General features: G+C 39.7%; 52 protein-coding genes (2 of these 52 cut by a window edge). 38 read left to right on the plus strand and 14 right to left on the minus strand.

Annotated features, from left to right (window positions below; all coding sequences use genetic code 11):
- The 6 genes in view from AWM68_RS18965 to AWM68_RS18990 are tightly spaced (at most 30 nt apart) and all read left to right on the plus strand, a layout consistent with a single transcriptional unit that may run on beyond the window.
- Positions 1-1,327: the 3' portion of a lipopolysaccharide biosynthesis protein gene (locus AWM68_RS18965; protein ID WP_066245361.1), read on the plus strand. The gene continues 86 nt to the left of window position 1, outside the view; only the last 1,327 of its 1,413 coding nucleotides appear in the window; its start codon lies beyond the left edge, outside the window; the stop codon is at positions 1,325-1,327.
- Positions 1,328-1,339: 12 nt separating this feature from the next.
- Positions 1,340-2,395 (plus strand): non-hydrolyzing UDP-N-acetylglucosamine 2-epimerase, encoded by a 1,056-nt coding sequence (gene wecB / locus AWM68_RS18970; RefSeq protein WP_066245363.1) that lies wholly within the window; start codon positions 1,340-1,342, stop codon positions 2,393-2,395.
- A 30-nt stretch (positions 2,396-2,425) separates the two neighbouring features.
- Complete coding sequence (locus AWM68_RS18975) at positions 2,426-3,802, plus strand: O-antigen polymerase (RefSeq protein WP_156488462.1); 1,377 nt, start codon at positions 2,426-2,428, stop codon at positions 3,800-3,802.
- Positions 3,799-4,914, plus strand: a complete 1,116-nt coding sequence (locus AWM68_RS18980) for a glycosyltransferase (RefSeq protein WP_066245365.1) — start codon at positions 3,799-3,801, stop codon at positions 4,912-4,914. Before AWM68_RS18975 ends, AWM68_RS18980 begins: the two co-directional genes overlap by 4 nt.
- Positions 4,911-5,987, plus strand: a complete 1,077-nt coding sequence (locus AWM68_RS18985; RefSeq protein WP_066245368.1) for a glycosyltransferase — start codon at positions 4,911-4,913, stop codon at positions 5,985-5,987. The genes AWM68_RS18980 and AWM68_RS18985 overlap by 4 nt, the downstream gene beginning before the upstream one ends.
- 24 nt (positions 5,988-6,011) lie before the next feature.
- Complete coding sequence (locus tag AWM68_RS18990) at positions 6,012-7,232, plus strand: glycosyltransferase family 4 protein (protein WP_066245370.1); 1,221 nt, start codon at positions 6,012-6,014, stop codon at positions 7,230-7,232.
- Between the two features lie 294 nt (positions 7,233-7,526).
- Here the strand turns inward: AWM68_RS18990 and AWM68_RS18995 are convergent, their stop codons facing one another.
- The 5 genes from AWM68_RS18995 to AWM68_RS19015 form a co-directional block, all read right to left on the minus strand.
- Entirely contained in the window at positions 7,527-9,035 is a 1,509-nt protein-coding gene (locus tag AWM68_RS18995) for a SpoIID/LytB domain-containing protein (RefSeq protein ID WP_066245373.1), read from the minus strand.
- 5 nt (positions 9,036-9,040) lie between these two features.
- Positions 9,041-9,715 carry an SH3 domain-containing protein gene (locus AWM68_RS19000; protein WP_066245375.1) on the minus strand — a complete coding sequence of 225 codons (675 nt, stop codon included), beginning with the start codon at positions 9,713-9,715 and terminating at the stop codon, positions 9,041-9,043.
- 19 nt (positions 9,716-9,734) lie between these two features.
- Positions 9,735-12,182: an SH3 domain-containing protein gene (locus AWM68_RS19005; protein ID WP_082820790.1), complete on the minus strand. Its 2,448-nt coding sequence runs from the start codon at positions 12,180-12,182 to the stop codon at positions 9,735-9,737.
- Between the two features lie 183 nt (positions 12,183-12,365).
- Positions 12,366-13,400 carry an LCP family protein gene (locus AWM68_RS19010; RefSeq protein ID WP_066245377.1) on the minus strand — a complete coding sequence of 345 codons (1,035 nt, stop codon included), beginning with the start codon at positions 13,398-13,400 and terminating at the stop codon, positions 12,366-12,368.
- Between the two features lie 147 nt (positions 13,401-13,547).
- Positions 13,548-14,186, minus strand: coding sequence for a YigZ family protein (locus AWM68_RS19015; protein WP_066245379.1), 639 nt, complete (start codon positions 14,184-14,186; stop codon positions 13,548-13,550).
- 579 nt (positions 14,187-14,765) lie between these two features.
- Between AWM68_RS19015 and AWM68_RS19020 the strand changes: the two genes are divergently transcribed.
- Positions 14,766-15,914: a sensor histidine kinase gene (locus AWM68_RS19020; RefSeq protein ID WP_066245381.1), complete on the plus strand. Its 1,149-nt coding sequence runs from the start codon at positions 14,766-14,768 to the stop codon at positions 15,912-15,914.
- A 12-nt stretch (positions 15,915-15,926) separates the two neighbouring features.
- Positions 15,927-16,658: a response regulator gene (locus tag AWM68_RS19025; protein ID WP_066245383.1), complete on the plus strand. Its 732-nt coding sequence runs from the start codon at positions 15,927-15,929 to the stop codon at positions 16,656-16,658.
- 329 nt (positions 16,659-16,987) lie between these two features.
- Here the strand turns inward: AWM68_RS19025 and AWM68_RS19030 are convergent, their stop codons facing one another.
- Positions 16,988-18,781 (minus strand): ATP-binding protein, encoded by a 1,794-nt coding sequence (locus tag AWM68_RS19030; RefSeq protein WP_066245384.1) that lies wholly within the window; start codon positions 18,779-18,781, stop codon positions 16,988-16,990.
- A 196-nt stretch (positions 18,782-18,977) separates the two neighbouring features.
- The gene (locus tag AWM68_RS19035; RefSeq protein WP_066245386.1) at positions 18,978-20,339 is read right to left on the minus strand and encodes a glycosyltransferase family 2 protein; all 1,362 of its coding nucleotides are present in this window, start codon (positions 20,337-20,339) and stop codon (positions 18,978-18,980) included.
- 363 nt (positions 20,340-20,702) lie between these two features.
- On the opposite strand from AWM68_RS19035, the gene AWM68_RS19040 reads away from it, so the two are divergent.
- The 13 genes from AWM68_RS19040 (at position 20,703) to AWM68_RS19100 (ending at position 30,912) form a co-directional block, all read left to right on the plus strand.
- Positions 20,703-21,551: a DegV family protein gene (locus tag AWM68_RS19040; RefSeq protein WP_066245388.1), complete on the plus strand. Its 849-nt coding sequence runs from the start codon at positions 20,703-20,705 to the stop codon at positions 21,549-21,551.
- 48 nt (positions 21,552-21,599) lie between these two features.
- Positions 21,600-23,096 (plus strand): DEAD/DEAH box helicase, encoded by a 1,497-nt coding sequence (locus AWM68_RS19045; RefSeq protein ID WP_066245389.1) that lies wholly within the window; start codon positions 21,600-21,602, stop codon positions 23,094-23,096.
- Positions 23,093-23,803: a ComF family protein gene (locus AWM68_RS19050; RefSeq protein ID WP_066245392.1), complete on the plus strand. Its 711-nt coding sequence runs from the start codon at positions 23,093-23,095 to the stop codon at positions 23,801-23,803. The genes AWM68_RS19045 and AWM68_RS19050 overlap by 4 nt, the downstream gene beginning before the upstream one ends.
- A gap of 80 nt (positions 23,804-23,883) precedes the next feature.
- Positions 23,884-24,279 (plus strand): TIGR03826 family flagellar region protein, encoded by a 396-nt coding sequence (locus AWM68_RS19055; protein WP_066245393.1) that lies wholly within the window; start codon positions 23,884-23,886, stop codon positions 24,277-24,279.
- 88 nt (positions 24,280-24,367) lie between these two features.
- Entirely contained in the window at positions 24,368-24,634 is a 267-nt protein-coding gene (flgM, locus tag AWM68_RS19060) for a flagellar biosynthesis anti-sigma factor FlgM (RefSeq protein ID WP_066245395.1), read from the plus strand.
- 11 nt (positions 24,635-24,645) lie between these two features.
- Positions 24,646-25,104: a flagellar protein FlgN gene (locus AWM68_RS19065; RefSeq protein WP_066245397.1), complete on the plus strand. Its 459-nt coding sequence runs from the start codon at positions 24,646-24,648 to the stop codon at positions 25,102-25,104.
- Between the two features lie 21 nt (positions 25,105-25,125).
- Complete coding sequence (gene flgK, locus AWM68_RS19070) at positions 25,126-26,661, plus strand: flagellar hook-associated protein FlgK (protein WP_066245398.1); 1,536 nt, start codon at positions 25,126-25,128, stop codon at positions 26,659-26,661.
- 10 nt (positions 26,662-26,671) lie between these two features.
- Positions 26,672-27,568, plus strand: coding sequence for a flagellar hook-associated protein FlgL (flgL, locus tag AWM68_RS19075; protein WP_066245400.1), 897 nt, complete (start codon positions 26,672-26,674; stop codon positions 27,566-27,568).
- Between the two features lie 63 nt (positions 27,569-27,631).
- Positions 27,632-28,186: a DUF6470 family protein gene (locus tag AWM68_RS19080; protein ID WP_066245402.1), complete on the plus strand. Its 555-nt coding sequence runs from the start codon at positions 27,632-27,634 to the stop codon at positions 28,184-28,186.
- Between the two features lie 27 nt (positions 28,187-28,213).
- Positions 28,214-28,657 (plus strand): flagellar assembly protein FliW, encoded by a 444-nt coding sequence (gene fliW, locus AWM68_RS19085; RefSeq protein ID WP_066245405.1) that lies wholly within the window; start codon positions 28,214-28,216, stop codon positions 28,655-28,657.
- 3 nt (positions 28,658-28,660) lie between these two features.
- Positions 28,661-28,888 (plus strand): carbon storage regulator CsrA, encoded by a 228-nt coding sequence (gene csrA / locus AWM68_RS19090; RefSeq protein WP_066245406.1) that lies wholly within the window; start codon positions 28,661-28,663, stop codon positions 28,886-28,888.
- Positions 28,889-29,041: 153 nt separating this feature from the next.
- Positions 29,042-30,139, plus strand: a complete 1,098-nt coding sequence (locus AWM68_RS19095) for a flagellin (protein WP_066245407.1) — start codon at positions 29,042-29,044, stop codon at positions 30,137-30,139.
- Positions 30,140-30,603: 464 nt separating this feature from the next.
- Positions 30,604-30,912, plus strand: a complete 309-nt coding sequence (locus AWM68_RS19100) for a DUF5658 family protein (RefSeq protein ID WP_066245409.1) — start codon at positions 30,604-30,606, stop codon at positions 30,910-30,912.
- A gap of 46 nt (positions 30,913-30,958) precedes the next feature.
- On the opposite strand, the gene AWM68_RS19105 is transcribed toward AWM68_RS19100, so the two are convergent.
- Positions 30,959-32,929 (minus strand): acyltransferase family protein, encoded by a 1,971-nt coding sequence (locus AWM68_RS19105; RefSeq protein ID WP_066245411.1) that lies wholly within the window; start codon positions 32,927-32,929, stop codon positions 30,959-30,961.
- Positions 32,930-33,187: 258 nt separating this feature from the next.
- On the opposite strand from AWM68_RS19105, the gene flaG reads away from it, so the two are divergent.
- Genes flaG through AWM68_RS19125 form a run of 4 tightly spaced genes read left to right on the plus strand, consistent with a single transcriptional unit; the run spans position 33,188 to position 35,857 of the window.
- The gene (flaG, locus tag AWM68_RS19110; protein WP_066245413.1) at positions 33,188-33,526 is read left to right on the plus strand and encodes a flagellar protein FlaG; all 339 of its coding nucleotides are present in this window, start codon (positions 33,188-33,190) and stop codon (positions 33,524-33,526) included.
- A 21-nt stretch (positions 33,527-33,547) separates the two neighbouring features.
- The gene (locus tag AWM68_RS19115; protein ID WP_066245749.1) at positions 33,548-35,074 is read left to right on the plus strand and encodes a flagellar hook-associated protein 2; all 1,527 of its coding nucleotides are present in this window, start codon (positions 33,548-33,550) and stop codon (positions 35,072-35,074) included.
- 31 nt (positions 35,075-35,105) lie between these two features.
- Complete coding sequence (gene fliS, locus AWM68_RS19120; RefSeq protein WP_066245415.1) at positions 35,106-35,507, plus strand: flagellar export chaperone FliS; 402 nt, start codon at positions 35,106-35,108, stop codon at positions 35,505-35,507.
- Positions 35,507-35,857 carry a hypothetical protein gene (locus AWM68_RS19125; RefSeq protein ID WP_066245417.1) on the plus strand — a complete coding sequence of 117 codons (351 nt, stop codon included), beginning with the start codon at positions 35,507-35,509 and terminating at the stop codon, positions 35,855-35,857. Before fliS ends, AWM68_RS19125 begins: the two co-directional genes overlap by 1 nt.
- 63 nt (positions 35,858-35,920) lie before the next feature.
- Here the strand turns inward: AWM68_RS19125 and AWM68_RS19130 are convergent, their stop codons facing one another.
- The gene (locus AWM68_RS19130) at positions 35,921-36,706 is read right to left on the minus strand and encodes an AAA family ATPase (protein ID WP_066245419.1); all 786 of its coding nucleotides are present in this window, start codon (positions 36,704-36,706) and stop codon (positions 35,921-35,923) included.
- Positions 36,707-37,029: 323 nt separating this feature from the next.
- Positions 37,030-38,130 (minus strand): citrate synthase/methylcitrate synthase, encoded by a 1,101-nt coding sequence (locus AWM68_RS19135; protein WP_066245421.1) that lies wholly within the window; start codon positions 38,128-38,130, stop codon positions 37,030-37,032.
- Positions 38,131-38,248: 118 nt separating this feature from the next.
- Here AWM68_RS19135 and AWM68_RS19140 point away from each other — a divergent pair, with 118 nt between their 5' ends.
- Positions 38,249-39,127 carry a LysR family transcriptional regulator gene (locus tag AWM68_RS19140; RefSeq protein ID WP_066245423.1) on the plus strand — a complete coding sequence of 293 codons (879 nt, stop codon included), beginning with the start codon at positions 38,249-38,251 and terminating at the stop codon, positions 39,125-39,127.
- A 69-nt stretch (positions 39,128-39,196) separates the two neighbouring features.
- Here the strand turns inward: AWM68_RS19140 and AWM68_RS19145 are convergent, their stop codons facing one another.
- Entirely contained in the window at positions 39,197-39,460 is a 264-nt protein-coding gene (locus AWM68_RS19145; protein WP_066245751.1) for a YqhV family protein, read from the minus strand.
- 320 nt (positions 39,461-39,780) lie between these two features.
- Between AWM68_RS19145 and AWM68_RS19150 the strand changes: the two genes are divergently transcribed.
- The 6 genes from AWM68_RS19150 to AWM68_RS19175 all read left to right on the plus strand — a co-directional run bounded on the left by AWM68_RS19150 (position 39,781) and on the right by AWM68_RS19175 (position 45,951).
- On the plus strand, positions 39,781-39,978 hold the full coding sequence (locus AWM68_RS19150; RefSeq protein WP_066245425.1) for a cold shock domain-containing protein: 198 nt from the start codon (positions 39,781-39,783) through the stop codon (positions 39,976-39,978).
- A gap of 242 nt (positions 39,979-40,220) precedes the next feature.
- Positions 40,221-40,421 carry a cold shock protein CspC gene (gene cspC, locus AWM68_RS19155; RefSeq protein ID WP_034314312.1) on the plus strand — a complete coding sequence of 67 codons (201 nt, stop codon included), beginning with the start codon at positions 40,221-40,223 and terminating at the stop codon, positions 40,419-40,421.
- 318 nt (positions 40,422-40,739) lie between these two features.
- A complete protein-coding gene (gene hpf / locus AWM68_RS19160) occupies positions 40,740-41,294 on the plus strand; it encodes a ribosome hibernation-promoting factor, HPF/YfiA family (protein WP_066245427.1) in 555 nt (184 codons plus the stop codon).
- Positions 41,295-41,470: 176 nt separating this feature from the next.
- Positions 41,471-44,104 (plus strand): YncE family protein, encoded by a 2,634-nt coding sequence (locus AWM68_RS19165; RefSeq protein ID WP_066245429.1) that lies wholly within the window; start codon positions 41,471-41,473, stop codon positions 44,102-44,104.
- Between the two features lie 221 nt (positions 44,105-44,325).
- Positions 44,326-45,360, plus strand: coding sequence for an acyltransferase family protein (locus AWM68_RS19170; RefSeq protein WP_197468203.1), 1,035 nt, complete (start codon positions 44,326-44,328; stop codon positions 45,358-45,360).
- A 108-nt stretch (positions 45,361-45,468) separates the two neighbouring features.
- Positions 45,469-45,951 (plus strand): DinB family protein, encoded by a 483-nt coding sequence (locus tag AWM68_RS19175; protein ID WP_066245433.1) that lies wholly within the window; start codon positions 45,469-45,471, stop codon positions 45,949-45,951.
- 28 nt (positions 45,952-45,979) lie between these two features.
- On the opposite strand, the gene AWM68_RS19180 is transcribed toward AWM68_RS19175, so the two are convergent.
- Positions 45,980-47,839, minus strand: a complete 1,860-nt coding sequence (locus AWM68_RS19180; protein ID WP_066245435.1) for a hypothetical protein — start codon at positions 47,837-47,839, stop codon at positions 45,980-45,982.
- 213 nt (positions 47,840-48,052) lie between these two features.
- Here AWM68_RS19180 and AWM68_RS19185 point away from each other — a divergent pair, with 213 nt between their 5' ends.
- Positions 48,053-49,681 carry a long-chain fatty acid--CoA ligase gene (locus AWM68_RS19185; protein ID WP_197468204.1) on the plus strand — a complete coding sequence of 543 codons (1,629 nt, stop codon included), beginning with the start codon at positions 48,053-48,055 and terminating at the stop codon, positions 49,679-49,681.
- A 360-nt stretch (positions 49,682-50,041) separates the two neighbouring features.
- On the opposite strand, the gene AWM68_RS19190 is transcribed toward AWM68_RS19185, so the two are convergent.
- A complete protein-coding gene (locus AWM68_RS19190; RefSeq protein ID WP_066245437.1) occupies positions 50,042-50,665 on the minus strand; it encodes a hypothetical protein in 624 nt (207 codons plus the stop codon).
- Positions 50,666-50,879: 214 nt separating this feature from the next.
- Between AWM68_RS19190 and secA the strand changes: the two genes are divergently transcribed.
- Together secA and prfB are read left to right on the plus strand one after the other, a co-directional pair.
- On the plus strand, positions 50,880-53,396 hold the full coding sequence (gene secA / locus AWM68_RS19195) for a preprotein translocase subunit SecA (RefSeq protein ID WP_066245759.1): 2,517 nt from the start codon (positions 50,880-50,882) through the stop codon (positions 53,394-53,396).
- 125 nt (positions 53,397-53,521) lie between these two features.
- Positions 53,522-54,620 (plus strand): peptide chain release factor 2 gene (gene prfB / locus AWM68_RS19200; RefSeq protein ID WP_231868454.1). Its coding sequence is split into 2 segments (ribosomal slippage): positions 53,522-53,584 and positions 53,586-54,620, totalling 1,098 coding nucleotides; the frame shifts between segments, so codons are not numbered across the junction.
- A gap of 378 nt (positions 54,621-54,998) precedes the next feature.
- Here prfB and AWM68_RS21590 read toward each other — a convergent pair.
- Positions 54,999-55,151 carry a hypothetical protein gene (locus AWM68_RS21590; RefSeq protein ID WP_156488464.1) on the minus strand — a complete coding sequence of 51 codons (153 nt, stop codon included), beginning with the start codon at positions 55,149-55,151 and terminating at the stop codon, positions 54,999-55,001.
- Positions 55,152-55,514: 363 nt separating this feature from the next.
- On the opposite strand from AWM68_RS21590, the gene AWM68_RS19205 reads away from it, so the two are divergent.
- From AWM68_RS19205 to tatC, 3 genes are all read left to right on the plus strand, one after another.
- On the plus strand, positions 55,515-57,146 hold the full coding sequence (locus AWM68_RS19205; protein WP_231868455.1) for a PhoX family protein: 1,632 nt from the start codon (positions 55,515-55,517) through the stop codon (positions 57,144-57,146).
- A 26-nt stretch (positions 57,147-57,172) separates the two neighbouring features.
- Positions 57,173-57,358, plus strand: a complete 186-nt coding sequence (gene tatA / locus AWM68_RS19210) for a twin-arginine translocase TatA/TatE family subunit (protein WP_066245439.1) — start codon at positions 57,173-57,175, stop codon at positions 57,356-57,358.
- 231 nt (positions 57,359-57,589) lie between these two features.
- Positions 57,590-57,671, plus strand: partial view of a twin-arginine translocase subunit TatC gene (gene tatC / locus AWM68_RS19215; RefSeq protein ID WP_066245441.1) — the 5' end (the start) only. Its footprint extends 680 nt past the window's final position; 82 of the gene's 762 nt are visible here — the first part of the coding sequence; the start codon lies at positions 57,590-57,592; its stop codon lies off the right edge, out of view.

Genomic DNA, 57,671 nt, shown 5'->3' on the forward strand with positions numbered 1-57,671 from the left:
GCTACCAATTTTTACGACGTATCTAGGAAAAGAGCAGATGGGTGTTCTAGAAAACACAGACGCTTTTACATCTATGCTCACGTTCCTTGTTATTTTCGGTACAGATTCAGCGCTGGCGTTCTACTTTTTTGATACAGATAAAAAAGAATTGAAAATCAGTTATGTCCAAACGGTTCTCCAATTTAGACTGGCTATTTCTTTACTTTGTTTGATAGGTGCCATAATAGGCGGAGAATGGGTTTCGGTGCTTGTGACTGGGAAATCTGGATATGCATTCGTGGTCATTGCAGCGATGGTAACACTTGTTTTAGAGTCAATCATTACACTTGTGCTAACCTATTATCGCTACGAGTTCAAGGTAAAAAAAGTTGTGATCTATACGGTTTTGCGTCTTGGTGGAGCAGCTCTATTTGCCTATATCTTCTTAAAGATGTGGATGGAAGAAGTAGATGTAATCTATTATGGCCGTAATATTGCAGCTGGTGTTATAGTTGTACTGCTTTTACCTGAATTGTTCAGACTTGTAAGAATTAAAGTAGATAAACAAAAGCTATGGGCGATCTTGAAATATGCCGCCCCGCTTGTTCCTGCTTCTCTTGCTTTCTGGGTGATTGCTACTTCTAACAGGTTCTTCTTAACTTACTTTGAGGGATTAGGAAGTGCAGGTATTTATGGAGTTGCGGTTAAGTTCGCGACGGTTATCACATTGCTTACATCCAGTGTTCAGATGGCCTGGCGTCCTTACACGATGTCAATTAAGGAACGACCTGATGCTGAAAAGATTTTTTCTAAGTTTTCTATAATTATTCTTGTCGGGGGCATTCTAGGATTACTGGGAATAGCAACTTTTATTCCTTATATTTTCAAATTTATGATTTCTGATCCTGAATTTTATAGTGCTAGTCATTATATTGCACTCTTAAGTGCAGGGACATTTTTGAACTTTTATTACTTAATTATTTCGGTAGGATTATTTATAAAAAAAGAGACTAAGTATATCTCTGTCTATTTCATCGCTGCAGCAGTAATCAGTCTAGTTCTCAACTTAGTCTTGATTCCTTTGATGTCCCTTTGGGGTGCAGCATTAGCAGTTGTCATATCCTATTTATTTGCCTGCATAATGATTTTTAGAAAGAGCCAACAAGTTTATTATATACCGCTTCCGGTAGGTAAGATGGTTTTTCTATTCACTACAGGTATGATTGCTATGGGCACACTCGTCTGGGTGCATATAATAGAATTACCGGTATATTATTTAACCTTCCCTTGGTTGTTCTTCGCAGCAACCTTTGGGGTTTCAAGAGTTTTAAAAGAAATTAAAAGCTAAGAGGTGCTATTCATGAAGGTGTTAACAGTACTAGGAGCGCGTCCGCAGTTTATTAAGGCCGCACCTGTATCAAGAGCTTTGCGCGAGTCACACACAGAAATTATCGTTCATACAGGACAGCATTACGATGCCAATATGTCTGATATTTTCTTTGAAGAGCTTCACATTCCAAAACCGGACTACCATCTTGGGGTCGGTTCTGGTAATCATGGTAAACAAACAGGCCAAATGTTAGCAGATATCGAGACGATCATTCTTGATGAGAAGCCAGACTATCTGCTTGTTTATGGTGACACGAATTCAACGTTAGCAGGATCTCTTGCAGCAGCAAAGCTACATATTCCTGTTATCCATATTGAAGCTGGATTGCGCAGTTTTAATAAAAAGATGCCAGAAGAAATCAACCGCATCATGACGGACCATGTTTCTGAATTCCTTTTTTGTCCAACTGATACAGCAGTGAAAAATCTTCATGATGAAAATATTACAAAAAACGTAATAAACGTCGGTGATGTTATGTATGATGCGGTTGAATATAATCGTAAGCTTGCAGCTGATAAATCAGAGATCCTTCAAAAACACGATTTGAAGAGCAAAGAGTTTTTATTGATAACGGTTCACCGTGCAGAGAATACAGATAACCTTGAAAACATTACTAACATCCTAAAAGCTTTTTCTGAGATTGAAGATCAAAAGGTATGGCCGATTCATCCGCGCACGAAGCACAAGCTTGAGAGCATGGGATTTGATTTGGCTTCTATTCCCAACTTGCTTGTTATCGAACCTGTGGGTTACTTAGACATGCTTACTCTGGAAAATCACGCGAAAAAAATCCTTACAGATTCAGGTGGCGTTCAAAAGGAAGCATATTTCATGCAGGTTCCGTGTGTTACTTTGCGAGAACAAACGGAATGGGTGGAAACGCTTGAGAGTGAAGCGAACATTCTGGTTGGTACAAATGTTGAAGCGATATTAGAAGCAACTCGAAAAGAAGTAAACCCAAAGTATAAAGAAGTATTTGGCGATGCAAAGGCTTCTGAAAAAATTGTCCAAGCCATTCAACAATAAAGATTTACATCAGGGTAACGGGGGAAAATCATGTTTTTGACTTACGCAATGATCTGGCTGATCGTATTAGGAATATCAATATCCTTGTTTAGAAAAGCAGGAGGAAGTCTATCCATTTTAAGACCTAATCTTCTTTCTCTTGTCTTTTATTACTCCTTATTCGTCTCTAGCTTTATTGGCAGTCTATTGATTGTAACGAAAACGGATCAGTTTTATATGATGCATAAGGTTCCGAATGATGAATATCGGCTTATCGGATTCATTCTAGTCTGTCTTGTCATGATTATTCTCCCCTTAACTGTATATCTACTACAAAAATTAATTGGTTTTGATGCGGCTAAGGAATTTAACCACTATTTTGATAAACCGGTCGTTCTTCCATTTACGAAAGAAAAAACAGAATTTTATATTCTTTTTTCCGGTCTATCTACCATCTGTTTATTAGCTGTTGCCTATACGATGCTAAAACTAAACGCAATTCCTTTACTTGAACTTATAAAGGGCTCAAGCAATGCGGGGCAACTTAGAATTGAAGCTTCAAGAGGTTTTCAGGGGAATGTCCTTATCCGTAACATTTTTGCTATTGCCTTAACACCTATTTTATCGATAATTGCCTTTATTTTTGCTCATAAGACAAGAGAGCTAAAGTGGATTGTTCTCGCCGTTTTATTAATCGGGGCATCATTTGTGATCACTACTTATGATCTTTCAAAATCTCCGGTATTCTTTTATATGCTTAGCATGATTTTGACTGCCATCTACATTGGCTTTGTGCGCTTATCATATAAAAGAATCTTACTAATTGGGATAGCTGGATTTGCATTATTGTTCGGTATGTATGCTGCTTTAGGTGCTAATCCTTCTTCCTTCTTATCCTATAATTCTGGACCGATAGGAAGAATGTTTTTGTCGCAGATCGCACCATTTTATATGCATCTTCAATTATTCGGCAACGGTTTTCCGTTCTTAGAAGGAAGCAGTTTTCCTGGTATTATTAATCAGATGTTTGATCAAGTGCATGCAAGATCAGGACGTGTGGCTATGGGCTATTTTTATCCAGAAAAGGTAGAAGCGGGTACCGCAGGGGTACTTAATACGCTTTTTATCGGAGAAGCTTATGCAAATTACTCCTACCCTGGAGTTATCATGTCTATTTTATATATGGGTATGTTTTTGGCTGTTATTTATATGATATTCCTTCGATTACCTAAGAACCCTGTTTTCTTGGGAATGTTTATATACTTCACTATCAATATTCCAAGATCCGTAGTTGGAGGGTTCTTTGATTTTATTTTCAATCCTCTTTGGATTATGATTTCCGTATTCGTCTTTTCTGTATACTTTGTAATTAAAGTCCGCATTGGAGTTATGGATTTCTTGAAAAATGGTAAAGGAGCAGGACAATGAGTAACAAAGCAGTTTTAGTTTATTTTCCATTCAAGTTAGCTGAAAAGGCGGACAGTGGTTCGAAATTACGTCCAATTGAAATGCTTAAAGCATTCAGACAATGGGGAAAAGAAGAAGAGGTAGAGATTATCGAAATCAATGGAACCTCAGAAGAAAGAGCAGCAGCGTTTAATCAGTTAAAGTTAAAAGGTAAGCTTCAAAATCTTTGGTTTTGTTATGCCGAGAATCAAACAATCCCGATTTGGCTCACTGATCCTGGTCATAAACCAAAAAAGCCTTTTATTGATACTCAAGTATTTAAATTCTTAAAGGAACATAATGTACCGATGGGCATTTTTTATCGGGATGTATATTGGAAGTTTGATGATCTTTATCCTTTAAAGGGGTTAAAGAAAAAAGTCATGCAGACAATCTATCGCCGTGAAGAAAGATTTTACGAAAATTATGCTTCAGCCATCTTTTTGCCAAGTGCAGCTATGGGGAAGTACGTTGACATTAATCAGCCTAAAGTACCTTTACCCCCTGGCGGTAAAGAGACAGATCAAATGAATGCTGATAAAACATTTTCTCATCAGGGCATCTATGTGGGCGGAATAGCGAATGATGATTACGGATTACCTCTTTTATTAGAGGCTTTAGAAAACTATCCTTCGAATAAAATGCAGCCTAAGTTAACGATCGTATGTCGTGAGAACGAATATAACAAGCTTCCTGAAGAACAAAAACAGCGATTGCAAATGCTTAATGTTAATCTTCAGCATATTAGCGGCGATGAACTTACAGAGCTATATCGTTCAATGGATTATGCCTATATTCCAAGATTAAAGAGCGAGTATAATAATTTTTCTGTACCTGTTAAACTTGTAGAGTATTTGTCTAACGGCTTGCCAGTTGTAGCAACAGACTGTGAGGCACAGAAGGCTTTTATCGATTCAGGCAATTATGGTGTCGTTTGTGACGACAGAAAAGATGCTTTTATTAAAGCCATTGAAAATGTTGAGACAGAATGCAATAGCTATCGGAATAATATTCATGATACATTTCTTGAAAGAAATTCTTGGCTTGCACGAGTAAAAACTGTAAAAAACACACTTGTGGGGGAGACGAAATGAAACTTTTATTATTAGCCCCTGGCCGCTCGATCCACACTCACAAATGGGCACTGTATTTTAAACAAAAAGGTTGGACAGTAAAAGTTGCAACTTTTGAAGATCATTATTCTGAAGAAAACGCCAAGGAAGTTGATACGGTTATCCTGCCTAAGAAGCTCCCAGGAAAACTAAGCTACTTTGGAGCGGTACCATTTATCAAAAAGCTTTTACGCACGTTTCAACCGGATATTTTTCATGCTCATTTTCTTTCAAGCTATGGATTAATCGGAGCTCTTACAGATTTTCATCCTTATTATGTTTCTGTATGGGGAACAGATATCTTTCAATTTCCACAAAAAAACCCATTAAATCGAAAAATGATCGAATTTACATTAAACAAAGCAGATCGTATTTGTTCTACTAGTCATGTGATGGGAAAAGAGACAAATAAATATACAAACAAAGAAATCAGCATTACCCCATTCGGTGTGGATCTTGATGTGTTTAAGCCTATCCCAAAAGAAGACAAGCCTATTATTCAGATTGGTATTGTAAAAGCCTTATCTGATAAATACGGAATTGGTACTTTGATCAATGCCTTTAAAAAGGTTCACGAAAAACATCTTAATACTGAACTAGTTATTGTTGGGGGAGGCCCTCAATTAGAAGATTATAAAAAACTTTCGGAAGACTTGAGTATTGGTGATCACGTAAAATTTGCAGGAAGAATTCCTAATACTAAAGTACCTGAATTTATTAATCAGATGGACATATTCACTGTACCCTCACGAGATCAGGAATCATTTGGGGTCGCTGCAGTTGAAGCGATGGCCTGCGGTGTACCTGTTGTAGTAACGAATGTTGGTGGACTGCCGGAAGTTGTTATGGAAGGTGAAACAGGATTCATTGTACCGAAAGAAGACCCTGAGAATCTAGCAGCTGCCATCAACCAGCTGATTGAGAATAAAGAGGAACGGTTACGCATGGGACAGAATGGTGTCGTGCATGTCAGAAAAGAGTACGATTGGTATGAAAATGCGTCGCGAATGGAAAAACTGTATCAACAAACGTTAAGACAGTCTCAATCGGTGTAATGAATTGAAGGTGAGAACGATATTATGAAAATCATTTTACTTAGTCAGCATTTCCCGCCTGAAGTGGGAGCACCGCAAATTAGATTTTATGAAGTTGCAAAGGAATTAATCAGCAGAGGCCATCAGGTTGAAGTAGTAACTGCTTTCCCGCACCACCCTATGGGAGTAATCCCGAAAGAGTACCAAGGAATGTTTTATATGAAGGAAGATTATGACGGTATTCCTGTTCATCGTTCATGGATTTATCCAAGTCCAAAGGGTGCCTTCTGGAGACGTTTAATGTCTTATTTTTCTTTTACATTCAGTGCTTTTTATTCTTTAGCAAAAGCAAAAAAAGCAGATGTCATTATTACAAACTCACCACCATTGTTCCTAGGAATAACAGGTTATGTAGGAGGGTTATTTAAAAGAGCGAAATTTGTTCTTTTTGTTGCTGATATTTGGCCTGAATCTGCTGTGAAGCTTGGTATATTGACAAATAAAAAATTTATACGCCTAGCTGAAATTCTTGAAAAGTTCTTATATAAAAAGTCATGGAAGATGGCGGGTGCTACAGAAGGTATAACGAAATATATTGGCGATAAAGTGAATCGTCATGAGGATACGTTCATGCTCCCTAACGGTGTAAACACGGATACTTTTGCACCGCTCGAACCAGATGCGGAACTAATGGACGAACTATCCCTCCACGGCAAGAAAGTATTTGCTTATACTGGAACAATGGGTTATGCACAAGGACTTGATTCTATTTTACTTGTGGCGCAAAGAGTAAAAGAAGAACTTCCGCATGTTCACTTTTTATTCATAGGAGATGGACAAGAAAAAGAGAAGCTCTTAAAAATGAAGGAAGAACTTAACCTGACAAACGTTACGTTTAAGGATTCTGTGCCAGTAGCCATGATGCCCAAAGTTTTCTCCATTTCCGATTACAGCATTGTACCATTAAAAAATTTAGAAATTTTCAAAGGTGCTCGTCCTTCGAAGATATTCCCAGCACTCTCAACAGGAACTCCTGTTTTGTATTGTGGGGAAGGGGAGGCAGCTGATCTAATTGAGGGTAATCGCTGCGGTGCAGTAGCAGAACCAGAAAATGTAGACGCTATTGCTGAACAAGTCAGGTATCTTGCCAATTTACCTGAAGAAAGCTTCCAACAATTAAAGGAAAATGGACGAGAGTTTGTTGTGAGAGAATATTCATGGAAACGAATCGTCGATGATATTTTAAAGAATTTAGATCAAAAGTAGAGACCAACTGACTTTAAAGGTGCTTTGTGCGCTTTTGTGGTCAGTTTTATTGATGAAAAAGCAAGCTTTACGTCTATAAAGCAAAAAACAGAAAAAGCTGACTTGGAAAGTTTATAAAGTAACTTTCAAGTTCAGCTTTTTCTGTATAAATGATGTTTACTTTGGTAAGAAACCCATTAAGTTGTGCTAGTGTACCTGGTGAGCACGAAAAAAGAGCTTTAATGCGCGAATGTTTAATACATATAAGACAAACATCCTCATTCGTATTACTAAGAAGACGCTATTTTTATAAAATTATTTTGATACTGTCGTTCCAGGGAAATAATGCTTAACAATTTCGACGCCCGAAACGCCCTTTTTAGCCATTGCCTGTGCCCCATATTGACTCATCCCGATACGGTGCCCCCAGCCTTTTCCTGTAGCTTTAATTGTTGCAGGATCAGATGATTTGGATATAACACCGTTCGCTGTTTGAATGCTGACATTTGAAGTGGTAACTGGAGCCGTTTTACCACTAAGCTGCACGGATTGTCCGCTAACTCCAAACTGTGAACTTACTCCACTAGCAGTCTGTACGCTGTAAGTTTTTTGTAACGTAAGATCAAACCAGTTAGTACGTAATATATTGGAATCTGTTTGGAAGTATCTACGAATATCTAATTCATTTAAATTCGAAAACGATTTTGTCCCTTCAGAAGTTACAAGTGTTGCACCTCTAACTTCTCCATTCTGTCCCGGCTTATATAATTGAATGTCATATAAGACAGTATCAGATTTGTAACCAAAATTATTTAATATTTTTCTAGCACTCAATGCCTCTGTCCATGAATTGTAAGGTGATGCCTCATCCGGACTGTTAACACTGACTAAATAAGGAAAAGAAGATTGACTAGAGTTCCACACATCTGAAACATTTGCAGTTCTTCCACCACTTGTTGAAAAGAAGAACGTTTGGACAGGAACGCCTTTATATTTTACGACAAGTCCATTTGTTGCTTCAACGGCTGCAGAAGATCGAGATGCTTCTGAACTATATCCACGGTAAACTTGGCTCATCGTTCCACTGCTCAGTGTATTGCCAGCTTTAAGGGCAAAACTTCGAGCCACAATGGCTTGTGCTTCTAAAGCTTTTGGCTCCCAAGAAGCAGGCATTTCATTTGGTACCACACCTTTTAAATAGTTTTCCATATCCAAGGTATTGATCACTTTACCGGAAGCATCAATATCTATACTGCCACGATACTGTCTTCCATTTACAGTTGCTAACGAAAGAGAAGGAGCTGCTACGGGTTCATATGTTGAACTTCTAGAAGCCCATCCAATAATTCCACTTCCTGTTCTTACGTTAAACCATTTGTCGCCATTTGCCGCAGTGTGAACACCAATATGCTCTACAACTTCACCCTTTTTAGCAGTGGTTGCTGGACTAGATGCGGTAGAAGCACTTTTGTAGATAATCGTATCTGATGAGAAACTGTGAATTTGACCCCCACCGACTAACTCTTGAAGACGATAGCCTGTAGTAGAAGAAAATTTAAGATTATTTAATGTTGCTACAAGGCTAGTCCCACTTTTTGTGAAACTTAAATTCGCATTTGGCTGTAAAAAAGCCTTTTCACCGGTCTGTAAGTTATGCAATAAATAAAACCCACTATTATAGAGCGTGAAGCTTGTATTATTGTAAATCTGTACTTTTACCGGAGAAGAATAGTTAACAGAAGTTGCTGCATCCGCTTTTTGTGTAGCAAGAGGAGACAGCATCACAGCGGTCGCTGATATAGTTAATGCTAATTTCTTCAACATAAGCCTTATTTCACCTCACCAAGAGAGGCAGCCATCCAGCCGCGCAAACCAGCAGAAGTTTCAACATTGTACCAAAGATCTCCGTTAGAAGCAGTAAAGCTGTTTACATACTTTAATACCGTACCAGAAGGCACAGTTTTTACGATTGCATATGAAGTAGCAGCGCCTTTGCGAATATTTGTAGATGCTTTTGTCGTAACGCTAGTAGGGCTTGCAACTGACGTTGTTGAAACATTACTTGCTATAACCCAGCCATATAGGTTATTGCCAAGATTGATACGATACCAGATGCCTGTTGAAGCCTTAAATTGAGCGACAACATTCATAGCTGTACCATATGGCTTTTGTGCAACAAGCTTATAGGAAGTAGCTGCACCCGAGTATAATTTAGCAGTTGTTGATTTTACATATACTTTGCTAGGTAAAGCAACAGTGGTTGGAGGAGGCGTAGTTGTTCCTCCTGTTGAGCCAGTTGTTTTTAAACGTTCAACTTCTGTTTGAAGCTCTGCCACTTTCGTTTCCAATGTAGAAATTTTTGTTTTCATTGGATTAATTTGCGCATTTACCCATTCAACGCTTGCGAGTAAAACATTACTCTCCGCACTTGTACCTGTTGCAAATGAACCAAAAATCACCCCAACACCTAATAATCCTGCAGCCCATCTTTTTTTCATAGTCATTTTATAGTTCCCCCTAAAATTAATTAAAAAAGTTTTGTAACCCAATGCGTATACCAGTTGCCGCATCTCTTCTGAAACTATCAGATTTTAGCAGTTTTTCTTCCTTTGGATTGGATAAATAGGCTAGCTCTACTAGAATACTAGGTAATTCATTTTCCCGTGTAACATAAAAATCATTGTTTGTATAGCCACGATTGTATGTACCTAATTCCTTGCTCAGAGCAGCTTGAACATCCCTTGCGAGAAAATGGCTTTGTGAACCGTTAAAATTTTCAGATGTATTATAAAATGTTTCAGTTCCGCGTGAAGTAGAGCTAAATGAATTGGAATGAATGCTGACAAAAGCATCGTAATCAGATTTATTTGAGATATCCGTTCGTTCACTTAATTCTAAGAAAACATCACTTGATCGAGTTAGCAAAACACTAGCACCGCTTCGTTCTAACTCAGCTTTCAAATACTTTGCAACCGCTAAATTAACATCTTTTTCTTTTACGCCGCTAGGTCCAATAGCTCCCGGATCATAATCCCCATGACCAGCATCAACTATTATTTTTTTACCTTTTAGCCCTTTTGGCATAACCTTTAAATTTAAAGCATTTTCATAGTTTCGTAGAGTAAATGTATAATTTGCATGTAAAACAACCAATAGCGATTTTGTACCATTATTGTTTTTAATAATTTTTGTATCTACAATGCCAGTAACATTACCAGGAAGCTGGATAGAAGCAATATCACCACTAATTAACAGCTGGTTTGTTGCGGGAACTGTATATTTTATTGAACTGATTGCACTTGCTTTTTCCCATTGAATATGATGGGTCGTTGAACTTATTTTTGTAATAACTGGATTTAATAATCCTTTTGGAGATGTGGAAGAGACATTCTCTTTTAAAATCCAACCTCTGACCCCAGATGTTGTCTCAACATTGTACCAGTTGTTTAATGACCAAAGCTTAATTAATGGGGTGCCTGCAGCTATTGAACCAGCAGATGAAGAACTTGATGATGCACTTTTATAAAGTTTTGTTGAAGATACGCTATAAAGGTGCGGCATACTTTTTAAAGAGTTATATAGCTCCCAAGAAGGCGTCCATCCAGTTACTCCAGCATTTGTTCTAACTTGCAACCATTTGTGTCCTGTGGATTTATTCGTGAATTCCCCTAGAATGCTCAGCTTTTCTCCATATGAGAGTTTATTCGTAACTTTGTAGCTTAAATCAGCGCCTCGATATATATAGGCATTTTTTGTACCAACATATTTGGAGGTTGTTTTAATTGCTGGAGAACCACCTGATACAACAGTTGAGCTGATCCACCCATATCGTTTTTTGCTGTATTCAATTCTGTACCACGTTTCATTTTTGCTATTAATAAAAGTATCAATAACATTGAAGGATTTCCCTTTTGGCAGGGTAGATACCTTTTTATAAGTGGTGCTCGCACCACTTCTTACGATAGCACTAGTTACTTTAACCGTAATTTTTGTAGCTTTTATTTGCTGTGGAGAAAGATGTTTAGCTGGAACCCAACCAAAAGATTTGGAAGATAATTTTAGACGATACCACTTTCCACTCGAACTATTATGCTCATCGATAATGGTTACTTTTTGGTTTTGTTTTAAAGTAGCAATTGTCGGGTATACGTTAGAAGCTCCTTTTCTAACTGCCAGATTATGCTGAGATACATACAGAGTTTTTGTAGTATTTTGTTTAATCACGCTATTACTTATTTTGCTACTAAGCGAACTTGTGAGTACCCAACCAGACATTCCGTTGACAAGAACTCGAGACCATTCCTCATCCTTTGCATTAATAAAACGATCAATGACTTTGACTTTACTATTAAGATCTAATGTCAAAACAATAGGATAGGTATCAGTAGCACCTTTATGTACGTTAGCTTTTAAAGTTTGTGTGTACATTATTTTTTCAGTTAAGGCAATATCTGATTTTGAATCAACATCTTTTAAATACTTTTCTTGAATCCAGCCTACATTTTTATTACTTTGAATTCTTGACCAATACTCACCAGTTGTTTGATTTTTGAATTGTTCGAGAACCGTAACTTGCTGTCCCTTTTTTAAATTTTCTACGGATAAATATGTAATAGAAGCTCCTCTTCGTAAGTTAGTTTTATCCGAAAGAACGTAAACGCCTTTTTTAAAAGGATGTTTCTCTACATTAGATTTGTCAGCCGTAAGATACTGTGAAATCACCCAACCTTTAACGTTTCCAAGGTCTACTCTATACCAAACTTCTTTTTTGCCATTCGTGAATTCATCAATGACTTTTACCGCTTGCCCTTTTTTTAAACGTGCAATAACTTCATAATCTGTAGTCGCGCCTTTCCTAACATTTACGTAATCTGCATTAGTTATCATGTTAGATGAATTATTTTGAGCATGCACAGTTAATGGAGTCAGTACAGAAGTAATAACTAATGAAGATGCAATAAATCTTTTCATCCTTCTCTCCTTTCTATTTACCACTATTCTACAAAAATTTTGTCACTTTTTGTTCAAAAAAATAGAAAAATATACAAAAATATATAAAAAAGTAGAAAAATAAACATTTTTTCCTAGATAACTAAAAAATAATACCCTCCGAAATTATTATCGGAGGGTATTTCATGAAGTTAATATATTTTTTTAATATTCCTCTTTTTCTTGATTGTTTGAATTTTGATAATTTGAATTAGAGGAATTGATTTCAAGTATTTGTTTGATTCTTTCTCTAACTTCTTCAATAGAATCATCTTTTGGAATTTCATATGATATGCCATCAATCATTTCAGGATAGGTTTCCAATGGTAAGGTTTCTAACTCCTGGTTTTTGATGGTTTTGTAGAAATTTCTCATAGCAAACATTTCTTTAAGCGTGATATTTGTTTTAACGTTGCTGCCAAGTTGATCAATAACATTATCTGCTTTAGTAACGGATTGAACAGAAATAGCTTTATCCATTATGGCCCGTATGGCTTCACTTTCTCGTTCGTTACGGCCAATATCACCACGTGGATCTTGTTTACGCATTCTAACAAATGCAAGAGCTTCTTCACCGTTTAAATCCATTTCACCTTTTTTAAAATAAATCATTCGCTCAAAGGAAGGTTGCTTAAAGTCGAAAGGAACATTTACAGTAATTCCATCTAACTCATTAACAATTTCTTCAAAACCTTCAAAATTAGTGGATACAAAATAATCAATTGGTACATCTAAAAGCTCTTCAGTTGCTTCCATTACCGCTTTTTCGCGTTGGTTCTTTTCCCCGTAAGCGTAAGAGTGATTAATCTTATCTTTTCTGTCGATAGCTGGAATATAGGTTCTTGTATCACGAGGTATATTAACCATTGCAGCTTCTTTCGTTTCAGGATTAATCGTAATAAGTTTTACAACGTCTGCTCGTCCAACATCATTTTCCTGATAGTTTTCAATGCCTACTAGAAGAATAGTAACTGGATCTTTTCCAAGTTGCACTTCATTAAGTCGCAAATCAGACTTATTCTCTTTTAATTCGACAATACTTTTATCAGAATTAGCTTTAATTTTATATACTAGATAGCCTCCGTATCCTGCCGCGGTCAAACCAAATAAGAGGGTAACTAAAAAGACAAAACGCATTAAACGCCGAAAGGGGCTTCGTCTTTTCCGACGACGAATCCTCGAATTTTTAGGTTGATTCATAATATTTTAAACTCCCTTAGTCCAAATTATTGGAAGTAATTAATTAAATTTAACTTCTTCATAATATCGTAATAGACAAAGTTAGACAATTGTCGAAATTACGACATTATAGATTTCGGCAAGATTGGATGCTTGTTGGGTATACACTTATGATTTCACATCTTTTTCCAAATACTCTTGCTCTCCAAAAACAATTTCACTTTGAGCATTCGATAGATCCGTAATCCACTCTCTAAATGAGTCTCTTTCTTTTATCGGTACATACATCTGAATCTCCACTTTTTCCAAGTAGGTCATCTCTTTGATGGGATAGACGGAGTTGCGCAGTTCATTTTCCATTTTTCCGAGAAGAGTATAGTCAACGGTGATATGAACGATCTGTTGAAGTTGACGTTCGACAACGCCAATATGGTTGAGGCCTTCTGAAACGGATTTGCCGTATGCGCGGATTAATCCTCCCGCACCAAGCTTGATCCCGCCGAAGTAACGGGTCACAACAGCAACCGTGTCTTTCAATTCCCGCTTTTTGAGCACTTCTAACATCGGAACACCCGCAGTGCCGCTCGGTTCACCGTCGTCGTTTGCTTTTTGAATATTGTCGGTTTCGCCAATTAAATAGGCAGAGCAGTTGTGTGTAGCGCTGCTGTGTTCTTTTTTGATTTGCTGGATAAAATGAAGTGCTTCTTCTTCTGTTGTTGCTCGTGCAATATGGGCGATAAAGCGCGATTTATCGATGACGATTTCGTGCTGGCCGGTTTTCTTTACAGTTAAATAGTTGGATAACATTTATTTGGTAGCTCCTTTAAAGTTTTGAAAGTATTTAAATTACTTTGAAAGTAGTTGATTTCCGTTCCAAGTACTTCGCTTTCCGCGGGGCAGGCGGTGAGCCACATTGGTACGTTTCACGTATAAGTGTCTCACCTGACCGCTTGTCCTAGCCGAGAGTCTCGCACCTTCTACTCCAATCAACTTTCATTGAGGATAATAAAAAAGAATTAAAATATAAAATAACAAGTAAAAAATCCTTACCTAGGCTCAATCTTTTAAAAATGAGCCAAGAAAAAACAGCAATTGTCTATTTTAAGAAATTCCAATGTCAAAATTGTCGAAAAATCTTCATTCTGTTCGCAGAACATGATATCCTTCATTATAAGGTGATTATAAAAAGCATTCAAATTCTTAAAATTTTTTTAGCAAGAAAAGTCATAAAATTCCACATCTTGGCGAATGTAGTATATTAGAAGGATTTATGTGTTTCTTCGTTTCGTGCAAGATGTGGTTAAGAAGTCCTATATGCAAATTAGGTAAGATGGTTCTAGAACTTCCGTTTACACTTCTTTATCGTTTTAATTGGGGGAAATTTACATGACTGCAGCTAAGTTAACGATAGATCCACATTTGTTGGACGGAATATTAAACCAAACCATCGATACGGTTACAGAAAGTCAGTCTCAGATCTTTGAAATCAGCGAACAATCACGGCAAGAGTTTCAGCAGCTGCGCCGAGAGCTTGAACTGGTGAAGCAGCAGGTGATTGAGGTTATTCATAAGTCGGATCGAACCGAAGAGTATGCCAAGCTTGCGCGAACACGTTTAGCTGAGGTAAGCAAGCATTTTCAAAAGTATAGCGAGTCAGATATTCGCGATGCCTATGAAAATGCCAATAAGTATCAAATTGAGCTTTCGATCATCCGGCAAACGGAAAAACAGCTTCGTGAAAAAAGAGACGAGCTGGAGCGTAGAATTGGCGCACTGAACGATACGGTTCAAAAGGCTGAATCTTTAGCAGGTCAGATTTCTGTAGTATTAAATTATTTGAACGGGGACTTAAGAAAAATTAACGAACTTGTTCAAAACGCTCAACAGAAACAAGAATTTGGTCTTCAGATCATAGAAGCCCAGGAAGAAGAGCGTAAACGGGTTTCAAGAGAGATTCATGATGGTCCTGCTCAATTGATGGCAAATGTCCTGATCCGCTCTGAACTTTTAGAGAAAATCTTTTTAGAGAAAGGAACTGAGGCAGCCCGTGTTGAAATAAAAGATTTACGGGTTATGGTCCGTGATTCCTTAAAAGAGGTACGCAGAATCATTTATGATTTGCGTCCGATGGCTTTGGATGATCTAGGTATCGTTCCCACATTAGATAAGTACTTGCGAAATATTAAGGAAAGTACTGGTATAGAGGTTGAACTTCATGCACTTGGACAATCCAGAAGGTTCCCGAACAAGATGGAGATTGCGATTTTCCGTTTGATTCAAGAGTCAGTAAATAATGCCGTTAAGCACTCAGACGCAAAGCTGATTGAAGTAAAACTCGAGTTTACCAAAAAATTTATTTCATTATATATCCGAGATGATGGCAAAGGATTCGATATGGCACAGCCCACTAAATCCAATTCCTTTGGCATGATGGGGATGAGAGAGCGGGTCGAACTGCTCGAAGGTACGCTAAAGGTGAAATCCCGCATAAACTTCGGTACAAGTGTTTACATTCAAATTCCCATTCAAGACTAGGAGGGTTCACACATGAATAATGTTAATGTGTACGAAAATAACGCCTCAGCACCTGAGAAGACAAGAATTGCAATTATCGACGACCACCGTTTGTTCCGTGAAGGAGTTAAACGCATTCTAGATATGGAAGATCAATTCTCTGTTGTTGCTGAAGGTGATGATGGATCAGAAGCGGAAAACATCGTTAGAGACCATAATCCTGATGTCGTGTTGATGGATATCAACATGCCGAACATCAATGGGGTTGAAGCGACACGCCGTTTGGTAGAGAAATCGCCAGATACAAAAGTTATCATCCTATCGATCCATGATGATGAGACTTACGTGTCCCACGCGGTTCAGACAGGTGCATCGGGTTATCTTTTAAAAGAGATGGATGCTGATTCATTGATCGAAGCCGTTCGCGTTGTTGCGGATGGTGGAGCGTATCTTCATCCGAAGATCACGTACAACCTTCTGAACGAATTCCGCCGCTTATCAACAACGAACAAAACACAACAAAACAAAGCTGGTTTCGTAGAAGTCGAATACCGCAAACCACTGCACATTTTAACGCGTCGTGAATGTGAAGTGCTTCAGTTGCTAGCTGATGGGCGCAGCAACCGCACAATTGGAGAAGAGCTGTATATCAGTGAGAAGACTGTTAAAAACCATGTAAGTAACATTCTTCAAAAGATGAATGTAAACGATCGTACGCAAGCGGTTGTTGAAGCGATTAAAAATGGCTGGGTAAAAGTACGTTAATAGATAGTGATAAAAAAGACCTTCGAGTGAGAAGGTCTTTTTCTTTTGAAGAGCTTAAAGCGTGGAGCTTGATGCGAAGAATCTATATGAAAATTTATTGTGGACGAAGTTATTTGGTTAAAGCAGGGATGGAGTGTGGGTTGTTGATTTCCGTTACAGATGCTCGCTTTCCGGGGGGCGTGCGGTGAGCCTCCTAGCGCTTTGCCCTTAGGAGTCTCACCTGTCCCGCTGATCCCCCAGGAGTCTCGCATCTTACACTCCAATCAACTTGGCTGTGATGAATAGTAAGTGACTCAAACAACAATTCCTAAAGAAGATATGTTTTATAGCTAGCTTATGCTCATTTCAAGCGTTCTTTCCTCTACTAAAACATTGATGGGAAACTGAAGTGACACACTCGTTCCACTGCCTTCTTTTGATTGAATCTGCATCTTGCCGCCGTGGTTTTCGACGATTTGGTAGCAGATCAAGAGGCCGAGTCCTGGATTGCCTTCTTTTGTTGTATAAAATGGCTGCCCGAGCTTAGATAAAAGATGGTCAGGAATGCCAGGGCCATCGTCTTGAATGGCAACGTGAATGGTTTCCTCAATTTTTTCTAGCTGAACAGAGATATTTCCCCATGACGGTGTTGCTTCAATCGAATTTTTCAATATATTTAAAAAGAGCTGTGTCATCAAGTTTTCTTCACATTTGAAAAGGATTGGGTGATCTGGCAGATTCAGTTCCAGTGAAGTTGTGTGAAAATCTGTTTCGTCTTCCATATATTTAAGCGAGCGTTTAATAATGGCTTTTAGGTCATGGTCGTGTTTTAGGATCATGTGCGGTCTTGCCAAGATCATGAGCTGACTGATGATAAAATTAATACGGTCTGTTTCACGGAGCATGATGCCTAAAAAATGGTGTTTTTCATCAGTCGTGTTTTGTGATTGGAAAAGCTGTGCAAAGCCTTTAATCGAAGTGAGCGGATTTCGGATTTCATGAGCAAGACCTGCTGCAAGTTCTCCTACATAGGCTAGAGTATTTGCCCGTTGCTTGAAGTTTTGAGCTTCATTGATCGCGGTCATGTCTTTTGCGATACCGATAACAGCGGTGATTTGGTTTCTAATGTAGTAAGGAATACTTGTGATCTCAAGCTCAACTTCATGTCCGTTCTTATGAAAAATCGTAAGGGGATGTTTAATGGTTTCGCCTGACAACACCCTTTTTTGAAACTCAAGTGAATCATCTACTTCATCATCTTTTAACAGGTTTGTGTAAGGCATCCTTTTTAATTCATCCAGCGTATATCCTGTTATTCTTTCAATGGATTTGTTAGCTTTTATAAAATTACGATCAGGTCCGATAACAAATACACCCTCAGGATTAAGTTCAAAGAGCGAATTGTAGCGGTGCTCAGATTCCAAGAGTTCAATCTCGTGCTGTACGAGCTTTTTTTGATTGCGCTGCTCTAAAATATATAAGACTAAAACGACAATTGTTGCCCCGAAAACAAGTAGCGTAGCCACCATATTTATATTGCTAGTCGGAAAGTCATTATGCCAATTATAAGTGGGAGTGCGGCTGATTAAGGCCATCTCGCCAATGTAGTGCATAAGGCTGACGCCAGCTGTGAATGACAAACTCGTAAGGATTTTTTTGAAGGGTACATGTTGTGTGGATAGAATCATAAAACCTAGAACAGAAAACAAAAAAGCAGAACCAACGGATAGCAAGATAAATAAAAAATTTGGCTGAATCGGCATATGAATATGCATAGAAATCATACCGATTGAATGAACGGAAATAAGCCCGATGGAAAAGATAAGAGCAGATGATATGCGTTTATATTTAATTTTCGATGAGGTAAATAGGAAAAAAGCTGAATAGGAAAATAAGATCCCAGTTGCAAACGCAGCAGCCATCGTCGGCATTTTATATTCAAACGGAACAGGGCTCTGAATGGATAACATCCCCATATAATGTGTAGCCCATACTGCGATACCCATCGTAACGGAACCTACTAACAAAAAATAGTGCTGCAACTTTTGCTTTTCTGTGAGTCTTAATGCCCAGTCAATCGACACAAGAGCAAACAGAAAGCAAACGAATAGAGATAATATCACGACATATAGATTATGATCCAATGGTCCTAACCCTCCCCTTAAATCCTGTTTCACATTCTAGATTCTTCCAAATCCGACAAATTCCTTCTTGCTTCGAAAAAAACTTTTAAAAAGTTTAAGTATTTGCGTGCTGAATAATGAACAGAGGAAAAATACCGCGTATATTTCTATTAGAACTATTTGAACAAGAGTGCAAAATTAACGAATCTAGGTTTTACTATTTCCATACTCTCTTTAACTTGAAAGCTTCCTGTATGTATCCCCATGTAGAGATCGGAGACATGAGCATTTGATAAAAACAGACAAATACAAAAAAGCCTAATATGTTTTTCCTGATTCTTAATTCTAAACGTTTAAAGACGTTTTTCTGATAATAATAGAGGAAGCCATAACTAATTAAAGTTAGTGGCAATACTAACAGGGTAGTCAGTCCAACGATCCAGTAATAACCAAAGAATGAGAGAATGAGTCCTGGTAACCAGCAAAAGGTGTAAACGATATCAAGGTAGGGCATGATGAGGTTAATCCCCGTTAAATATTTTATATAAGGCTCTGGTTGTTCCCATGGTTTTGTTTGTTTCAACGCTTCAATCATGCCTCTTGCCCATCTTGACCGTTGTTTCGCAAAGTGAGTAAGCGTATCGGGTACATCTGTAAATGCAACCGCAAGTGGCTCAAAATATACTTTCCAACCCTTTTTCAGTAGATTCCATGTGAGTACGATGTCTTCACCGATGGCATCTGGCCATCCACCCATATCTTTTATCCTCTGAGTATCATAGATACTAAACGCACCTTGAGCGACAAGGGTACCTTGATATAATCCCTGCAGTCTCTTAATGGATGCAATTCCTAAAAAATAATCCCATTCCTGTATCCTTGCCAAAAGGTTACCTCTGCTGTTACGCACAAGTACAGATCCGGCCACTGCACAGATGTTAGCAGGGGAACTCGTGATTCTTGCGACCAATAACCGTATGGCGGATTGGTGTAAAATTGTATCCGCATCTAGAGTTATGACATAGTTAGTCGTAACTGATTTAAGCGCTGTATTCAACGCATTGAATTTTCCAGGAACTTCTTCCTTAATCACTCTTACATCGAGGTTAAACATAATTCCAGCATTAGCTGCTATCGTGAAAGTTTTGTCCGTTGAAGCATTATCAATAACGAAGACTTCTATAGGACCAGAATAATCTTGCTTACTAATATAACGTAATGTTCTAGCAATGACTTCTTCTTCATTTCTTGCGGCTATCAGTACACTTACTTTTTCATTAGGGTGTTCATTCTTAAAGGGTGGTTGTTTATCAAAAAATAGAGAGATTACTAAGAAAGCATTAAGGTAACCCGGAACATAGGAGATGCCTGTTATAATAAACAGGGCAATAGGAAAAGTTACAATTTCGGATAAGTCATCTAACCAGGGAATAGAAACGTAAATGGAGAAGGCCATCCATAAAAACGCAATAATATGACTCGTCCAAAATTTAGTTATGATGGGTATATATATTTTCTTTTTTAATGGCTTTCTTATTTCTCTTCTGGGCGGAAAAGAATAGTTAAATTCTGTTTTCATATGCGCCTCATTCTAAAAAAGAATATAAATCTTTATTTCTATATCGGGTTAAATCTTCTTATATTAAGAGAGAAGAAAGTATATAGAGAAAGCGAAAATTTCAACCCCAAATATAAAGGTATTTAGGGAAAATCTGTTCCTCTGAAACCAGAATTTCAAATAACTGTTATATGAATCTGTCCATTTTTTTAATGAAATTTTTCATTATAAAGAAAATTGCTAGAAAAATCTTAAAAGGGTAAATTGAGAATTTCTAGAATAGATAGTCTAAGTAAAACTGAATTTAGTGAATTAGTTTTCCTGATGGTGTACACTGTTAGAGGAGAAAAACTTAAGATTTTTGCATAAGAGAGGACTAAAATTATGAGCAAGGTAGCCGTCATTACAGATAGTACTTCATACATACCCGAACATATTCGCAACGAAAAAAATATTGTAATGATTCCGCTCAACGTGGTTTTCGACAATGAAACATACAAAGAAGAAGCTGAAATTAAAGCAGACGATTTTTACGATATGGTAAGTAAAGAAGAGACTCTGCCAAAAACATCTCAGCCTGCGATCGGCGAACTTGTAGAACTATTAGAAGAGCTTTCTCGTAATTATGATGAAGCGGTCATGATTACGTTATCGAGCGGTATTTCTGGCACGTATCAAAGTGCAGTGGCAGCGGGAGAGATAGTAGAAGGAATCAAGCTGCATGTGTTTGATTCAGAAATCAGCTGTTCACCACAAGCATTCTATGTCCTGAAGGCAGCAGAACTAGCGAGTGAAGGTTCGAACGGTTATGACATCATGAACCATCTGTTGCAGATGAAAAACAACGGAATTCCTGCGTACTTCGTAGTGGATGACTTGAACCACCTTCATAGAGGAGGGCGGTTGAACACAGCTCAGCTTTTTGTAGGCAATCTGCTTCAGATCAAACCGATCCTTCATTTTGAAGACAAGAAGATTATTCCTTTTGAAAAAGTGCGTACGAAGAAAAAAGCGTTAAAACGTATTTTCGACATCATGGATGAAAATGTACAACCCAATCAAAAAGTCAAAATAAGTGTGATTCATGCCAAGCGCGAGGATGAAGCGGTTGAGATCGCAGAAGAGCTGCGCGAGAAATTTGTGAACGCAGACGTTTGGGTCAGCTATTTCGGCCCTGTTATTGGCACGCATCTTGGCGAAGGATCGCTCGGAATTACGTGGGTAAAAGAATAGTATTGGAGAGATGAAAATGAAATCTCTAACACAAGAGGGGACAACACGATGAGGTTTGTCTCCTTTTCTTTAAACAACCGTTTAACAATCGCCCCTGAACACCTCGTGAATAACCCCAGTTTAATAGCAGTCCCGTTTAGTAAGCTCCCATCATTTAGTCAGCCACCCTTGAACCCTTCGTTTCACTTTGATAAAAACCTTCAGCATATTCTTCATGGTAAGTCACTTCTGTTTGATGAACTTCCTTTTGAAGTAGAAAAAATACATGAACACTATGAGAATGGATATTTGATGTACTCACCAGGTATTCATAAAACCAAGTATGGTTATGCATGCAGTCGGTGCGGAAATGAAAAAAGTCGGTGGTTTGCTTCCTTTTCTTGTTTTCGATGTAAAAGTGATTCATGTGTATATTGCCGAAACTGCATCATGATGGGCAGGGTGAGCGAGTGTACACCTTTGTTGTCTTGGACGGGACCAGAAGTAGAGTGGTCAAAAGCTAATAATCTATTGTGGTACGGGCAGTTATCCAGTGGCCAGCAAGCTGCGTCACAGAGATTTGTTGATGGAGTTGAAGGTGAGGGTGAACTTTTAGTATGGGCCGTGTGTGGTGCTGGGAAGACAGAGGTGCTTTTCAAAGGGATTGAAAAAGCCTTGAAGTTGGGATTACGTGTTTGCATCGCAACACCTCGAACAGATGTGGTGTTGGAATTAGCACCTCGTTTAAAATCGGTTTTTCCTGAAACGCTAGTTGCCAGTTATTATGGTGGATCTGATGAAAGAGATTTACCAGCACAACTCGTTATTTCAACCACCCATCAACTGTACAGATTTAAACAAGCGTTTAACATCATGATCGTCGATGAAGTCGATGCCTTTCCGTATTCCTACGATAAAACCCTTCAGCACGCGGTTACTCAAGCCGTTCATCCTAAGCATTTTACTTTATATTTATCTGCAACACCATCTAACAGAATGAAAAGAGCAGCGAAACAGGAAGTGCTTCCTTGTGTAAAAATATCGCGGCGTTTTCATGGACATCCGTTACCCGTTCCGAAAATGGTTTGGAGTGGAGAATGGAGAAAAAGAATAGCAGCTAAGAAATTGCCAGCTCCTTTTGTGATGTGGGTGAAGAAACAGGCACAGAGTGGGCGGCGAGCGATGATCTTTGTTTCATCTGTATCGATGCTCGATACAGTGACTGACATTATAAAAAAACACGTATCAGTCATAGTAGATCGTGTACATGCTGAAGATCCGAAGCGAAAAGAGAAGGTTGAGCAATTTCGTCAAGAAAAGATACAGCTATTAATTACAACCACTATTTTAGAACGAGGTGTTACCGTTCCTTTTTTAGATGTTGCCGTATTGGGTGCAGATCATGATGTGTTCTCTGAGAGTGCTCTCGTTCAAATTGCTGGGAGAGCAGGGAGAAGTAAAGACGACCACGATGGTCAAGTACTATTTTTCCACTATGGGAAATCACTGAGTATGGTGAGAGCGGTAAAACATATTAAACATATGAATCGGGAGGATGTGACATGAGTTATTGCCTTAACTGCCATCAGTCTTATATGGAAACATGGTCATGGCAGGCTTTTCTTGGTTTAGGGATTGTACCACTGTTGTGTCAAGATTGTGAAGGAAGGCTAGAGTTAATAAAAGGAGAGATTTGTAGAATATGTGGTCGTGCCTTTTCATTATTTCCCGAGCAATATCGACAGGGTGACTGTTGCTTTGACTGCATTCGGTGGGAGGAAGATCCAACATGGAACGGTGTTCTACAGCAAAATCGGTCACTTTATGTCTATAATGATTTTCTAAAAGAAGTGATCGCGAAACTAAAATACCGCGGAGATGCTGAGATCGTTAAGGCATTTTACCCAGTGGCTAAAACATCATTTAGGAAGATTTCCCGAAATGGACTCGTTATACCGATTCCTTTAAGTGAGGAACGACATTATAAAAGAGGATTTAACCAAGCAGAACTTCTAGCCAGAGGATTTTCCTCACAACCAGCACTTCTATTAAAAAGAAAAACGCATGAAGAGAAACAAAGTAAGAAGACGCGAGAAGAGCGCTTGGTGCAAAAAGAAAACCCATTTCAAGTGATTGATGCAGAAAAACTTCAGGGTCAGAACGTCTTATTAGTCGATGATGTGTACACAACAGGCAGCACACTTCGTTATGCGGCTAAAGTCCTGTTAGAGGCTGGAGCTAAACAAGTATCCTCCATTACACTTGCTCGATAAATAAAACGAATGACCTGTTAAAATACCCTTAGCATTTTCCGATATAAAATAGAGATAGATGTGTTAAGGAGCGGAACGTAATGAATAATCTATTGAACTGTCCACAGTGCGGGAAACTTTTTCTTCAAGGAATTCGTAAGTATTGTGACACTTGTTATCGTGAAGAAGAGCAACAGTATGATAAAGTGTATCGTTTTATCAGAAAAAGTGAAAATCGGAACGCTACAATTGTAGATGTAAGTGAAGCAACAACTGTTTCAGAGAATAAGATTATTTATTTTATACATCAGGGTAGAATCAGAGTTAAAGGATATCCGAATTTTACTTATCCGTGTGATGGATGTCAGAACCCTATCAATGATGGTCGCCTCTGCCAAACGTGCAAAGACAAACTGAAGTCAGAACTCTCAATAGAGGACTTTATAAAACGAAAACAAGAAGAAGCATTACCTTCTTACCATACAGATGACAATTAACCTAATTTCTTTTCATTGCTTAAAGATTTCTTCAGAATTGCCGATATAAAGATTAAGAAAAAACAGTCTCTAAACGAGGTGACGAACGATGCGAATCAATCATTTCAACTCTATACAAAACAACCCATACAAAAAACAGGTGCCACCTATGAAGGATAATTATGTGCAGACTGCATACAAAAAAGACGAAATTCAAATTTCAGATGAAGCAAAGAAATTATTGTCTTCTTCTAAATTTGAACAAGACCGAACGGACAAAGTAAACGAAATCAGACATCAAGTGGATAATGGAACGTACAAAGTGAATATTTCAAAAACCGCTGCATCCATTATTAGCTACTACAATAAGGCGTAAGGAGAACTTCCATGGAAACGGCACAAATGACATCACTTCTTGAACGTTTGTTTAACGCGCATCATGATCTTCTTGCTTTAGGAGAACGGAAAACAGAAGTGCTTAAATCAGGAGACATGAAGGCGCTCGATGTCTTATTAAAAGAAGAAGATCTGCAAGTGAAGAAGCTTCAGGTTATTGAAAAAGATAGAATGCTTAAGTTTGCAAACGTGACATTGGGTGATGTTTTAGAGCAGGCGGAAGAGCCGGAAAAAGCTAAGTTGGTTTATCTTCAAGATCAGCTCATCCATACCTTTGATGCATTGAAAAGCAGAAACGAACTTAATCAACAACTATTAGAACAGTCTCTTCAATATGTAAATATGACACTAAGTATGGTTCAGCCAACTAATGAACCAGTAACCTATGGGAACTCGAAGAAAAATGGGTACACCAATCAAGCAACATCACTTTTTGATTCAAAAGCTTAAACTCACTGGAGGAACTTGAGTATGACTTCAACTTTTCACGGATTAGAAACCGCTCGCCGAGGGATGTATACACAACAAATTGCCCTGCAAACAACAGGCAACAATATTGCAAATGCAAATACACCGGGATATAGCAGGCAAAGAGTGAACTTTGTTCAGACTGAAGCATATCCCCCTGCTAGCATGAACCGTCCTCAGATTCCTGGGCAAATGGGAACAGGCGTACAAGCCGGTTCTATTCAGCGTGTAAGGGAAGGTTTTTTAGATACACAATTCCGAGGTGAGAACAACAAGCTTGGGTATTGGGGTGCTAGAAGTGAAGCGCTTGAAAAGATGGAAGACATTATGAATGAGCCGTCTGATAACGGACTCGCTAAAACGCTCGATCGTTTCTGGCAGTCATTGCAAGATCTTTCTGTGAATCCTGAAGATTCAGGGGCACGCTCGGTTGTGAGGCAGCGCGGTTTAGCTGTAGCAGAAACGTTTAATTATCTATCAAACTCACTTTCTGCCATACAGGGTGATCTTAAAACTCAAGCGGACCTAACAACGAAAGAGATCAATGCTCTTTTAGATGATATCAATAGCATTAATAAACAAATTAGTGAAGTCGAGCCGCACGGTTATTTACCGAATACGCTGTATGATGAAAGAGATAATTTAGTAGATCGATTATCGACTTTATTAAATGTAGAAGTTTCCATTCAGCCAAGCGGCGGAAGACCTGATCCGATCGCTGCTGGTCTGTACGATATTAAGATGAAGGACAAAGATGGTAAGGAGTATCTTTTAGTAGATGCTAAGAATCAGAGTGTCAATCCTCTTACTATTCAGTATGATGATGGTGGAAACGGACTAGCAAACGGTATTAAAGTTGCTGAAACTCCTATTAATCTTAGTGAGTTTGCTGGAGGAAAGCTTAAGGGGTTATTAGAATCATATGGCTTCAATGATGCAGGTACTGTAAAGGGAATCTATCCTGAAATGTTAGCTAACCTTGATCAGATGGCTTATCAATTTGCTTCAGAGTTTAACAACGTCCACTCACAAGGTTGGGGCCTAGGTGACATGGGGAAAGATCCTGCTAAACGAAATGAGTATCAGTTCTTTGATTTTGCAGGCACGATAGATGCATCCAATATTGGAGGAGCCGCAAAAAAGCTGAAGCTTCATAAAGATATGGACGAACTAAATAATATTGCTGCAGCGACACAGTCATTTGGCGGTGATGGTAGCAACGCGTTATTGTTAGCTGACGTAAAAAATAAGAAGCTTGGGTTTCCAGGCAGCACGGCTTCTCTGCAAAGTTTTTATGAAGGTGCCATAGGGAAAATGGCCGTTGATGCACAACAAGCCGTTCGACTAACAAACAACTCTGCGGTTTTGACAGAATCTGTGCAACAGCGCCGTTTATCGGTTAGCGGTGTATCATTGGATGAAGAAATGACCAATATGATTCAGTTTCAGCATGCGTATAACGCAGCCGCTCGAACGATTACCGTATTTGATGAAATGCTCAATAAAATTATTAATGGCTTAGGCGTAGGCGGAAGGTAGGGAACCAACCATGCGAGTAACACAATCCATGTTATCCAATAATATGCTGAGACACATTAGCCAAAGCTATGGAAGTATGGCGAAAACACAAGAACAGTTATCAACAGGTAAAAAAATTAGCCGTCCTTCCGATGACCCGGTTGTAGCAATGAAAGGTATGACATACAGAACGAATTTGACACAAGTCGAACAATACAAGCGTAATCTGTCGGAAGCCTACAACTGGATGGAGAACTCAGATGCTGCAATGGACAAGGCGACGAGCGTCATGCAGCGTATCCGTGAGCTTACGGTTCAAGCGAGCAACGGAACATATGAAGAGTCGCAAAAAGGTATGATCGGACAAGAAATCAATCAGTTAAAAGAGCATCTTGTTTCAATTGCAAATACTCAAGTAGCAGGGAAGTATATTTTCAATGGCAATGATACAACTAACAAGCCAGTTGATTTTAATAAGTCGCCTGCGGTTTCAACAAACGGTAACCCGGTTAATCTTGAGCTGTCACAAGGAATTGAAATTGCGGTTAACATGAATCCGAAAAACATCTTTACACATAAAGAAGGGCCTCCAGAAAGCGGTTTGTTTGGGGATATCAATGAGTTGATGAAAGCTCTTGAAGGTAAGTCTGGAGAAGACATTAGCGGATTTTTAGAAAAACTAGATTCCCACATCAATCATTTAGTAGCTGAGCGTGCTGAGCTAGGGGCTCGATATAATAGAGTTGAACTCATTGATGCCCGTGTGAGCGAGCAAGAAGTGATTGCTAATCGAATCCTCTCTGATAATGAAGACGCAGATATTGAGCGTGTCATTACCGATCTGAAGATGCAAGAAAGTGTTCATCGTGCAGCACTAGCTGTAGGCTCTCGTATTATGCAGCCAACCCTTATGGACTTTTTACGATAAACTAAGAGAGCTATCCTCGTGATAGCTCTTTTCTTGCAATCCACACTTTTTAGGAGGGAATATATGAACGTTCCTCAACTTAGGCTGGAGTCAACCAATGCTAAAATAGGACTGAGCATCCAGCAGCCTATACAAGAAATTCAACAAGCTCCCGCCGATCTTCAAATTAAGCAGCCTAAAGCAGATTTAGAAGTGAAACGTACACCAAGTCAGTTAACCATAGATCAAACAGAAGCCTGGGCTGATATGGATTTAAAACACATCTCCCGCAGAATAGAAGAGTTTGCACAGCAAGGATATGAAGATTGGTTAACAGGTCTTGCTCGTATGTCTCAAGAAGGAGATGACCTGATGAGAGTAGAGAACGGTGGAAATCCAATACCTGACCAAGCGAAAGTGAACAGTGAAAGTCCGATTTATGAATTTAACATCGGCTTCATACCAAGAGCAAACTCTGTGAAAATCAATTATCAGCCGAGTGAAGTGCAGCTAAATTGGCAGACTCACAAACCAGAGATCGATGTTAAGATTAATAGACCTATACACCAATACACACCTGGTAAGGTAAACGTTAGTATGGAACAAATGCCTTCTTTAACAATCAACTGGACGACATAAGAATACATAAAGCAAAGGATGAGTGAGATGATACTTCATACAAAATTTGAAGAAACAATAGAGATCACCGATGAGGATATTTTACATTTTGAACAAGGGTTGCCTGGTTTTAAAGATGAAAAACAATTTGTTCTTCTGCCAATGGAAGGAACGCCATTTTCAACACTGCAATCCGTTTTCACAAAAGAACTCGCTTTTTTTACAATAAATCCATTTCTGTTTTTTAAGGACTATGATTTTGAATTAGTAGAATCGGTGCAAAAACAATTAAAGATAAAAGAAGAATCCGATGTCTTGGTTCAGGTGATTCTAACGATTCAAGAACCATTAGAAAAATCAACAGGTAATCTTCAGGCACCAATAGTGATTAATGTAAAGGAAAACCTGGCAAAGCAAGTAGTACTAACAGATAACAAATACCGAACAAGACATGAGTTATTAGAATCTAGCTTTGTCGGACAGGAGGGTTAAGGAATGCTCGTATTAACCCGAAAGTTACAAGAAGCGATTAAAATTGGAGATGATATTGAACTAACGGTGCTATCCATAGATGGCGATCAGGTGAAATTAGGAATATCGGCTCCTAAACATATAGAGATACATCGCAAAGAAGTCTTTCTATCTATCCAGCAAGAGAACAACCAAGCAGCAAGTACTTCACTTAATACATTCCAGGCATTAAAAAAGTTAAAAAACTCGTAAAACACATTAAAGATGTTCCTTTTTACTCCGATATAACGAATGTAGGAACAAGCAGACCTTTTAACGGCCGTAAAAGTCTGTGAGTTCCGAAGAAAAAACACATCCAACCAACCACAAGGACGTGGGCGGAACACATTCAAGGAGGAAAAAGAAATGAGAATTAATCACAATATCGCGGCACTTAACACACACCGTCAATTAAGCGCAGCTTCAGGCGCACAGTCAAAATCAATGGAAAAATTATCTTCTGGTCTTCGAATTAACCGTGCTGGCGATGATGCTGCTGGTCTTGCTATTTCTGAAAAAATGCGTGCGCAAGTACGTGGCTTAGACCAAGCTTCTAAGAACTCGCAGGATGCGATTTCTATGATACAAACAGCGGAAGGTGCATTAAACGAAACGCATTCTATCCTTCAACGTATGCGTGAGTTAGCGGTACAAGGTGCTAACGATACAAACGTAACTCAAGATAGAGATGCTATCCAAGAAGAATTAAACGAGTTGAAAAATGAAATTGACCGTATTGGAGATACAACGGAGTTTAACAAGCAATTACTATTAAAGGGTAATCTTGGCGGTAGTGTAGAACAAGACGCAGCAACAACTACTGTATTAGGTGTTACAGGTGTAGCAAGTGCTTCTACTAATGGTGCTGCAGCTGGGACTTATGCAATTACAGCAGATACAACTGCTCATACACTTACAATGACTTTTGGGGGTAAAACGCAAACTATTTCTAATGCAGATGGTGCCCAAGATTTAAACTTTACAGACTTTGGAATTACAATAAAAACAAATGCTGGTTATGCACAGGATGATGCTATTGGTGATGTAGAAGTATTAGCAGGTTCTGTAACATTCCAAATTGGTGCTAACGAAGACCAAAATTTAAGTTTAAACATTAGAAATATGAAAACAGATGGTGTACTAAACCTATCAACAGCTGGTCGTGTTGATGTTTCTTCACACGATTCAGCAAAAGCTTCAATTACAAATATTGAAAGTGCAATAACTGAAGTTTCAAAAGAACGTTCAAAACTTGGTGCATTCCAGAATCGTTTAGAGCACACAATTAACAACTTAAACACATCTTCTGAAAACTTAACTGCAGCTGAGTCTCGTATCCGTGACGTAGACATGGCGAAAGAAATGATGGAACAAACTAAAAACTCTATTCTTTCTCAAGCAGCACAAGCAATGTTAGCTCAATCGAATCAAATGCCTCAAGGTGTATTACAATTATTGAGATAATTGATAAGAAGGGCGTCTAGTTTGGTAACGAGCTAGATTATAACTGGGTGAATTGCTGGAACTTCCTTAGAGCCTTTTATCCCACAACGTGACTGGAAACGGTGAGCGTGACGGGTTGAAAAATAAGAGGATTGGATAATCAGCAGCGAAGCTCCTAAGAGGAAACTCTGGAGAACGTTCAACGACTAGGAGATACTGTCTAAGGCAAAAGCTATGACAATGAACTCCGTAGGGCGGTTTAGCCGTTCGAAGTGCCCAGCCCCTTAAGTTTAAGGGTGAAGATATAGTCTTTTCTATGATCGAAAGACATAGTCGCGAAGCAAGCGAACCAACAACCACAAGGAGTTCTTCAACTTCTTCGTTAATTTTAACAGAGTCATCGGACCTTATCCGGTGGCTTTTTTTATGTCTTGAACAGGCAATATTCATTCTGATTGGGATATACTCCTAGTGGGGGTGATGAAATGGTTAGCGACACATGGTTAACCGGTCATTTTTGGATATGTGTTGGTATTGCAGTTTTAAATCTTCTGGATGCTTTTGTTACTCATTATCTACTTATGAACGGAGCAAGGGAACTAAACCCCATAATGAATGCTCTATATCGTTATCATCCACTAGGCTTTATTGGTATAAAGCTATTTTTTTCTGGAATCATTTTGGTGTTTGGTTTGCTACCCGTTCATCCTATTGCACAAAAGCTGACATTTGGAGTATTCCTGGTTTATTCCCTTGTGGTTCTTTGGCAATTGTATTTATTCATTTCTTTCTAATGTACAAAAAAGCCAACCACCCAATGGATGATTGACTTTATTTCATTTAATCAATATGTTTTAACAAATAATCTGCATAAGTTTTAGCACCTGTTTTCGTTAAGTGAACCCCATCATTTCCGATGTACTCAGGATGTGACTCACTCTTTGTAAACCAATCGACTACTTTCACGTTCTTGTAGTTGCCAGCAACGCTTTTAATCGTGTCGTTGACTTCCTTTTGCCAAGGTTTTGGAACACGCGTCGTAATCATGTAAATATTGCGATCACCGATTTCTTTAATTAAAGCATGCATTTTTTTCTCGGCGAGCGGTCCGTTTGCCCCAAGCTCTATGACGACGATTTCACCTAGACTGCCCGAGCTTTTCTTCTGCTGCACGATGTCTTCTGCTTCTCTAAACTGGCGCCCGATTTTCGCATCCACTTTTGCATTTGGAAATACTTCTTCTAAGTGAGGCGTCACGTCAATCATAACCGAATCTCCAATGACGGTAAGCGAACGAGAATCCTGAACAGGCGGTTTTTCTTCAGCCGGAGCTTCATCTTGAGAAGGTTCTTCCTCTGAAGGTGTCTCATCAGATGGCTTTTCTGCACGCTCCTCCGCAGGCTTCTCTACTTTTTTAGGGGCGTCAGGTTTTGGAACAGGTGAAACTTTGTTTTCTGTAGGCGGTTCTTCTTTTCCTACTTTATCTTGAATGGCTGTGATTACTTTATCTTTACTTAACGCTACTGAAGTTGTGGTAAAGCCAATTGCGGATACGCTCATGAAAGCACCTAGAATACAAGCAATCGTTACAAACCTTCCGATAAATGATCGTTCACGTCTCCATTCACCGCGTTTGACCACTCGGCAAAATCTCGTTAAAGCCCCTTTTCGAATCGGGTTCTCAATAAAGGTCCATGAAAGGCTTGCAAGCACTAAAATTAAAACCATTTGAAAAGTCGTTCTAAACAAGCTCGGCGCATCCGCTCCCCATTGCGGGCTCGTTAGCACGATTACTGGAAAATGCCACAAATAGATACCATAAGAGCGGACACCGATCCAGCGCAATGGTTTAAAACTCAACCACGTGTTCAGTCGGCTTGATGGGTGAACCATGACGGCCACTACAAGCATCGACGCAACAGATATAGCGACCATCCCTCCTTGATAGAGGAAGTCTTCATACTGACTCGTGCCCCAGAACATGTAAAACACAAAAGCGAGTGCGGATAACCCGACGAAATCTAGTTTCCAACGAATCTCTGGAGGAAGACTAGTAGATAGTTTTCGACTTGGCCAGATGACAGCTAGGCTTGCTCCTAGTAATAGAGAGAAGACGCGTGTGTCCGTACCATAATAAACACGGCTCGGATCTGCACCTGGTTCGTACAACAGAGTCATGGCAGCTGCGGAAACAAGTGCACCTGCTAGAATCATAGAAAATAGAGAGCCTTCGCGAACCTTTATCTTTAACATCACAATGATAATGAGTGGCCAAAGGATATAAAATTGCTCTTCCACGGCTAACGACCAAAAGTGTGTTAAAAGGGAAGGGGGTCCGAAGCTTTCAAAATACGATAGGTCTTGGAATATGTACCACCAGTTGCTTACGTATAAGATGGCTGCAACCGTATCTTTTTCAAGCTTTTGAAGCATTTCAGGTTCGAAAAGCGTGACATACGTGACGACGACAAGCAGCATGGTGAACATTGCGGGCAGCAGTCTTCTTGCCCGGCGAATCCAAAAGTTTTTAAAATTAATCGTGTTCGTTGTTACAAATTCGGCTACTAAAAGGTCTGTAATTAGGTATCCTGATAAAACAAAAAAGACGGTAACACCGAGCAGTCCGCCGGCTGCCCATTCAAAATTTAGATGGTAAGCGATAACCGCAAGCACGGCGATGGCCCTCAGTCCATCAAGACCTGTTATGTACCTGCCTTTTTCTAGAGGTTGTTCAATGGCTTTACTTTGCTTTACACCTGAATTCGGCTGTCGGCTTTGTTTCTTTCGTTGCTTTGTGCGTTGGTCTTTCATTACTGCCATTATCCTCTCGTTTTCAATTTTCCGTTTATTGTTTTATCTATTTTTATAATGAATGCCACGACGTTTAGTGGTCATTTTTCTACATTTTTCTTCTTCATAATCAACTATTTTACAATAAAAAAGTAGTAAAATGAGTCGTTTCATAGAATTGTAATAATTTTTTTTGCCGTTTTTCTTTTTCTCTTCTTCCTCAACAATTAAATATACAATCCGATATAAATTTTAGAGAAATTAAAAGGGGCGATGAAGGTGGAACTGCAAGCGATTGGTTCTCCTGTAATACAAAAATCTGAGCCTATGCTTAAAAGCCAAAACCAACAAGAACAAACTCCGCAAGCCGAAGTCTCAGTACAACCAAAACCAACAAAAGAATCACTAGAAAAAGTAATCGATGCGATGAACGATATGCTGAAGCCTGCGCATACTTCATCTAAGTTTGTTCTTCACGAAAAGTTGAATGATTATTACGTTCAAGTTGTCGATGAAGTAACGCAAGAAGTGCTGAGAGAGATACCAAACAAAAAGTTTTTAGATATGTATGCGGATATGATTGATTTTATGGGCATCTTTGTAGATAAAAAAATTTAGGGACGGTGATGAACCGTGAGCATGAGAATTGGCGGGTTAGCCAGTGGGATGGACATTGATACGCTTGTTGGCGATTTGATGAAAGCAGAGCGTATTCCATTAGATAAGTTAGCACAGAAAAAGACGACGCTAGAGTGGCAGCGAGATGATTACCGCTCAATGAATAAGCTTTTGACAGAGCTCGATCGATTTATTCTAGACGGAGTCGCACTACAAGGAACGTTTAATAAGAAGACGGTAACAAGCACAAATCCAAATGTGGTTACTGCGACTGTTGCGGGAAGTGCTTCGAATATAACTTCTAACATTAACGTTACTAAGCTAGCAACTGCTAGAAGTTGGGTTTCCGGACAAGTTATAGATCAAAGTGGTAACAAACCAAGTGGAAAAACGGCTCTAGGAACTATGAATTCAGCTTTTGGAACAGCGGAAATTCCTCTTGAAATCAAGGTGACAAAACCAGATGGATCTGAAGTAACTAAGACCATTAAAATCGATCCAACAAAAGATACGTTGGAAACGACGGCTAAGAAGTTCTCAGAAGCAGGATTAGAAATATCAGCGTTTTACGATGACTTCACTGGACAATTTGTTATTTCAAACAATTTAACGGGGAAGGGTTCTAAGATCACACTTGGAACTCCAGAAACCATATCTTTTTTTGGTAATATTGGTTTTTCAACGAACACTACAGCAGATGGAATAGAACTGGGTGCAACTGATACAGACAATGGAGGCAATGCAGAGTTTGACTTGAACGGACTTACAGGTTTGCAGCGAACTTCCAACATTTTTACGATCAGTGGTGTTTCGTATTCGTTAAAAGGCTTAGGTGCTTCAACAATCAGCTCAGCAACAGATACAGATGGTGTTGTTAATTCAATTAAAGATTTTGTGAAAAAATATAACGAAACCATTGAAACGATCAATAAGAAAATGACTGAAACGAAATATCGTGATTTTCCTCCGTTAACGGACGCGCAGCGTAAAGATTTATCTGAAAAAGAAACAGAGCTTTGGGATGAAAAGGCGAAGAGCGGTATGCTGCGCGGTGACTCCATTCTGTCTAGCGGACTAAATGCGATGCGTTCCATTTTGTATGCCAATGTTAGTACGGGTGACGCAAAATTTGATCAGCTTTCTGAGATCGGAATCACAACTTCACGTAACTACTTAGACAAAGGTAAGCTTGAAATCGATGAAAAGAAACTTCGTGATGCGTTAGCCACTAATCCAGATGCTGTAATGAAGATGTTTACTGGGGACAGTACGAATAATGTTGAAGGTATTGCTAAAAAACTTCGTACATCCATTGACCAAACAGTCGACAAAATCGAACTAAAAGCAGGAAACGCTCTTCGTACAAACGCTCAATTTACACTCGGTCGTGAATTAACGGACGTAGATAAGCGTATCTCGGCTTTTGAAGATCGTCTGAAACAGGTTGAAGACCGCTATTGGCGACAGTTCTCAGCGATGGAATCAGCGATCCAGCGTTCCAACCAGCAATCCATGTACTTAATGCAGCAGTTTGGCGGCGGACAGTAATTTTCAAACCAAAAAGGAGTGTTACCTTTACATGTCCATACTTAACGCGAACAAAGCGTATCAAAACAATTCAGTCCAAACAGCGTCTCCCGGCGAGTTGACGCTCATGCTATATAACGGGTGTTTAAAATTTATCGGTCTCGCACGAACGGGGATCGAACTTAAAAATACAGAACAGAAGAACACGAATCTATTAAAAGCGCAAAAGATCATCCAAGAATTGATGGTAACGTTGAACATGGATCTTGAAGTGTCTCAGTCCTTGATGCAAATGTACGACTACATCCATCGTCGTCTGATTGAAGCAAATATTCATAGTGATGCAGCGATTTTGGATGAAGTGGAAGACTATGTGCTCGATTTCCGCAATACGTGGAAAGAAGTAATCCAAATTAACCGTCGTATGCAGCACGGTGAAACGGGACGCGTGTAATGCCTGCGGTCAAAATATTGCTGGAGATCACAAAAAATCTCTATGATCATGTAAGTACAGGTTTACCAAAAGAGGATCGTGAGCCATATATCGAGCGATTGAATGAACTGATCGACCAACGCCAGGCAGCGATTCAAAGTCTTCCGGGCATATATTCGGAGGACGAGCAACGCATGGGCAATATGATTGTGAAGATGAACGAGACAATCGACCCGCTTTTAGCGCGCCAGTTTGAAGAAATTAAGCACGATCTTTCTCTTATGAAGAGGAAGAAAGTAAAGAATGTTCAGTATGCAAATCCGTACCAAACGCTGTCGGGCGATGGCATGTATTTTGATAAGAAGAAATGATAAAAGGCACTAGCTGTTAATCGGCTGAGTGCCTCTTTTTGCGGTTTAAATCTTGTGCCAGCATTACAGATGCCTTAAATAACGTTCAGGATTCTCCAAAAATGTTTTCGTAATTTGCACATGTTCGAGTTCTTCATATGATGTCGAAGCAGGTGGCAGGGAATCAAGATTAATGATCTCTGCACCCGGATACGCCATCAGTATTGGAGAATGAGTAGCGATAATGAACTGTGCATTCTGCTGCTCCATCTCTTTTATTAGTGAAATAAAACTTAATTGTTTCATAGGTGATAGGGGCACTTCAGGCTCATCGAGGATATACAATCCGCCTGGTCTGAATCGTGACTGAAAAAAGTCCAGAAACCGCTCGCCGTGTGATCGAAACTCAAGACCGTCATTATAGAGCTCTTCTAGTTCGTGCAATGTACGATTATGTGGGAGTGAAGCCAAGCTTTTAGCATATGAAGACTTGTTCTTGTACTCTTCTTCTATGTTTTCTAATTCCTTGCGAGCCGTTTCTTTCATTTCAGATGCACGCCTCACAAAATTTGCAAAGTCTTCTGCGGTTAGAAAGAATCCTTTCTTTGTTTTCACACTCCACGTTAATTTTAATTGTTTTGAGAGGGAGTGCAGGTCAGATCCATCATCATTTGATGGATTGATTCGAATTGAACCCGCTTGCTCGGCGATGGCTTCAAGCAGTGTTGACTTTCCCGTTCCATTTTCCCCTACTAAGATCGTGATTGGTTTTTGGAAGTGAAGGGATTCTAAAGATTGAAACAGCGGTAATTGATAAGGATATCCTTGTTTAGTTTTATCTTTTTTATAAGAAATGGACTTTAAAATCACTTTTAACACCTCTTCCTTTTGAAAAAGCTTATCTCTGTTTATTTTATCATGTGAAGACGGGAGTGAAGAGTGTCTTCGTTGCTTTATAAATGTGCATTTTTGTGTGATTGAGCAAAAAAGGGCCTTCACTGAGCGAAACGAGGTACTGATTGAGCGAAAAGGGCCTTCACTGAGCGCAACGGAGAACATATTGAGCGAAACTCAACCCTTTATGAGCGAACGTGTAACCAATAAAAGAACACGTACCGTAAATCTAATAAATACTAACTGTAGAACCTAAAAACGCCTCCATAAAAACAAAAAACCGAACGTCATTGTCCGGTTTACGTGTTTAATGAAGTTGTATCATGAAATTGCCCTGTATAAATCGACTGCGGCCGATAAATAGTATTGTCTTCGGCTTGTTCTAAAATATGAGCCGTCCATCCGACCATCCGGCTTGCCGTAAATGTTGGTGTAAACAAATTCGAATCCAACTGAATCGCCTTCATGATGGCCGCAGCGTAAAATTCAACATTCGTGTACAGAGATCTGCCAGGCTTGTATTCCTTCAACAACGCAACAGCTGTTTTCTCCACATCTAGCGCGAGATCCAACCACTCATCCTCACCGACGATGTCTAATAATTTAGCTTTTAACGCAACGGCTCGAGGGTCATGGGTTTTATAAACGCGGTGTCCGAAACCCATGAGTTTTTCTCCATTCTCCAACTTACGGCGAATCACACGTTCAGCACTGCCAACACTTCGCACCTCGTCAAGCAAGTCTATGACTCCAGAAGGTGCACCTCCGTGAAGAGGACCTTTCATCGTTCCGATCGCGGAGGTTGCTGCAGATACCATATCGGATTCGGTTGATGCTGTTACACGAGCTGAAAAAGTGGAGGCGTTCATGCCGTGTTCTAATGTTAAGATCATGTAGGTTTCGAGAGCAAGCGTATGTGCCTTACTTGGAATTTCTCCATTTAGCATGTATAAGTAATTTTCAACGTGGCTTAAATCTTCTGATGGCTCAACATAAGGTTTGCCATTTTTAAGGCACGTCCAATAACTAATAATCGTAGGAACTAAACTCGTTAAACGAATGGCCTGTTCTATACTTGGTTTCCATCCGTAACTTGCCACACCTTCAGAGGAAATCGCTGTTCGGATTATGCTCATCAAGTCCATGTCTTTTGGAAGATGATCTAAAATATTTTTAATATGAAGGGGGAGTGTGCGATTTTTTATGAGCTCATCTTTTAACTTTTGTAACTTTTCTTGATCTGGAAGTTTACCGTACCATAGCAAATACGCCACTTCTTCAAACGAAAAACGAGAAAGGTCACCAATCTCAAAACCTCTGTAGGTTAACTTTCCTTCGATGCCATCAATGTGGCTAATCTGAGTCTCCGCTGCAACAATTCCTTTAAGTCCTTTTTGCATCTGATTTTTCACTCCTTCCATTATTTAGTATCATTTTATAAGATATAATTAATTTATGATATTGATTATTTTTAATTAAATTAATAATAAAAAATAATCAGCAGAAAGGACGAATACTTTGGAATTTTCTTGGCTGAAAACGTTTATTACAGCTGCTGAATGTGAGAATTTTAGGAGGACGTCAGAAATTCTCCACGTTTCACAGCCTTCTGTAACGGTTCATATCAAATTGCTTGAAGCAGAACTAGGGATGTCTCTATTTTTACGTGAAGGGAGACGAGTGAAGTTGACGGCAGAAGGAAGGCGGTATCTGCAGAACGCGAAGAAACTGATGGAAGTGTATGAGAGCGGGCTAGAGGACCTTAATGCTTTTCAGCAAGGGTATCACTCTCAACTTTGCATCGGTATCTCGCCACTTATTGCCGATACCATTTTGCCATCGGTTTTAAAAAGGTATGTAAGTGTGCATCCGGGAGTCGAGATCTCCATTAAAATCATCGAGTCAGAAGATATTGAATCTGCGGTTTTAAACGAAGAGGTAGATCTCGGACTGTCGTGCTTGGGAAGTTCACATTCTGAAATGATGAGTCAGCTTCTTTATAAAGACAAAGTCGTGCTGGTTGCGCCTCATGATGGGCTGGACTTTGAAGCAGCACCCCCACTGGACGAAAAAGAAGTCCTACTCTCAAACTATCTGCTGACGCACAACCATCCAGGATATTGGGAGGATCTCTCTAAACGTGTAAAATCACTTTATCCTGGTGTGAGGATGATGAAGGTTTCGCAGATTCACATCACGAAAAGATTTATTGCTGAAGGGCTAGGTGTGTCCTTTTTGCCATTATCAACGGTTAGAAGAGAACTCTTAGAAGGCAGGCTGCTTGAGGTGGATTGCTATTCTCTTGATTTACCTGACGCGAATACCTATGCACTAACGAAGTACAATCACGAGAAACAAAGAGAGTTCTTAGCTTATCTATCAGGATATCGGTTTTGATTTTGCCGCGCATTTTCCCTCTTTACGCGCAGTTATCATCAATTCTACGCGTAGCACTAAAGAATTCAGCTATCTCTTTATCCCATAAACAATACAAACGACTCCTAACATGATCCAAATCAGACTCCCAAATGACAATTTGGTAGATAATCCGTAAATTCCGAGTGTCATGGTGGAGAAAAAGATGATGGGACCGACGATTGAGAGCATCGAATTGATAACGAGTGCTCGCTCAACGGTATTGTAATGCAGCATGAAGAGGGCTGCTGTAATTTCAAGACTTCCGGACAGAAAACGAATTGCGGCCATAGCTAGGACGACTTTTTCAATCATATGTAGCAACGTCCATTGCCTCCTTTTTAAACAACTGTTTAATTTTCCTGCGCTGTATATTGGATTATATGTGGCCAAGCTTGGATTAGAAGTGTAAAAAAAGTTGGGAAAAACCGGTCGTTTTTGAGGTCAGTTTTCCTTTTGTATAAAACGGGATATAAGTGTATTAATATACATAAAAAACTTAAAAGATTATTCGACAAAACTTCTTATCTTTCGCTAATCTTAAGCCTTTGACAACTTTTTTGGGTATATGTCATACTATAAAGTGTATAGAAAAACTATACAAAGATTCGCATGATGAAGGGATTGTGAAAGGCATGTTAGGAAAAGTAAAATGGTTTAACGCAGAAAAAGGTTTTGGATTTATCGAGCGCGAAGACGGAGACGATGTGTTCGTACACTTCTCTGCAATCAACACTGACGGATTCAAAAGCCTTGACGAAGGTCAGCAAGTCGAGTTTGATATTGTAGATGGAGCGCGTGGGCCTCAAGCGGCTAACGTAACTAAACTATAAATCATAGGCAATATGACCATAATTGTGATCCCGCCATCTCATTTTGGCGGGTTTTTATTTTGTGATTTTTGCTAAAAAAAGATGGGTGATTTGCAACATACGCAAATCCCTGTTATGATGAATTTACAATTATTTTTGTTCGGTGTAAAAAGATTGTATGAGTTTCGACTTTTCTTCTTTAAAAATACTATGGGCAAGAGTAGTAATATATTTGTGTGGCAACGCACTAGGAGGCAACAAACATGGAACAAGGTACAGTAAAATGGTTTAACGCAGAAAAAGGTTTCGGCTTCATCGAGCGCGAAAACGGAGACGATGTATTCGTACATTTCTCAGCTATCCAATCTGAAGGCTTCAAGTCTTTAGACGAAGGTCAAAAAGTAACTTTTGAAGTAGAGCAAGGTGCTCGTGGCGCTCAAGCTGCTAACGTTCAAAAAGCATAAGCTTCATTTGTGATGAAAACAGGTTCTCTTTAGAGCCTGTTTTTTTTGTGAAAATACACAATAAAAAATCCCCGCACAAATTCCGAGCAGGGAGATGGTACAGGTAATGTAAATGTTTTAAAGCTTCAAAGGTTACTTACTAGTATAACATACAAATTTGATATCGGTATGTAACGAGCATGTAACCCATGGCAATTTAGAATTGTAAAGATTTTGTCGACAGTGTTAATAAATTGTCAAAATATTTTAAATGTTACGGAGGAATTCTTTTGGGGTATATCGAAATATATATACATCACCGAAAGGAGGAGTTAAGTTATGCATTTTAACATTCGTGGAGAAAACATCGAGGTGACAGAAGCCATTAGGGCTTACGTTGAAAAAAAGGTGACTAAACTCACAAAGTACTTTAACGAAACTCCGAATTCTGAAGTACACGTTAATCTAAAAGTGTACAATAATGAGCAATCAATTGAGGTAACAATACCGATGAAGGGCCTGCTGCTTCGTGCGGAGGAACGTCATTTGGATTTATACGCTGCGATTGATTTGGTGGTAGAAAAATTAGAGCGTCAAATTCGAAAACACAAAACAAAAGTGAACCGTAAATTTAGAAATGCTGAAGGCACAAAGCACATGTTTGCTAACGGTACAGAAGGCGTATCAACGGCTCTATTAGAGGAAGAAGACGATTTCGAGATTGTGCGTGAAAAGCGTTTCGATCTGAAACCAATGGACACAGAGGAAGCCATTCTCCAAATGGGCTTGCTCGGCCACAACTTTTTCGTCTATAACAATGCCGAAACTGGTGAGATGAACGTCGTGTACAGACGTAAAGACGGCAAATATGGACTGATTGCAGGAACTAACTAAACCATAAACGATGATGGCGCACCCCTTTTCGCAAATTGCGAGGGGTGTTTTTTTGTTTTGCTTCTTACTACGGTACTTTGGTTTCATTTATCAAACTATGAAAAAACTAATATATGAATTTATGTGATATTCTGGTAAAATAATTTTGTTCCAAAATAAGTAGAGAAGGTGCAAAGTTGAACAGAAAAATAAGTAGTGTTATTTGTTTTCTTTTAGTTATTTCTTCACTTTTTACTGCCAATACTTCATATGCCGATGATGTTTGTAAAGGAATTACATATGGACAAAAAATCTATTGGGATGGTTCAGAGTTAAAACCAGGGCAAATAGGAAGAGTTTCCATTATTAAGGACACATATTTGTATAAGCTATCAGGTAATACACTAGTGAAAAACAAACTTTTAAAAGCTGGTACTGGTTATAGGATATACAACTTCAAAACGAATTTACTAGGAGTTGGTGGTGGTTATTATATCAATAGAGATAATAAAATTACTTACAAAACTCCGAGTAAACAAAAGCTTCAGGCTAGTATTTGTGCATCAAAGAAACCTTCAACAAGCAAACCCGTACAGCCGGTTCAACCTCCTGTAGTGGTTGACCAATCATGTACAGGTATAGCTCCTGGACAAAAGATTAAATGGGATGATACTTATTTAGTTTCAGGACAGATTGGAAGAGTTTTTGTCATAAAAGATACTTCATTATATAAGTTAACATCCAGTGGACTCAAACAAGAAAAGACATTAAAAAAGGGCAGTTCTTATCGCATATATAACTTTAAAACGGGCTTGTTAGGAGTAGGTGGTGGTTATTATGTGAAACGTGATGATCGCATTACATATAAGACACCGTCAAAGAAAAAACTGCAAGACCTTGCATGTGCTAGTCGGAAATCACCTGCTGAGCAGCCAAAGATTCCTTTACACAATAAAAAACCTGTAAATTTAGGACCGCAGGTATTTAATCAAAGTACGATCGCAGCTAAATCAGGGATGGATAAGATGGGGAATGCCTATCTATACGTTATCCTGCATGGTACACCTACATCTCTAGCGGTTGTAGATTTAAATACAAATGATGTGATTGGTGAGTATAAACTTGTTGATTCAACAAGTGCCTGGGGATTGGATATTGATAGCACAGGTACTCTGTGGGTAGCAGGTACGAATAGTGGAACATTGTACAGCTATGATCCGCTCTTTAGGAAATTGATTAATCATGGTCATGTATTGAAAGGAACGAACGATACTTCTATTCAAGATATTTTTGTGAATGATCAGTACGTTTATGGTGTCACCGCTTATGGAGCTAATGTTTTTAAATACAACAAAAAAACGAAGACTAGAGACTTTCTCTTGCCGACTCAAAAATATAAACAATACGCAAAATCGTTGGTCGTAGATAAAGATAATAAATTTTTATATGTAAGTTCGGGTTCAAAAGCCGAAATGGTTCAGTGGAATTTGAGCAATCATTCAAAAGTATCCATCCTGCCAGATAAATATAAAAATGAAACATATGTTGAAAAAATGAAATTGATCGACAATCGTTATTTACTCACTAAGTTTTATCCAAGCAAAAAAGCTGGGATTTACGATATCATTGGCAAAAAATACATTAATGAGTTCAACAGTGCTTCAAGGGGATTTTCAGACAAAAATGAAGAGTTAAATGAATTTTATTATACTTATGAAGGTAAGTTGTATGCCTATCAATTAGGAACTGGAATTGTAAGAGAAACAAATGCATCTTTACCTGAGAACACTGAGGCTCTGTCATTAGATTTCGTCCGTTTAAAAGATGGTACTAAAATTTTAGTAGGTCTAGTAGATAATAAAGGAACATATTTTCTTTTTAATCCAAAGACCAATGAGCTTTTTCTGAAAAAGTTCGAAGCACCGCCGCAACCAGTTAATCTTCATTTAATGTTTGAAAGCCCTGACAAAAAGCACTTATATATTAACGGCTACATGTCTGGGGGACTTACACAATTCGATACAGCAGAGAAGAAGGGCATACAATTAAACGGAATCAGTCAGTTAGAAAGCGCAGAATTTGTTAACGGGAAGTTATATGTCAGTGCTTATCCGAATGCAAGACTGACTGAAATTAATAATCCTGAATTACCTTGGGAACAGCGCGGTACAAGTGTATTGGTACGTTTAAAAGATTATGGTCAAGAAAGAATTCCAGCTTTAATCTCTCTTAACAATCACCTTTTTGCTGGAACGTATCCTCAATTTACAACTAGCGGTGGCTTGTTGTTGGATTATGACTTAAATACAAAAACATATAAAGTGTATGAGAATTATGTAAATAACCAAAGTATCATTACTCTGCATCACCATGGAGGTTTTATTTACGGGGGAACTTCTGTCCACGCTAACTATCAAAAAGACAAAGATGGGGCAAAGTTCTTTAAATTTAATCCGGCCAACCCTGGGCAAAAGCAATTTATTTCGCTGCCTCTAAGGGCGTCATTGGTAATGTCACTAATAACTGGACCAGATAAAAATATCTGGGGAGCAGCGGATGGGACAATTTTTTCATATAATCCTTCTACAAATAACTTTAGAACAGTTAAGATGTTGCCTGCAATTTCAGGAAGGTACGGTAATGCAAACTTGTTAGTTGGAAAAGATGGCTACATTTATGGGACATTAGAAGGCAGATTCTTTAAGATGGATCCTAAAACGATGAATTATGCTCATATACTTGAAAGTGGAGCAAAAGAAATCGCTCAAGATGCAATTGGTAATATCTATTATAGACACCTCTCGAACCTTTACATGTATCCAATAAAATAAAAGTATTGAAAACCTTGTGGATAAATGTCTGCAAGGTTTTTTTGTGAAAATATTACCGTTATATCCATTTGTCGGATTGTCTGTTACGATGGCTTTTATATTCGATAACAATCAGGTTACATTCAATCATTTACTGTTTTAACCAATTCTTTTATCTGTTAAGTTAACTGTTGAATTTATTTCTGTGGGAAAATAAATACCTATTAAAATGAGGGATTAATTTGATAAAAGAATGGAACTTATTACGTACAATAGCTTGTTTGAGTATTGTCTTTTTGCATAGTACATCACAGGTTGGCTTAGCGATGGGCTTTCCAAAGACTGAGTATTATCAGTTATTAAGAACAATGCTTTGCTTTGCTACCCCAACATTTGTAGTTTTATCCGAAGTGATTTTGGCTAACCGCTATCCAGATAAACTCCCAGAAAAGTTTTGGACGAAACGCTTAAAATGGATTTTTGCGCCTTATATTTCTTTTTCAGTTATAGATGCGCTTGTAAGTTATAAGATGAATCCTAATTTTGATTTGGGAGGAAAGATACTAAAAAATATTTTCTTAGGTGAGTTTGAAGGATATTTTGTTCTAATTATTTTTCAATTTTATATCTTGCATTATTTTGTTACAAAGTACAAAATTTCTATGAACTTGCTGATTCCAGTTAGTATTCTTGCTATGATTTTTCATTTTAAAATACTTGAAGGAAACATTGCTTTCGTAAAAGAACATGTAGCGTTTTTTAAGATTCCTTTTACAGCTTGGTTTGCATATTTTACTCTTGCTTATGTAATAGGAAGGAATTATAAACGGTTATCTGAGACTTTTCTGAGATATAAGTGGTTTACGCTTTTAGGTGTGCTTTTATCAATTGTAATTGTGTTTGTGTTATTTAAAGCAGGTTATACAAGTGTAGGATCTCGTCGAATCGATCTGCTGCCCCTTACAATCATGTTAAGTGTTGCTGTGTTTGCTTGGGGACAATTGATTCCAAATTTCAAATTTGTAAATATAATAAGCAATTATTCTTTTGGTATTTATCTGATTCACTGGCAAGTTCAACGCTATTGGGGAGCTAGTATTGCTGAATTATTTAGTGGTACGTTTACTCGTGTAATCGGTGTCTTCATTATTTCCTTATTAATAAGTATGTCCATAATATTTATCGTTTCTAAACTTCCGTTTGGTTCTTATATAGTAGGGAATGTAAATCGGAAATTACCGAGAGCTAAAAGAATAAAAGTGAATGATGCAGCTTAACGGAAGGCACAGCTAAATTAGCTGTGCCTTTTAAATAAAAGAAAAAAGGATTCCGCCATAAACCAAGCGAAATTGTAAAGCAAATCACCGTTTAAGGAGGCATTTTTTATGAAAAACGAAATCCTTTTAAAACAACTAGCGGCTTTTCGCCACAATACGCTGAGTGCGGTGGAAGGTTTGACTGAGGAGGAAGCGGATTATATCCCAGAAGGGTTCAATAATAACATCCGCTGGAACTTAGGGCATATTTTCCTTGATCAATATGATTGGCTGTACCACAAGACGCGTGAGGATAATCCGGCACCGATCCATTATCGCGAGCTTTTCGGTTATGGGACCAAGCCTGAGAATTGGCAACAGACGCCTCCAACGCTTCAAGAACTGCGCCACCGGTTGATCGAGCAAGTTCAAGTGATAGAGCAGCAATTTGGCCACCGTCTTGATCAAGAACTTGATGAACCAACTGAACTTGGCATGAGCACATTTGCAGAAGTGCTACCTCGCACGTTTTATCATGAAGGTCTTCACATGGGTACAATCATTGCGATTCGAAAAGCGATCAATCTTCATAAACAAACACAGATGAAATAGGGAAATGAAAAAAGTGCAGACGCGATGTCTACACTTTTTTTGCTTCTACTATTGAAATATCACGCGTTCGCCGCTCCCTCACATTCAAATAGGAATACGAATACACCAAACCAACCAGATAGAAGACAAACAACAGGTAAGCGGGTGAGAGGTGAAAGTGGTTATCGTAACCGATCATAAAGTGCGTGCCTACCCCAGTCAGGAACCCTGGCAAACCGCCAAGCGCTAGTGTCCACCAGATCCATTTAGCTCCTTCTCGATATCCCCATAACCCAATCGTCAGCAAAAGAAAGCCTTCTGAGATCAAAGCTCCTCCAAATCCAGCGCGGTCATGCGCGATGAGTGGAATTAGCTTATCATTAAACGCTGATATTTGATCAGGTGTTAAGGAAAAAAACATCAAATCCTCTTTTACAAATACACCGTTCATCCCGATGATGGATATCACAATACCGGCAGAGAGCAAACACATGCCTGAAATCACAAAAAGGCTTTGGCCAAGCTGACTCCGTTTCCACGCTTTCGTATTATGAAGGTTTACCGCTTTACTTCCAATGGAAAAATTTCTAGATTGATAAAGTCCGTAAAGAAAAAACGGAAGGATCATTAAATAATAGATAAAGTGCAGCTTGTCGAAATAGCCAAAGCCCATAAAGTAAAAAATGTTTAAAAACCCGAGGGATGCAGCAATCACGTATGCTTTTTTGGCCCAATGCTCTCCGTTTCGGATGCCGTGATAGGAAAGCTGCATGAACATAAAACCGGCTGAGATCATGACCCCGGCCAGACAAATCCGGTCATGAGACATGAAATGGAACAGGTGATGGTTAAATGCCATGATTTCTTCTTTTTGTATGCCTAAGTAATGCTCATCATACGGTAAAAGAACTTCTGTCAGACCGATAAACAATGCGATGATACCAGCGATGAAAACACCGAGTCCCATCAGGAAAAAGGATATCCATCCAGCCGACCGCTTCGTTTCAACCTCAACATCCTTTTCATACAAAATCCGCTCGTTAATTCTTTTAGGCAGACCAGGTCCTGAGTAAACAAAACCGCTATGAAGCTGTATGAGGGAGGCGCCGCAATTGAAGAGTTCAATCGCATCATTTGGATCGTGAACGCCGCCTGAGGCTATGATCGGTTTGTTGTAAGGCAATAGCTGCTGAATGATTTCTTTTAAGATAGGCATCTCGGAATGGCCGAGCTCAATTCCCCCGTCTTTTATAATGCCTTCACGGATTAAGAAACCATCTGCTTTTAAATCTTTGTCGGCCGCCGATTTTAAACTTTCATGAGTGAACTCCACAAAAAAAGGTTTACGTGATACCTGGCGAATCCGATCTAGGTAAGGAGTTCCTTTCTCACTCAAAATAAAGAAATCAGCATAATAATCGAGTTGCTGAACAAGCCTCATAAATTCCGTTTCAGTTTCACCGTGTATGGCAATTCCGATGGGTATGCTTCGCTTCATAGACTGAAGTTTTACAAGTGCAGCATCAAGACCTAAGTTAGTATTTAAATGCTGATACCACAATGCTTCTTTCTCTATTTGTCTTAAAATTGGCTTCTCCAAAGACTGAGGTTCAAGAGATACAGGACCAATTTCAATAAAACCAAAACCAAGGTTAGCAAAAGCAGCCGTTCCGTTCAGATTAGGATCTAGCGCACCGCTGATTCCAACGGGTGATGGAAAGGTGATACCAGCCACGTTTTGCGCTAACTTCTCACTTGGCCTCATGTGACCAAAAAACTGAATAATACTCCGACCAAACGACAGCTTAGCAAGCGTGTTCATTGTATGCAACGTAAGATCGCGGCTTGTTTCTGGTTTCATCCGAAACAGCAGCGGTTTGAAGAATGTATGATAAGACCAATCTGGCATATGTGACACTCCTTTTTATGCCATTTTTAATATAAGTGTAACGTAAAAAGCTGGTTAAAATTGATATTTTTTTAGCTGAGATTATAATTTTGTTTTCTCCCATCAGAATCTGTTTTTTGAGCAGGATTTCATAAGACTTTAGGTGAACTAATCATTAACACGAAAACGCTTACACAGATGACTATGTTACTTATTTAAGGAGGAGAAGCAGTTATGATGATGAATGTGCCATTTCGAGTCACAAGTATGCTGGAGCATGCGGAGCGTTATTTTTCAAAAAAAGAGGTAACGAGCCGCACGATGTCGGGGATCAGGAAGTTCAGTTACCGGGAGATTGGTGAACGAACACGCAGGCTTTCGAGCGCGCTAAAACGTCTTGGTATAAATAAAGGTGAGCGGGTTGGAACACTTGCATGGAACCACCATCGCCATCTGGAAGCGTATTTTGCTATCCCGGGTGTTGAAGCTGTCCTTCACACGATTAATATTCGACTTTCTCCTCAGCATATCGCATACATTATCAATCACGCCGATGACCAGATTCTATTAGTAGATCAGGACATTCTTCCTCTTGTTGAAGCCATAAAAGACCACATACCAAATGTGAAAGCGTATATTTTGATGACGGATGAGGACGAGCTGCCTCAGTCACCGCTTCAGCCTCTCTATCATTATGAAAAACTTCTAGAAACAGGTGACCCGGCTTATGAGTTTCCGCAAAATGTAGATGAAAATGACCCGGTTGGGATGTGCTACACGTCTGCAACAACTGGTAATCCTAAGGGAGTCACGTACACTCATCGCTCGACTGTGCTTCATTCCATGTCACTCGGACTTGCCGATGGAGGCTCTGTTTCAGAAAGTGATGTTCTTATGCCGGTTGTACCGATGTTCCACGTAAATGCTTGGGGACTTCCGTATGCGGCAACATGGTTCGGTTCGAAGCAAGTGATGCCTGGACCGCGATTCACGCCACAGCTTTTAGCGGAAATGATTGAGATGGAAAAAGTAACCTTTGCTGCAGGTGTACCAACGATCTGGATGGGGCTGCTTCAAGAACTTGAACAGAACAGCTATGATACTTCTAGTCTTCGAGCAGTTATTTGCGGAGGATCTGCTGCACCTAAAGGGATGATCAAAACGTTTCAGGAAAAACACAACATACCGTTTATGCACGCTTATGGCATGACGGAAACGAGTCCGCTCGTGATTGCAACGCGTCTAAAAACCTATCAAATGGACATGGACGAAGAAACGAAACTAGATTACAAAGCAAAGCAGGGCTATGTGGTGCAAGGTGTTGAAATGAAAGTAATCGGGGCAAACGGAGAAGTGAAGTGGGACGGAAACGAGATGGGCGAGCTGCTGCTTCGTTCGAATTGGATTGCGGATGAATATTATAACGACGACCGGACAGACGAGACATTCATTGACGGCTGGCTTCATACCGGAGATGTTGTAACGGTTGATGATGAAGGATTCGTGAAGATCGTCGACCGGACGAAGGATTTGATCAAGAGCGGTGGCGAGTGGATTTCTTCGGTAGATTTAGAGAATGCGATCATGGCGTTCCCAGATGTTTTTGAGGCATCCGTTATTGCGGTTCCGCATCCAGAGTGGCAGGAGCGTCCGCTCGCATGTGTGGTGCTGAAACCTGATAGGAAGGGGAACGTGGAGAAAGAAGATATCTTAGAGTATTTACGCCCGCAGTTTGCGAAATGGTGGATTCCAGACGATATCGTGTTCATGGACGAAATCCCGAAAACGTCTGTAGGGAAGTTTTTGAAGCGGACACTGCGCGATCAGTTGAAAGATCATTATATGACGACAGCGAAATCGTAATAGAATGTGAGAGACCTCCTCAAATTTGATGAGCGGGTCTCTTTTTTCGTGTTTTTTTGATGGATTTCAACGTGGGAGAGTGGGACCGCAGCTCTCTGTGTGTGTTTCGTGTGCACATTGGCCACAAGTTGTGCACATCAAAAGTACACATAAACATATATACGTGTATAAAAATTTTTTTGCGAGGTAAATAAGAATATATCCGTGTATAGAACGAATAATTACGTACATAAAATTATTTATCCGATTTTCGACAAAAACCGGCAACCAGCGGCACCCCAGATCACCCACTACACCCCTCACTCCACCATCCACACAAAAAAACACCATCCTCATCATCCGAGGACAGTGTCTTATACCCTACTGCACAGCATTCTTCTGATACCATTTATACGTTTCGGTCACTTCCCAGAAATCGGACGCATCAGAATAGTCATTTAACGTAATATCGAGATCATGAAAAATGCGGTGTACACCTTTTAACGGTTCTACACTCTTCGTTTCGATGCTTCTCTCAATTTTCCCAATGGCATTCTCAATATCTGTCTGTAGCGGGCCGCCTACATACGGCAAGATTTTTTCGCGTATATTGTTTTCAATTCTTTTTAATTCGGAAGTATGCGTGCCTACTTTGTAGCTCGTCCATTGATCATACCCGAGCCTGCCATTCCAATATTCATGCATAACGTTTAATCGTCTTTGTATTTCGGTCTTAGGAACTTCAATGGTCGGCTTGAAGATCTCAACACCGCTTGACTTCTCAGCAGCCTCTACTTCTTCGGTAGTAGGAAGATTGACGTCAGATGCTGATTTAGCACCAAACAGGTAATAATATCCCAACGTACCAGCACCTCCTATAAGAAAGAAGCTTAGTACGAGCGTCAGAATGATGGTTTTGCTTTTTTCGCTGCCCTGCTGTTTTGGCAGCTTCGTGTCCTGTTCTTGTCTCGTGCTGTCCGTCCTGTGTAACTCTCCGTTTACCATTCAGAACCTCCCCAATCCATCTTTTTATTATTTTACCAAAATTTAGGTTTGTTGTCTGCTGTAAATTATTTAATTTTTCACATAAATAACTGTTCCCAATATGGATGATGTTACAATTCATCTTGAAAAGATTTGGGATTTCTTGTGGCTCGATTCACAAACTGGTAGAATAGAAGTGGTATATAATTTTCGAAAACAGGGAGCGTTTATTCGGATGATTAGCATTTTGAAAAAGATTTTTCCAAGTTCAAATGACCGGACGTTAAATAGATATGAGAGAATTGCGGAAAAAGTAGAGGCTTTAGCTGATGAGTATAAGGCTTTAAGTGATGAAGCTTTAGCGGGTAAAACAGCTGAGTTCAAAAGCCGTATTGAAAAAGGAGAATCTCTGGATGACCTTCTCCCTGAAGCGTTTGCGACTGTGCGTGAAGCATCAGCTCGTGTGTTAGAAAAACGCCATTATCCTGTACAGATTATGGGTGCGGTTGCGCTTCATGAAGGAAATATCGCTGAGATGAAAACGGGGGAAGGTAAGACGCTTGTGGCGACATTGCCTGTTTACCTCAACGCACTCGATGGAAAAGGTGTTCACGTTGTAACCGTCAATGAATACTTGGCTCGCCGTGATGCAGAGCTGAATAGACCGCTGTTTAACTTTCTTGGGATGACGGTTGGCCTTAACGTATCTGACCTTTCAAAAGAAGAGAAGCGTGAGGCGTATGCGGCGGATATCACTTATGGTACGAATAACGAGTTCGGCTTCGATTATCTCCGTGACAACATGGTGGTTTATAAAGAACAAATGGTTCAGCGCCGCAACTATGCGATCGTCGATGAAGTGGACTCGATCTTAATTGACGAAGCGCGTACACCGCTTATCATTTCTGGCTCTGCACAGAAATCTACCCAGCTTTATCAAATGGCAAACATGTTTGTGCGCCAGCTGAATAAAGAAACAGATTATACGGTCGATGAAAAGACGAAGAACGTCCAGCTGACGGAAGATGGAATCAACCGAGCTGAGCAGATGTTCTCGATTGATAACCTTTATGACTACCAGCATGTAACGCTTAACCACCATATCAACCAAGCATTAAAAGCGAATCTCATCATGCATCGTGATGTGGATTACGTTGTACAAGATGGTGAGATTGTAATTGTTGACCCGTTCACTGGACGTTTGATGGCTGGCCGACGCTACAGCGATGGTCTTCACCAGGCGATTGAAGCGAAGGAAGGTCTTGAGATCCAGCGTGAGAGCATGACGCTCGCGACGATCACGTTTCAGAACTACTTCCGTATGTACAACAAACTATCCGGTATGACGGGTACGGCGAAAACGGAAGAAGAGGAGTTCCGCAACATCTACAACATGGATGTTATCGTGATTCCGACGAACCGTCCGATCGCACGTGATGACAGATCAGATCTGATTTATAAAACGATGCAAGGCAAGTTCAAAGCGATTGCCGCTGAAATTGAAGAGCGCCATAAAACGGGCCAGCCGATCCTCGTGGGTACGGTTGCCGTTGAGACGTCAGAACTTCTTTCACAGCTTTTAACGAAGCGTAAAATTAAGCATAACGTTTTGAACGCGAAAAACCATGAACGTGAAGCGGAAATCATTGAAAACGCAGGTCAGCTTGGCATGGTTACGATCGCGACAAACATGGCCGGCCGTGGTACCGACATCAAGCTTGGCGAAGGTGTTATTGAAGTTGGCGGACTGCACATTCTAGGTACAGAGCGCCACGAATCACGCCGTATCGATAACCAGCTGCGTGGTCGTGCGGGCCGTCAAGGAGATCCAGGTTCATCTCGCTTTTATATCTCAATGGAAGACGAATTGATGCGCCGATTCGGTTCAGATAACTTGATGACGATGATGGAGCGTCTTGGCATGGATGAAGATACTCCGATCGAGTCAAAAATGGTTACTAAAGCCGTTGAATCTGCACAAAAACGTGTTGAAGGATCGAACTTTGATGCACGTAAACAGCTCTTACAATATGACGATGTTATGCGTCAGCAGCGTGAGATCATTTACGCGCAGCGTCAAGATGTATTGGATGCTGAGAACTTGAGTGATATCGTTCTTCGTATGATCGATTCCACGATTGACCGCATCGTTACGGTTCACACACCGGAAGCGGAAGTGCAAGAAGAGTGGAACACGAAAGAGATTGCAGATTACGTGAACGCCGTTATGTTCACAGAGCCTGTTTTCACAGAAAAAGACTTCTACGGTTTAGATCGTGAAGAAATTATCGAGAAAATTCAAGCGAAAGTGCATGCAGCGTTTGCTGAGAAAGAAACACAGCTTCCTGCAGAACAGATCGCTGAGTTTGAAAAAGCCGTTATTCTTCGTTCGGTTGACAGCAAGTGGATGGATCACATCGACCAGATGGAACAGCTTCGCCAAGGGATCCACCTTCGTGCGTACGGTCAAAACGATCCGTTGCGTGAATACCAGTTTGAAGGCTTCGAGATGTTCGAAGCGATGGTTGCTGCGATCGAAGAGGAAGTTACGACTTACATTTTAAAATCGCAGATCGAGCAAAACATGCAGCGCGAACAAGTGGCTGAAGGGAAGGCCGTTGTTCCGAGTGATAAACAGGAATCATCAAAAAAGAAACCGGTTCGCAAATCACAGGACATTAAACGCAATGATCCTTGTCCATGCGGAAGCGGAAAGAAATACAAGCAATGTCACGGAGCAGATCAGGAATAATGGAAGTTGCGTGTCTGAAGAGAGTTTCTTTGCGAAGCTCTCTTTACGCTTGTAACCAGGTTTAATTTGTAAGGAATTCGCATAGTTTAAAAAGTGGAAGAAATATAAAATGAGGTGCAGAGAATATGGACTTAGTAGAAGTAAAACAAGAACTCAACGTGATTGAAAAACGTATCAACGACTTTAGGGGGTCTCTTTGACCTCGATTCAAAGAAAGCGCGTATCGCTGAACTTGACGAGCAGATGAGTGCACCAACGTTTTGGGATGACCAAAATGCAGCACAAGTCGTTATTAATGAAGCAAACGGATTAAAAGAACAAGTAAATGAGTTTGAAGCCTTATCTTCATCGTATGAAGACTTAGAGGTCGCACATGAGCTCGTGAAAGAAGAAGCAGATGCTGATATGCAAAAAGAGCTTGTAAAAGATTTGAAAGATCTGATCGCAAAATTGAATGACTTTGAACTTCAACTTTTATTAAACGAACCTTATGATAAAAATAACGCGATTCTCGAACTTCACCCAGGTGCGGGTGGAACGGAATCTCAAGACTGGGCGTCGATGCTTCTTCGTATGTATACACGTTATGCTGAGCGCCAAGGGTACAAAGTCGAAACATTGGATTACCTGCCAGGTGATGAAGCAGGTGTTAAATCGGTTACGCTCAGCATCAAAGGGCATAACGCATATGGTTACCTGAAAGCGGAAAAAGGCGTTCATCGTCTTGTTCGTATTTCTCCGTTTGATTCGTCAGGCCGCCGTCATACGTCATTCGTTTCATGTGAAGTCATGCCGGAAATCACAGACGATACAGAGATTGAAATCCGTACGGAGGATCTAAAGGTGGATACGTATCGTGCGTCTGGAGCAGGTGGACAGCACGTTAACACGACTGACTCTGCCGTTCGTATTACACACACGCCAACAAACACGATAGTTTCGTGTCAAACGGAGCGTTCGCAGATCAAGAACCGTGAACGTGCGATGAAGATGTTGATGGCGAAACTTGTTCAGCGCCGCTTGGAAGAACAGCAGGCACAGCTTGCGGAAATTCGCGGTGAGCAGAAGGAGATCGGTTGGGGGAGCCAGATTCGTTCTTACGTTTTCCATCCGTATAGCCTTGTAAAAGATCACAGAACAAATACTGAGGTTGGTAATGTGCAGTCTGTGATGGATGGCGAGATCACGCCGTTTATTGATGCTTATTTGAGATCTAAGCTGTAAAAAACTTTTTTGTTTGGTGATGCTTCGGAGTTTTTGAAATAGGTTGATCTCCGCTCCAGGTGCTTCGCTTTCCGCGGGGCGACCGGTGAGCCCCTTGCCGCTTTGCGCCATTAAGGGTCTCCACCTGCCCACTACAAGGAAGTATCCTTGCTCCTGCGTCTACAGGTAAATGCTACCGTAGTGAGTTTCCTCGTCGCATGCCTTGCGAGAAGCTTCTCATGTGGTAGGCACGCACCTTGCGCTCCAATCAACTTGTTGAAGGTGTACAACAATTTTACAGATAACAAGTAAGCTTCAAATAACAAAAAATAAACCAAACAAAATCAAATATACAATATCTAAAACAAAACTTCCGGGGCGTTTGCTTCCGGAAGTTTTTTATCGTATGTGTGTAAGATCTCTCTTTTGTACGAGCTCGATCTTTCTATGTTGTCCGTCTTTTACAATTTCCACATTGCCATTTCCGTAAATCCAAACCACTTGATACTCTTCACCGTTATAAACGACGAAACTCCCCACTTCAATCTGCATCGCTTCACCTCTAATAAAGCTCTCTAGTTAATTATACCTATTGGTAATGAAATGTAAATTGGGAAAAACAAGGATAAGTTCTATCTATTAGTATAAAGGAAATTACCCTATTTTCCCAACTTATATTTTTTATATAAGAAATCTTCATGTAGTAAAAGGTTAGATGAAGGAGTTTTTCAAGTGGAGAATCTTAAGAATGCTATCGCCAAGTATTTCCTTTTTACGTCCGCATGAAAATGAAATTTATAAAAAATCAAAAAACTCTTAAACATTTGTTTAAATAACCTACATAGTGGCTTAACAGTTCGACAGTATTCTTATAGATGCAACAACAAATATTTTTGTGTCTAGGGGGAAAACGGAGTGGAAAAGAAACCATTGGATAGAAGAACCTTTTTAACATATTTGGGAACAGGCGCAACGGCTCTTGCTGCGGCAACAACAGGATTAGGTGCTTTAACGGAAACGGCTAATGCACAATCTGACAGCTTAATGCGCATGAAGCCCCGTAAAAAAGGATTCAAGTTTCACCCGATCGCACCAACCGACAAAGACGATCTTGTTCTTCCAAAAGGTTATCAATATGAAGTTATTGCCTCTTATGGTGATGTAATCAACAAAAAAGGCGATACATTTGGATTCAATAATGACTTTACGATGTACTTTCCAATCGACGAATCTAGTGAACATGGCTTGCTTTGGGTAAACCACGAATACACGAACCCTTTATATGTCGAAGGAGAAAAAGTAAACGGCAAGTATACTCCTGCACAAATTGAAAAGATGCTTTACAACCAAGGTGGATCCATTATCGAAGTGAAAGTAAAAAACGGTAAGTGGAAGATGGAAACAAATTCGGAGTACGCTCGACGTGTAACAGGTTTAACTCCTTTCATGCTGACAGGACCTGCAAAAGGAACGGCGGCTGTATCTGGAGCAACAACGGCACAAGGAACTTTTGCCAACTGTTCTGGCGGACGTACGCCGTGGAACACGGTTTTATCTTGTGAAGAGAATTTTGAAGATACTTCGAAAGCTGCAGGTCTTGATCAAACCCATTATGGATGGGTAGTAGAAGTAGATCCTTTCGATCCGAACTTTAAGGTAAGAAAGCATACGGCACTTGGTCGTTTCAACCATGAGAATGCAAGTGTTGGAATCTCTAAAGACGGACGTGTTGTTGTCTATATGGGAGACGACAAAAAAGATGCTTGCGTGTACAAGTTTGTAAGTAATGGTAAATATGTTGAAGCAAAAGGGAAAGACAACAGCAAGCTTTTAGAAGAAGGAAAGCTTTATGCAGCTGACCTTGCAAAAGGAAAATGGGTAGCATTAACAATTGAAGCAGTTCGTGAAAAAGCAGCAGGCAACACAGCACTTTTAGAAAAGTTTAAAACACAAGGTGATGTCGTCGTAAACGCGCACGATGCAGCCATCCTTTTAGGTGCAACACCAACTGACCGTCCTGAAGATGTTGAGATTTCTCCACTTGATGGAACGGTGTTTATCGCACACACGAACAATGATAAGCATGGCAACATTCACGGACACATCACTCGCTTTTTTGAAAAAGACGGAGATCATGGTGCTGAGAGCTTTGACTTTGAAATCTTTGCAGCAGGTGGACGTCAAAGTGGATTCAGCGCTCCAGACAACTTAACGTTTGATTCAAATGCAAACCTTTGGACGGTAACCGATATTTCATCAAGCAAGCTGAATTCTGATGCGTGGACAAGCTTTAAGAACAACGGAATGTTCATGATTCCAACGGTTGGACCAGATAAAGGTGTAGCGTTCCAGTTCGCATCAGCACCAAAAGAAGCTGAGTTGACAGGACCATCTTTCACACCAAACGAAAAATCACTGTTCTTGAGCATTCAGCACCCAGGTGAAGAAACAAAAGATAAGGCAAATCCTACAAGCACATGGCCGCAAGTTCGCGGAGGCAACATGCCGCGTCCATCTGTTGTAGCGATCACTGGATTTAAGTTTTAATAACAAATTTCAAGGAGGCGATCTACATGGGTTTCACTAACATCGGAGTACCAGGATTGATCTTAATCCTAATCATTGCCCTTATTATCTTCGGGCCATCCAAGCTGCCGGAGATCGGACGAGCATTCGGAAGCACGCTTCGCGAGTTCAAGAATTCAGCAAAAGATCTTATGTCTTCTGATGAAAAAGAAGAAAAGCCGCAGTCTAAATAAAGAGAGTTGTGAGAAAAGATGCGGGCGCTGTTTCAAGTCCGCGTCTTTTCTTGTTAACCATGTCGGTTTGATAGCCAGAACTTCTGGACGGGGAGCCGAAACTCGTGGATTAAGCATCAAAACTTCTGGATTGGGAGCCAAAACTCGTGGATTAAGCATCAAAATTTCTGGATTGGAAGCCACAACTCCCAAATTCAGCCCCGCGTAATGAAAAGAAAGGAGGCCATTTGAATGAAAGCTGAAGAGATGTATTTTGTAGAACACCTCGGGGAGCTCAGAAAACGTATCATGATCACGCTCGCTGTATTCATAA

Source organism: Fictibacillus phosphorivorans, from assembly GCF_001619875.1.
Classification (GTDB): Bacteria; Bacillota; Bacilli; order Bacillales; family Fictibacillaceae; genus Fictibacillus; species Fictibacillus phosphorivorans_B.

Excerpts from the sequence above, each read along its gene's own strand:
- wecB (WP_066245363.1), top strand. The coding sequence starts at position 1,340 with ATGAAGGTGTTAACAGTACTAGGAGCGCGTCCGCAGTTTATTAAGGCC.
- AWM68_RS18975 (WP_156488462.1), top strand. The coding sequence starts at position 2,426 with ATGTTTTTGACTTACGCAATGATCTGGCTGATCGTATTAGGAATATCA.
- AWM68_RS18980 (WP_066245365.1), top strand. The coding sequence starts at position 3,799 with ATGAGTAACAAAGCAGTTTTAGTTTATTTTCCATTCAAGTTAGCTGAA.
- AWM68_RS18985 (WP_066245368.1), top strand. The coding sequence starts at position 4,911 with ATGAAACTTTTATTATTAGCCCCTGGCCGCTCGATCCACACTCACAAA.
- AWM68_RS18990 (WP_066245370.1), top strand. The coding sequence starts at position 6,012 with ATGAAAATCATTTTACTTAGTCAGCATTTCCCGCCTGAAGTGGGAGCA.
- AWM68_RS18995 (WP_066245373.1), bottom strand. The coding sequence starts at position 9,035 with ATGTTGAAGAAATTAGCATTAACTATATCAGCGACCGCTGTGATGCTG.
- AWM68_RS19000 (WP_066245375.1), bottom strand. The coding sequence starts at position 9,715 with ATGACTATGAAAAAAAGATGGGCTGCAGGATTATTAGGTGTTGGGGTG.
- AWM68_RS19005 (WP_082820790.1), bottom strand. The coding sequence starts at position 12,182 with ATGAAAAGATTTATTGCATCTTCATTAGTTATTACTTCTGTACTGACT.
- AWM68_RS19010 (WP_066245377.1), bottom strand. The coding sequence starts at position 13,400 with ATGAATCAACCTAAAAATTCGAGGATTCGTCGTCGGAAAAGACGAAGC.
- AWM68_RS19015 (WP_066245379.1), bottom strand. The coding sequence starts at position 14,186 with ATGTTATCCAACTATTTAACTGTAAAGAAAACCGGCCAGCACGAAATC.
- AWM68_RS19020 (WP_066245381.1), top strand. The coding sequence starts at position 14,766 with ATGACTGCAGCTAAGTTAACGATAGATCCACATTTGTTGGACGGAATA.
- AWM68_RS19025 (WP_066245383.1), top strand. The coding sequence starts at position 15,927 with ATGAATAATGTTAATGTGTACGAAAATAACGCCTCAGCACCTGAGAAG.
- AWM68_RS19035 (WP_066245386.1), bottom strand. The coding sequence starts at position 20,339 with ATGAAAACAGAATTTAACTATTCTTTTCCGCCCAGAAGAGAAATAAGA.
- AWM68_RS19040 (WP_066245388.1), top strand. The coding sequence starts at position 20,703 with ATGAGCAAGGTAGCCGTCATTACAGATAGTACTTCATACATACCCGAA.
- AWM68_RS19045 (WP_066245389.1), top strand. The coding sequence starts at position 21,600 with ATGAGGTTTGTCTCCTTTTCTTTAAACAACCGTTTAACAATCGCCCCT.
- AWM68_RS19050 (WP_066245392.1), top strand. The coding sequence starts at position 23,093 with ATGAGTTATTGCCTTAACTGCCATCAGTCTTATATGGAAACATGGTCA.
- AWM68_RS19055 (WP_066245393.1), top strand. The coding sequence starts at position 23,884 with ATGAATAATCTATTGAACTGTCCACAGTGCGGGAAACTTTTTCTTCAA.
- flgM (WP_066245395.1), top strand. The coding sequence starts at position 24,368 with ATGCGAATCAATCATTTCAACTCTATACAAAACAACCCATACAAAAAA.
- AWM68_RS19065 (WP_066245397.1), top strand. The coding sequence starts at position 24,646 with ATGGAAACGGCACAAATGACATCACTTCTTGAACGTTTGTTTAACGCG.
- flgK (WP_066245398.1), top strand. The coding sequence starts at position 25,126 with ATGACTTCAACTTTTCACGGATTAGAAACCGCTCGCCGAGGGATGTAT.
- flgL (WP_066245400.1), top strand. The coding sequence starts at position 26,672 with ATGCGAGTAACACAATCCATGTTATCCAATAATATGCTGAGACACATT.
- AWM68_RS19080 (WP_066245402.1), top strand. The coding sequence starts at position 27,632 with ATGAACGTTCCTCAACTTAGGCTGGAGTCAACCAATGCTAAAATAGGA.
- fliW (WP_066245405.1), top strand. The coding sequence starts at position 28,214 with ATGATACTTCATACAAAATTTGAAGAAACAATAGAGATCACCGATGAG.
- csrA (WP_066245406.1), top strand. The coding sequence starts at position 28,661 with ATGCTCGTATTAACCCGAAAGTTACAAGAAGCGATTAAAATTGGAGAT.
- AWM68_RS19095 (WP_066245407.1), top strand. The coding sequence starts at position 29,042 with ATGAGAATTAATCACAATATCGCGGCACTTAACACACACCGTCAATTA.
- AWM68_RS19100 (WP_066245409.1), top strand. The coding sequence starts at position 30,604 with ATGGTTAGCGACACATGGTTAACCGGTCATTTTTGGATATGTGTTGGT.
- AWM68_RS19105 (WP_066245411.1), bottom strand. The coding sequence starts at position 32,929 with ATGAAAGACCAACGCACAAAGCAACGAAAGAAACAAAGCCGACAGCCG.
- AWM68_RS19115 (WP_066245749.1), top strand. The coding sequence starts at position 33,548 with ATGAGAATTGGCGGGTTAGCCAGTGGGATGGACATTGATACGCTTGTT.
- fliS (WP_066245415.1), top strand. The coding sequence starts at position 35,106 with ATGTCCATACTTAACGCGAACAAAGCGTATCAAAACAATTCAGTCCAA.
- AWM68_RS19125 (WP_066245417.1), top strand. The coding sequence starts at position 35,507 with ATGCCTGCGGTCAAAATATTGCTGGAGATCACAAAAAATCTCTATGAT.
- AWM68_RS19135 (WP_066245421.1), bottom strand. The coding sequence starts at position 38,130 with ATGCAAAAAGGACTTAAAGGAATTGTTGCAGCGGAGACTCAGATTAGC.
- AWM68_RS19145 (WP_066245751.1), bottom strand. The coding sequence starts at position 39,460 with ATGATTGAAAAAGTCGTCCTAGCTATGGCCGCAATTCGTTTTCTGTCC.
- AWM68_RS19150 (WP_066245425.1), top strand. The coding sequence starts at position 39,781 with ATGTTAGGAAAAGTAAAATGGTTTAACGCAGAAAAAGGTTTTGGATTT.
- cspC (WP_034314312.1), top strand. The coding sequence starts at position 40,221 with ATGGAACAAGGTACAGTAAAATGGTTTAACGCAGAAAAAGGTTTCGGC.
- hpf (WP_066245427.1), top strand. The coding sequence starts at position 40,740 with ATGCATTTTAACATTCGTGGAGAAAACATCGAGGTGACAGAAGCCATT.
- AWM68_RS19175 (WP_066245433.1), top strand. The coding sequence starts at position 45,469 with ATGAAAAACGAAATCCTTTTAAAACAACTAGCGGCTTTTCGCCACAAT.
- AWM68_RS19180 (WP_066245435.1), bottom strand. The coding sequence starts at position 47,839 with ATGCCAGATTGGTCTTATCATACATTCTTCAAACCGCTGCTGTTTCGG.
- AWM68_RS19185 (WP_197468204.1), top strand. The coding sequence starts at position 48,053 with ATGATGATGAATGTGCCATTTCGAGTCACAAGTATGCTGGAGCATGCG.
- AWM68_RS19190 (WP_066245437.1), bottom strand. The coding sequence starts at position 50,665 with ATGGTAAACGGAGAGTTACACAGGACGGACAGCACGAGACAAGAACAG.
- secA (WP_066245759.1), top strand. The coding sequence starts at position 50,880 with ATGATTAGCATTTTGAAAAAGATTTTTCCAAGTTCAAATGACCGGACG.
- AWM68_RS21590 (WP_156488464.1), bottom strand. The coding sequence starts at position 55,151 with ATGCAGATTGAAGTGGGGAGTTTCGTCGTTTATAACGGTGAAGAGTAT.
- tatA (WP_066245439.1), top strand. The coding sequence starts at position 57,173 with ATGGGTTTCACTAACATCGGAGTACCAGGATTGATCTTAATCCTAATC.